Below are 49,969 nucleotides of genomic sequence, written 5' to 3'. Positions count from 1 at the left end.
TCCTGTATTTTGTCAAATTCATTCATAATAGATTTTTTTATTCTATACCATAATAGATAAAGCAACCATCTTTTCTGTAAAATCAGAAGAAGTTAATCAGTCTTCCTATCCAGATATCGTTTTCCAGTCTCCCAATCTTCATCAATTTCTTTTAGAATCGCCGATACCAACCTGTTAAGCGATTCTTTATTTGGAAATATAGTTGAGACTTTTGCCCGCCTTTTAATTTCCTTCATTTGCCGTCCCTAGACGCTTTCGATATTTCGCTGGAAGTTCAAAAACTGTTAAGCTTTCAGGAACCTTTCCTCGATCCAAGTGCTCAGTTCAGAGGCTTTATCCTGATATTTCTTTACGAAGATTTGAAGATACCTATCAGCTTCTTTCCTTTCAGGTGCATTGAATATCATTTTCAGATCAGTCGTCACTTCTTCCCGCATACTCTGCTTTGCAACATGGTTACCGGAGTTCTGCTGAAGATGGAACTGACAGCGCTACCACTTAACTGTTGGAAAGATTGCCTGAAGGGCTGATTTCAATCAAGAGTGAGCATCGGAAGTGATCATCTCAATTTCAGGAAAGCCCCGATCGACAATGCTCTTGAGTAACTTCAGCCAATGGACTTCAGCTTCACTTATCTCGATACTGATCCTGAGAACCCTACGAATTCCCTTTAAATCAACGCTATAAGCGATTAAAACCGCTCCAGAGACCACGGACCTTTTTATAAGTCGTTTCCACTATAAGGTAGTGGTAGGCTCCAAGAGGTCGGTTCCTCCATTTCTCAATCACTTGGTCTAGCGATATTGGTTTTAGGAAACCATTTATCCAATCATATAACTATGTCATTGATAAATTGAATCTCAATAAATCAGAAATTATTATGGTTGGGAATTCAGAAATAGCAGATATAAAGGGGCGATTAAAGCAGGTCTGAACTGTATAAAAATAACGGATGAAGAAAATAATATTAGTGATGCAAACATATATTGTAAAAAGAGAGAATGCTTTTGAAGATATTATTTCTATCACAGCTGGTGAATCATATATAAATTAACTATGGAGAAGAAATTGTTTCATTTTTACGATAAAAATAATAATTTAACATCTAGAATCTGCAATAAGTCAGATAAATCATTCATTCTAGATATATATGAAAGAACAATATTCAATCAAGTTCGAGAGTTTTATGAAGTAGATCTAGAAATGTTTAATAATAGATTTGATACTGACTATCATACAATAGAATTGATTTTACATAATAATAAGCCTATTGGGATTTATCAAATTGATATTGATCGAACAATCATTTCAATTCAGCGGTTATTTCTACACCCAGATTATCATAAACAAAAGTATTGTAACATAAAATAAATGAAAGCGGTAGAACAATCCAATGAAGTTGACCGTTTTTGGGCATCGGATCTGCTCTACACTTCGCTTTGCTACGGGACAAGCCGGGAACTTATTGGGCTGTTCACGCAAATTTTATACATGACCAAAAGTTTAATAGGGTGTAACCTTTAGAAAATAAAAACGTCGCATATCCGCGAAACGTTATAAAAAATAAGTTTTTATATAGGTGATAAATTTAAATGAGTAAAATAATACTTAAAGGATATATTGAGGTTCCATATTCAGATATAGAGCTTATTAAGAAAGAATTAGTAAAGCATATTCATAATACCAAATTAGAAACAGGTTGTATTTTATTTGAAGTTACACAAGATTTAGAGGATGATAGTATATTCAATGTATATGAGGAATTTGTAAGTAAAGAAGCTTTCGAGGAGCATCAATCTCGAGTAAAAAAATCCTATTGGGGTAAAATTACTAAAGATTATAAGCGTACCTATGAGATTGTAGAAAGTTTATAGCATATTAGACTTCATATATCGTCTTCATATTGAGACCGTGCGGAGATTTAACAAACATTTGAACTGGATTTTACTCTCTTCATCTTTCTTTTAGAGGAAGAAAGATGCCAATACCACCACTTCGTTCCAGCTGTAAAACCAGTTAAATGGACGTTAAATACACGCTTATATTAAGTGTTATTCATTGGATCCTTTTTGCCTCCGAAACAATCCTCGCTGATTTTTCAGAAATAACTTCAATAATGTTATATAGCTCAATAGGTTTTTTTATTACAAAAGGAATGTCTATGTTCAGTAAACTGTATGCAAGCCAATCAAGTCTGGACGTGGTTTGACAATACTTCACTCCATCACTTGTCTCTTCTAATAAGTATATTTCTGAGGGTAATAATCTTTTTGCCTTTTCCAGGGTTGTTTTTAATAGTATTTCTGTTTCAAAACTTTTTTTAACCGGCTTAAGAGATTGTAAAACAAAATTAAGAAGGTCGAAGTCTTCTGGTCGAATAAACTCAACATCAACTTTAGATATACTAATTACCCGATCCATACGAAAAATCCTAAGCTCTTCTCTTAAATGACAATAACCTGCGGTATACCATACTCCTCCTACTAAAACCACTCCATAAAGATCGACATTACGAACTGTTTTAGCTCCATCTTTTGTAGAGTAGGTAATTTGTAATCTTTTACGCCTTTGTATAACTTCAGCCATCATTAATACAAAATCATTATGGGGAATCTGTGTATTAGAGTAATATGGTGGATTATCTATTTTGATTAAATCCTTTAAATCATTAACATAATCTAGCAGATTTTGTGGTAGAAGCCGTTCTATTTTAGCCATGGCTCCTTCAACAGAAGTATGGTCTATAGGGAAATTCATTTGATTCAAGGTTATTAAACCAATAATTATTGCACTAGCTTCTGAGTCATTAAATATAAGAGGTGGTAATCTGCTTCCTTTTTGTAAACTGTAGGAACCATAAGGACCCCTTTCTCCTGATACCGGAATACCTAACTCCTGAAGATTTACAATATATCTACGGATCGTTCTTTTATCCACTTCAAGTCTTTTGGCTAATTGGTCACCACTTATAGATTTATGTGATTCTAAAATTTCTAATAAAGTTAATAATCTTAAGGTTGGATTATACATTTTTTCCTTTTCTTTATATTTAGGACGTATGTTGCCCTAAATGCACTTTATATTACAGGTATAAAAGAAGCAAGGAGTATGCAATGAACAGTATAAACAACTTTCCCAAGGGTGAAATGATTCCTGTAAATGGAATAAAACTTGAAGTTTTTGAAGCAGGAAGAGAGAACAGGGGAAATCCTATAATTTTATGTCATGGTTGGCCAGAACACGCCTATTCCTGGAGGAACCAAATCCCTGTTCTGGTTGAGGCTGGATATCATGTAATTGTTCCGAACCAAAGGGGGTATGGAAACTCTTCAAACCCCACTGAAGTAACAGATTATGATATAAACAAATTATCAGGAGACCTGGTAGAACTACTAAACTATTATGGGTATTCAGATGCTATATTTGTTGGTCACGATTGGGGCGCTATGGTTGTTTGGTGGTTAACCCTATTACACCCACAAAGAGTAAAAAAGATTATTAACTTAAGTATACCTTATCAGGTAAGAGGTGATATTCCATGGATTGCATTTATGGAAAAGTATTTAGGTGAAGATTATTATTTTGTTCATTTTAACAAAAAACCTGGTGTTGCCGATGCTGTGTTTGACGAAAATACTGAGCAGTTTTTAAATAATCTGTATAGAAAAAATGAACCTATAAAAGAGCCTGAACCTGGAATGGCTCTAATAAACCTGGCCCTTAAAAAAGAATCAACTGGCGAACCTGTTTTATCCAAAAAAGATTTAGAGGTTTTCACATCTGCATTTAAGGCTTCAGGTTTTACTGGGAGTATTAATTGGTATAGGAATCTGGATAGGAACTGGACTATTTTAAAAGACGTCGATCCTATAATTAAACCACCATCACTTATGATTTATGGGGAAAGGGATGTTATCCCAAAGTTTGAAAAACTGTCTGATTTTGTTCCTAATGTAGATATCATTACATTAGATTGTGGCCACTGGATAATGGAGGAAAAACCTGAAGAAATCAATAAAATTATAGTAGATTGGCTAAAATAATTGGACAAATACCCTGAAGCTTACTTCGGGGGATTTATAAGTGAATAAGGGTAATTAGATGACTGATATTATTGACTGGTCACACTCTGTTTTGGATGGATAGATGGTATAAGAGAAAGTATTGATGATAGTCGATATAAAATTAGATTTACACCTAGGAAAACCAATAGTGTATGGAGTGCAGTAAAAATAAGAATAATTGAAAAAATTATACAACTTGGGAAAATGAAACCAGAAGGATGAACGCTCTATAACAGTAGAAAGTATATAAAGGGATATACTGTAACAAATGTTAATTTCAAGCTCAGAAGATAGATTAAAATAAACTCGGTATTTAACAAATCGTTGAAACTGACCAAATCTTTGTCGTAGTTTCTGCCTTTATGCATGGGTTCCCAGTGATTTTGCACTATTAACATGGTCATTAGAAAGCAATTTGAGTAAGCCAATATCTGATGCAATAGGTAATGAGTATAGAGTAGTGACACATATGAACTGATTATTATTAAATGTTCAGAGTTAATAAGTGCCCCCAAGGCAAGGGTATTCCTCTATATTGAAGATTCAACTTTTGACAATAATTATTCTGATAAAGTATTAGACGAAATAAGCATTCATGGTGATGGTGTAACAGCAAAAATAAGCTGTAATGGTACTGATGTTCAGTTAATAAAAAAAATAAAAGAAGTACTCTTAAAATTCGATTTCACTAATTATAAAGCATATGAATTATAATTAGTGAAAGTAAAAAGACATATTACTTCCTAGAATTGTGAGATTGTTATGACAGAAGAATGTATTCTAAGAGCAGATATACTGAAAGAGCCTACCCATTCTCCTTTTCCCTACATTGGTAGTTTTATTATTTTATTATGTAATAATTCTTTGTACTCCTTAATAAAAAGCATACTTGCAATAACACTTGCAAAGATATCTATCATTGGTTGAGAGTACCATAACCCGTTAAAACCAATTAGTAATGGCAAAGTATAAATAATCGAAGCAGATAACAATAGTTGATAGGATATATTAAGTATTAGTGAAGATTTTATACGTTTCGTTACCATCATGAAGCTAGCTGTAATAGCTATAATAGCTTCAAAGGGTAAAAATAAAGTATATTTCCTAATCCCATGTACGGCCATATTGCTGATGTTTTCATCCTTAATAAAAAGCAGAATTATCTGTTTAGTATATATATGTATAATTAATTCACCAATGATTAGCACAATTAATGACCATAATATTGACAACTTCAAGATGTCAAAGGAACGAGCATAATTTTTCTTAGCAAAATTATATCCGACAATTGGTTGAAATCCTTGTCCTATTCCAAATACGATTATCATAAACAATTGAACGATAGATCGTATCACAGTCATTGCTCCGATTGACAATTCTCCCCCATATAAAAGGAGAGAGTAATTACCTATTAACTGGGCAATACTAAAAGATAATTGGTTTGCAAATGGGATGAGACCTATTATTATCATTGATTTTAATATTTTTGTATCTGGTATGAAGGAATCTCGTTTGAGTTTTAAGTTTGAGTGAAATTTAAAAAAGTATAAGAATCCTATTAAACTTGATAACAATTGGGATATGACAGTTGAAAGAGCCGCTCCTAGTATTCCCATATTAAAGATGAAAATTGCTATTGCGTCTAAAATAATATTTAAAACACAGGCGATTATCGTAAGTGACGCTGCAAACTTAGGACTCCCATCCGCTCGTATGAGGATGGGAAATATAAAGCTTAATATATTGAACAATATTCCCATTACAATTATATCAATATAAGCGGAAGCAAATTCTTTAGTCTCTCCAACAATACCTAGAATTTCAAATATCTGTTTATGAGAAAGGAAAAATAACGGCACTAAGACCACATATATGATAACGCTATAGGATATTGCATTTCCAATAGCCATTTCTGCGTTCTTTACTTGTTGTTTTCCTAAAAAGATTGAGACATTTGTACCAATACCAAAGCCGATAAGAGCAGATATTGCTAATATTAAAGTCGTTATTGGTGCTGTTTGACCAATAGCAGTTAAATTGAGTAGGCCTACATCGGGTATGTTACTAACAAAAATGCGGTCAACAATCATATATAGTACATTTACTAATAAGCCCAAAATTGCCGGGATTGAATAATTAAGTAAGAGGGTACCTATTTTTTCATTTTCTAATTCATTAAACTTAGTCATATATTAAAAATTCCTCTCCAATCCAAAGGTTTTCACTATTTGGGTCAATAATTGTGTAAAACTCGAGGTATACAGAGACAGATCAGTTTCCATTTAAACGAACTACTTCTCTGTAAATAGGGTGTCTTTTATTGAGATCCAGATGGATGTGAAAATATTCAGTAATATTCTTAATGCAGTCATCAAAGGTGTTCCCTTAATGAATTCCAAACGCTTTCTAGTCACTTGAGGGTGACATTCTTATCACTTTATAAAGTTCCGCTGCCCTCTTAGGTAATCAATGAAAGCATCTCCTACACCTTCTTTTCGTAAATCCTCTTCTGAGATAGGTAGGTAAGGTGAAAGATAAAAAGGGTCATTCTTAATGCGTTGAGGGAAGTCATGGGCTAAGATTCCCGCCTTACCAATAGTTACATAGTCCACGCCTTCCGAAAGAGCCCATTCAGCTCTGGCTGCGGACATGATCCCTCCTGCTACACCGAGTGCACAATTTCCCCTATCCAGTTCTGTGAAAAGAGACATCAAAGTCCTCCCTTTATAGGTAGAGTCTTCTGGTTCCTTGGTAATCTCCCATAATGAAAGATCTAGATAATCCATATCACCATCTAAGAAGAGTTGGGCAGCCAAGTTAATCATGTCCCCCAATAGCAACCCAAATCGCTCTGTTGAAATTCGTACTCCAATCTGGAAATCCTCCCTGCACATAGCACGGATACGGTGAAGTATTTCAAAAAGAAACCTGGCTCTATTTTTAGGTGATCCCCCCCAACGATCGGTACGTCTATTTAATTCTGGAGAAAGAAATTGAGCAATGAGGTAGCCATGCCCTCCGTGAATTTGTACACCATCAAAGCCAGCAAGATCAGCACGATGAGCGGCTGTGGCAAATTCTTCAATTATAGTTTCAATTTCTGAATCCCTTAGAGCTCTAGCTCCCGTTTCTGCATCTGCTGAAGGCCCAACGAGATCATCACCCTTTATTAGTGAACGAATACCACGATGTTGAAGTTGTAAAGAAGAAACCGCTCCATGTGATTTTAACCCTGAGGCTAAACGTTCGAGGCTTGGAATATGTTGATCATCGAAACAGCCTAACTGACCGGCAAAGGCTTTGCCGGTGGCTGAAATGTGGCTAGCACAGGTCGTTACAAGACCGAATAGACCTTTGGCTCGCATTGTCAGCCAGTTAAATTCTTCCTCTGATAGAGTTCCATCTGTAAAACTTAGAGTATTCGTCATTGGAGCAAAGACGAATCGATTGCGAATCTGAGGCCCTCGCTTTAACTCAAGTGGGCTGAAAAGTTTATCGTCATTATGTTTATCATTCATAGTATTAAACCTCTTAATCATTTCATGATACTTCATAAGTTACGAGACTTAATATGTATTGTCAAGACAATATAATTTATATGTTGTATATTAAAATTTATTAATTATTACACTAAAGGAAACTATATATGCGTCGCGACATTCGTATGTCTCGTATGCTCCATGTTTTGATCCACATGGATCGCCATGTGGAGACGGTGACTTCAGAGCAGATCTCTAAAATGATTTCCACAAACCCAGTTGTCGTTCGACGGTTGATGGGAGGTTTACGCCAAAGAGGAATTGTTGCATCTGAGAAAGGACATGGGGGAGGGTGGAAGCTTACACAACCTCTTACTGAAATCTCTTTGTATGATGTTTATCAGGCCGTTGGGGCACCTCCTCTCTTCAACATAGGTTCTAATGCTGAGCCTTCAGAATGTTTAGTTGAAAAAGCTGTAGATGCTCAAATTGATTCTTCACTTAAGGAAGCTGAAGCTCGTCTTTTTGAGCAATTTTCTCATATTAGTGTTGAAGACCTAGCACAGGACTTCGAAAATAGACTTGAGGAAAAACATAATAGCTCAACTTGTACACCCGAGGCTTTCGATCAACCACATTAGCCAGGACGATATCCCTGAAAAAGAAAGGATTTAAACTTATACTTCTGTCTTCTTCCCTGGAGTCCTGATTGCGAACTGAACTATCCGTACAATAGAATAGCATTAACCTGACTCTGGTCACTGAAAGCATTGGAGTCAGGGGTGCACTTATATTGTTTACTCATTCTTAAAAATATGTCTTTGGGGTCCAAAGAAGATTCATTCTCTCTATTTAAGACACGGTAAATAAGTCGTCTCTTTAAGTAGTGTAAAAAGAGTTTTGAAAAACTCTGGCTTTGTCATAGAACGAAAGCGGCGAGGTGTCTTTAATGAATATCACATAAATAACAACTACGAGATAACTGGTCCTAAGGATGTTTGGACAGTTGATTTTAAAGGATGGTGTAGATCGGCTACACTTTTAGGAACAGTTTTTTCTCGGACATGATTATGTATAATATTTTAGGAGTAATTATGTCAAAAAGATATACAGACGAGTTCAAGAAACAGATAGTAGAACTAATAACTAATGGTAAAAGACCAACAGAAATTGTAACTGAGCATAATGTCGCTAGATCTTCGATAAGTAAGAGTGGGTAGAAGAAATCAAGACAACTGGCTCTTTCAAGGCTAAAGACAATCGTAGTGATGAAGACAATGAGTTGATTAGGCTTAAACAAGAGAATGCTCACTTAAAGATGGAAGTTGATATTTTAAAGCAATCGCAAATAATTAAAGATAATGCACATAAGTACAGCATCAGCGGTCATGTGTAAGCTATTAAACATATAGAAAAGTTAGTCCAAAGGCTGCTTACAGTGAGCTAGAGGATCTTATTATTGAGATATTTAACTCTAGCAGAAAAGCTTATTGAACCAGAAAAATAAAGGAAGGATTAGGAAGGAGGGAATTACAAGTATCTAGAAGAAGAATAGCTGGAATAATGAAAAAGTACTCCCTAGTGTCCAATTATACTATCAAGAAGTACAAAAAGCCCTCTTCGGATGTTAATAGTGAAAGGTGCAGAATATCGTAAATAGAAACTTTGATAGAGAAATTATTGGTTATTCTTGTGGAGAGAATAAAGATACCAAACCAGTATTAAAAGCATTTGCTACTATAAATCATCCAATAGACAAAATCCAGATATTTCATTCTGATAGAGGTCGTGAGTTTAAGAATAAAGCTATTGATGATTTATTAAAGACTTTCAGTGTCGACAGATCTCTAAGTTGAAAAGGATCTCCTTATGACAATGCTGTTGCGGAAGCTACCTTCAAGGTCATTAAAGCTGAGTTTATACATAATGAAAGGTCTGATGACTTATGGGAGTTACGTACTAAACATATGGACTATGTAAATTGGTACAATAATATGAGATTTCCTGGATCATTAAACTACATGACACCTGTTGAATTTAGGAAATCTATTTTCGTGGAAAAAGTTTCTTAACTGGGGTTCCCATACCACTCTATGGAAATGATTCAGTGGACACTACCTGTGGAGGGGGATTAAACTCAATTTGCATACAGCCTGATGGTTCAGTTTGTCCATGTGTAAATAGTGTAAGAAATGATTCAAAACTGGGAAATATCCTTGATGATGAATTGAAAACTATTATGCTAAAATCCAAGAAAGACGAATTTACTAAAGCAAATATAATAACAAAGAGTGAATGTAATAATTGTCAACTTAAATTTGTCTGTTTAGGAGGTTGTAAAGCTGATAATCTTTGGAATAACAAATTAGTAACTGATCGACATTACTTTTGTGAAAGTAATAAAAAATTCATAAATGGAATATTTGAGCAAATTCTTCATGATATAGAGTAGGAAATAATTGAAAAATAATAATATAATTAAATTACCGAGTAATTTCTGGAAACTATGGTCTGCTAATGTCATTTCTTATTTTGGTGATATTTTATTTACAACTACAATTTTAACTGGTATTTACTTAAAAACAGATAGTGTTTTATCTGTAGCTTATGGATTCATTTCTAAAGAAATAGGAAGTGTTCTTAGTAATCTATTATTTGGATATATCGCAACAAAAGTTAACAGAAAATATTTAATGATTTTTTCTGATCTAGCACGTTTTACAGTTCTTATACTTTTAGCTCTTTTCATTAATGCAGGCAATTTTGAATTAATGATTTATATCTCGCTAATTATAACATCAGTTTTTGACTCTCTATACTCATTATCTGAAAATTGTGTTACTGCAGATATATTAACCTCTGAACAACTAATAAAAGGTGAATCAATTATCAATATTTCAATAAAGTCCATCAAGATAATTGGAATATTATGTTACGGAATCATGCATTTATTATTACCTTTAAAATCAGTATTAATTATAGATTCATTCTCTTTTTTATTTTCATCTATTCTAATTTTTACAATAGAATATAACTTCTATACAACTCAATCTAAGAAAAAAAAGTTTTTTTCAGATTTCATTACAATATATAAAGAAGGGTTTAAAATAATTTGGAAAACGCCATTTATTAAACTATTTTCTTTATTATTATTGATTCTAAATATTCCTTCTACTGTTATTGATTTATTTATATTTACAGCTTCGAATTCAATCGGATATGAGTTCGGATTATCTTATTCCTTGATTCAGATTGTGGCAATATTAGGACAACTTTTGAGTGCTTCTTTACTACTTAGTATAAGTTTTTTTCGTAAACATATTTCTAAGTCCTATAAAATCGCACTAATTGGATTAGCTATATCTTTTGTAGGTTTATCTGGATTAAAATGCTTTCCCTTAAGACTTCCTATTTTGGCTATATTCATATTTTATTTTTCAGATACTTTTACTCAGCCGTTTCATGGATATTTGATGAAGCTTATACCATCACCTAATCGTCCTGCAGTTTTATCATTGTTGGATATTTTTATACTTTGTTTAAATCCTATATATTTATATTTTTATTCAAAATTAATTGATCATGATTTTTCATTACTAGCAGTTGGTTCAATCATTTTTATTATTCTTTTATGCTTGGCTTTTGTATTTAAATCCAAAACTTTGAAATCAATAGTCATTGAAAATGAAGAAGACGATATTATTTATGAATCCTAATTATTTTTATTTGATGAATTAAACTGCTAGAAGTAGTTGTTAGTATTCTTTTTTTGTAGCCCGAATTCAAATCTGAAGTGCAACAACTGGAAATAAAGCAAAGAAAAACATAGTAGTATAAATAAAAACAAGATATACTTTCTTGGACCTCTATTACCACATAAATTACCAAAGAAGGGAGAATATCTTGCAGAGATATAGCGATCTCCTTTTATTATATACCATCTACAATAACTTAAGGTGGTAAAAGATATGGCATTAGAAAAAGCAGCTAGATAGACAGCAAAGAAGAAATCAGAACTAGTCTTTCAGATATCTGTAGAGAGAATGATTTGAAACAATTAGAAGTTCAAGCTTGGCTTGATGATTTTTTAAATGATGGTATGGATATCTCAATTAGGAAGATGTAATGGTCCATAAAGCAGGGGAGGATTTTATAGCTTAAATTAACAAATAGCAAAACTATTCGTCTTCCTCTTCCCTATAATCCTGCTCTTCCAAATCCTCAATATTTGAATTTGTAATTGATAACATAAACTGAACATTCTCATCTTTCACTTTTTTTTCAATTTCAGCAAAAACTTCTTTCAAAGGTAAGATATAGTTTGAGAATTGAAGTTCGACTAAAATTGTTTCAATAAAATCGGGGTCTTCTGTGCTTAAAAGAGCTTTTTCAACTATCTTATGTATTTCAGGATTAACCTCAAAACCTGAATGTGTCCCGTTCACTAAACGAGCAATAGTATATGGTTTTTTATAATCTATTTGTTGGATTAACTCCTGAAAAGAAAAAACATTAAAGAAATTTTCAATATATTTTTCTGCTTCTTCTTTAAGGTGCTCAAATCTATAAGAAACTGTGATAAAGTAATATCTATCAAATTCACTACCAATAAGATTTAAGCTAAAAAGAATCAAAGAATAATATTCAGCTTGATATTTTTTATTCTCACTAATTGTATAATCATGTGTAAGCTCTACTTCATATTTTTCACCCAAGAAATTCGCAAATTCTTTAAGATTTTCTCTTAAGTCAAAGGGTATTGAAGCTCCTACAAAGTCATGTTTAATTATTCTGCGGATTTCCATAATTAATAATTTTACCCGACATTCCTTCAATAATATCTTTATCTGTGACGTTTTTAGGAATATGTTTATTCATATCACTTCTTCTTTGAGTCCGTAGACTAAATAACCCTGATAGTCCGATTTTGATTGTAATTCTTTATCAGCCTCTGTCAACTCTCTTTTTGGTGTTTCTGAATATTTAAGAGTAGGAAAAGCGATAAATTCTGTCAATCAAAATTTCGTGTAATGTGGCAGAATCAGGATAAAAATCAGAAAAATCAGCCGCTTACTGTGATTTTGTTCCAACAAACAGTTAACTACTGTTGATTCATCAGTCCATCTGACTGTATATCTGCAATTTTCTTCATTCGCAGAGCATTGTGCTCCCTGTATTGTACAAAAAACGAGAAACTAATCCACTCCAGGTGTTTCAGGATTCTCTTGATCTCAGCCAAATCTTAAATTATTGCAATAACTCTCATTTCAGAACCACACCAATTATTTCAATTCATACGCCTATCTAAATACAGACAGTCATTGATTAATGGATATTAAAAGAACAGCTTACGCACGTCCTTTGCTTCTGGCTGAAGAGGGGGCGTGAAATTTGTTCTAAACCGGCGCTTTGTCCAGCACATAACAGCGAATATGCGGTTCCGCTTCGCTTCACCCAAATTGCTTCTTGGATAAAAGCCGGGAAAAGTATGTTATACTTCTCCCAGCTTTTATCAAGCCCCACAAGGGTACCGAAGCAACTTCAGCTATTCGCAGAACGTCAGATGAAATTAGCTTTTTCTGAAACTTTTTTTTAGGACTGAGAAATGAAATACCAAAAACTTGAAACACAAAGACTTATCCTCAGAAGATTTGAGCAATCCGATTTAGAATTTATTTTTAAACATTTCAAGGATTCGTTTGTATCAAAGTATTTATACGATAACGAGCCTCCTGAAAATGAAAGAGAAGCTCAAGAAATTCTTGATTGGTGTATTGATCTAAATTCAAATCATATTCGTTGGTGTATTCTACATAAGGAAGATTCTAATCCAATTGGTACTATTGGATTTCATCGATATGACTCTCAAAATAATTCTGCAGAAATCGGTTATGATCTCTCAGAAACTTATACACAAAAAGGTTATATGACTGAGGCCCTAAATTGTATCATTAAATATGGATCAAAAGATCTTTTAATTCATAGAATGTATGCAAGTGTAGCCATAAAGAATATAGCATCAAATAAACTTTTAGAATCCAATGATTTTCAACTTGAAGGGATTCTCAGAGATCAATATTTGTTTCGGGGGAAATACTACGACCATAATCTTTGGTCACACATCCTAAGAAAAAGCTAATTTCATCTAACAGCCAATATACGGCTCCGCTAGGGAAGGAATTATAGTTTTTCAATTCGTGTAAGAAAGGGCTTGGCGTGATATAGTCCGTTACCGAATTCTCCATAATTATTATCCCCTGTCCCCCATAGAGATCCGTTGTGTTTTGTGATAATTGTATGAGTGAATCCGCAGGAAACATTTTCCACATTGTTCATAACCTTGATATAGGTTTTTATATACTTGTTTGAGTCAGAACTAAGCTGTCTATAGTCGTTGCTTCCCGCTGCCAAAAGTGTTGAATCCTTTTTAATGACCATGGTGTAGTTGCTATTGCAAAAAACGTTTTCAACATCTTCCATCGCAGCGACAAAACCGTTTGGATTTACAGTAACATCGGTTTTAATTCCAAGTTGACCATAATAATTATATCCTGCTGCCAAAAGGGTATTGCTGTCATTGGCTATAATCATCGTATGATTCCAACCGCAGGAAACGCTTTTAATATTGGTTCCGACTTTGATGAAACTATTACGGTTTACTTTTGTACCATCCCCTAACTGACCCCATTCATTATATCCAGATGCCAATAGAGAGTTATCATTTTTAATGACCATCGTATGATTACCGCCGGAGGATACGCTTTTGACGTTATCCATAATTTTGATGAAACTGTTTTTATTGGTATTTGTTCCGTCTCCCAGCTGCCCATATTCATTATTACCTGAGGCCCATAGGGAGTTATCTTCTCTGATAATCATTGTGAAACCATTAAGGCAAGACACTTTTTTAACACGATCCATGACTTTGATGAAACTGTTTTTGTCTTCATTTGTACCATCTCCCAGCTGCCCATATTTGTTATATCCCGAAGCCCAAAGGGAGTTGTCGTTTTTAATTATCATTGTATAACCACCACCGCTAGACACACTTTTGACATTGTCCGTAATTTGGGTGAAACTGATTTTAGTCTCATTTGTTCCGTCACCAAGCTGTCCAAATTGATTGACTCCTGATGCCCAAAGGGTACTGTCACTTTTTATCCCCATCGTATAGCCATTGCCACAGGAAACCATGTCATATGTTTCCATTTTATTATTGCAGCTGATAAGGATAGAAATGCTGAAAATAGTTAATAAGATTTTACTCATACCATAATCGTCCTTTATTTGTTTTATTTGAAATAACCAGGAAGTCTTTGGGCTCACAATGCTCAGGCTCCGAATCTGATTTACCTTTTCCCTTTATTCTCATCCTTTACGTACTCTATCAGTAGTTTGGCAATTTTCGTACAGCTCCCGGAATTGAATCATTTCCTGATTTCCTGTCAGGATGACGTCCGGTTTTGTCTCTAGGAAGTTCGATTTTGTTCTTGGCTAAGGTATAGGGTATGAATGATAGGAAAAGTTATATTTTCTGTCAAAGGAATTTTCGAAAAAACTGTACCTGAAAATGTAGTCGATCAAGGTCTACTAAATTTTCTTTTGTCAAATAATTTTTTGTGGTAGAATAATGGAAGGAATAGCTTCATATATTCCGATAACGTTTTAAATCTAGAATATTCTGCCGTCCATGGCAGGTAAGGAATATCGTAAATGGAAGGACAGGAAGATGGTTTGTCATTTTTCAACAAAGATGCTGTTGTCACTCTTGGTGGCGTTCATTATAAATTTGATGAAGATGATTTTAAATCCATACTTAAAACTACAGCTGGTTGGCATTCAAAAAATGATCCAAGCAGTGACTTGGTAGCATCTCTTGTAGCAATTGGGAAAAGTAAATTTGAAACTCATCTGGATAGGGATACTATTATTAGGCTTTGTGCTCAAACACTGAACATAACAATTGAGCAAATAGAACATGCTCTGGATTGGCAGGCTGGCTATATGTCTTGGCATGAAGGAGCTCCAGAGGGATACTATCATGTATGGCCTAAGGAAAGTTAATCATAATCTGCTGATACCTTGTGAATGGAATTGGGGATTTTGGAGTTGAGTAAGGTACATTTGGAAAAATGGAAATAATGTTCAAAAATTTTAAAATGATCATATTTGATATTTGCCAAGCTCTTAATTATACAGTTGTAGATCTGTTCGAAGCAGATATCACACCAAATTTTCATGTTGCACGTGTTAAAAATTATAATACAGATTTATTTATACTATGTTCCCGTGATAATCATTGGGCATATAGTGATTATTTTTCAGAGAATGAACATAAATTGAATTTTACTAATTGTAAAAAAATATCAGAGCTATTAATTAAAAATTATAATATAAGACCTCATCTGGGCGAAGAGTTAAATAGTACTTTTACCAACAAATATAGTAACTTACAAAATGATATAAAATATTGGAAACCTAAAATAGAAGGAGAAGGATTATTTAATTGGTGGGATTAAGTTAAACTAGATTGTAATACTTCCAATAATGGATAGATAAGAGAATATTTGAAAGAAGATTCTAATGATTTAATTCTGATTCAATGGTATCCAGGATACCTATGTAAAACATAGATTATATCCCTTATAACATCCACCAATTCAAGATTTGAGTTTTTATTGCTCAACTTTGATACGAAGGCATTCCATTGTTTTTGCAATGACCGTTTCAATAAGTTCCCATAGAGATGGAATCTTTGCTCTTTGTCCATGATAATTGTTTTGTTTCTGTATCTCCTGACGTAATATTGAATCAGTATTGAACTGAACCGCCTCTTTGGGATACTGGATTGAGCATATTTGTTTCAGGGATTCTCTTATTTCATCTTGATTGGAATTGCCATTTTTTAGAAAATCAATATCTCATCTGGATCTATAGGTCTGGTTTTCCAACGTTATAGTTAGGAGATAAGCACCCTTAAGAACATAATTCTTTCTGGATGCGGCTGTAGTTTAGCAGTCGGGAAAGTACTGAAGCGAAGTAGTCCTTCATGCAATAATATTGGGGCGCATAACATGATCTACTCAGTAGCTCTCTTATTTTGGGGAACATCTTTTAGAGCTTCCATAGCAACATCAAATCCTATTTTATTTCAGTACTTGAAACAATCGGCAGTAGTTTTGGGTATGGAATCAACCATAATGTTAACGTTCTCGATTTTATGTGTTTCAATTCCTTCAGCGTAGGGTTTGCCTGAGAATGTGATCGCTTTTACAGGGAGAGTTGTAGTTTTCGGAAATCAGCTTCCTCTGTATATATTGGGGGGAAGTGTAAAGTCCCTTTACTATGCAAATAATTTCTTCAGATTGAATAAGACAGTCTAATCGTTTCTTTGTTGAATACCGGCAGATGTCATAATAGAGTTATTTGTGAGGATTTCCAGAGCGATTTCCCTCTGTGTCTTCAAATAATCTATACTGACTACTTAAGTAAAGACTCCTATATGGAAAACCTTTATTGACAGATGAGGTCAAAAAACGAAACATATAATAAGATTGTCTAACAGGAGAGTAAGGGTATGCTCAGTGAAAACGACTGGAAAAATATAAATCAGATATTATTGGAACTCTATTCCATTGAGCAGATTGAAGTGTTGACCGATAGATTGTTCAAAATGTTTCGTGTTTTGGTGCCCCATACCCAGGGATTCTATTTTGTCTATGACGATGAAAACAATATTGATATGATGCGATCCAGATTTGTAAATATGGATAAAAAGGTCCAGGAAAAGTATCTGAAAAGTTTTTATGATATTGATTATCTGAATTTGATATTTGAATTCATTTTGAATACGGCGACATTTCGGGATACGGATATTCTTGAAGAAAACATCCGAAAAAATACGGACTTCTACAAAGGCTTCCTAAGAGCGGAGAATATCCCCTATGGCTGTGGAATCGTATTATTCAAAAACAGTCGATTGATTGGAATAATTAATCTGTTTCGAAGTGGTGAAATGGGTAATTTTACGGATCGCGAAATGACAATTTTGGATGAACTGGCCCTGCATTTGGAAAATATCCTCTATAAATTGACATTAAAACAAGAACGCAAACATTCATTGAAGCTTAATTCCTTTTATGAACAGTATCAGCTCTCAAAACGGGAACAGGAAGTCGTGGCTTTAGTGCGTGAAGGGCGATCAAATAGCGAAATCGAAGACCTCTTGGGTATTAGTTTATCAACCGTTAAAAAACATATGTATAATATATATAACAAAATCGAAGTTTGCAGCCGAACCCAACTGTTGGCAGAATTGATAAAAACAGATTATTAATACTACTACTTAAGTTCTATTCTTGAAAAACTAAGTCAACCTTCCTGATAATTGTTCCCCACACCAGATTTCTCTTATCGTTTAAGTAACTTATTTGAATACAAAGCCTTCACTCCCAAAAATGTACTACTGCATTTTATTATCCAGATAGGTTGAATAAACATAAAAGGTGGTTCTAAGGATGCAAAAGATATGGAAAAAGACACTGAAACCGGGAGAAAAATGGTCTGGTCTTATTGGTAGAGGGAAATATGTTCGATTTAAGGCATTGGGCAGCCAAGCGAACGTATCAATGCTGCTTTACAACATGAGGGATACCTCTGAAAGATATAATATGCCCGATACACTCAAAGCACAATATACGTCACATTTAACAACAGGTAATGTCCTGATGAGTGACAATGGTCGTGTTTTAGCCAGTTTTGTGCAAGACAGTTTAGGATGGCATGACACTATCAGTGGTCATATTTCTCGACAAGAAGTAGATGAAAAATACGGGGTAACGACTTACCAAAAAATGGGAAATGACTGGTACCGAAGCGGGGATGAAAATTTCAAAATAGAATTGGTTAGAAACAACATGGGTATGCGGGATATGGTTCCCTGTGTAAATCTTTTCTCAAAAGTATTTGTTGAAGAAGACGGAAGCATGCATTTTGATGCGAATCACTGCCAAGAAGGGGCAACTGTAACCCTCAGAACAGAAATGGATATTTTAATCGTTCTATCAAATACACCAAATTCATTGAATGAATCTAAAGAATATCCTGCCGTCGAGGTTGATGTTGAAGTATACGATGCACCGCCGGTGGATTTAAACGATGTCTGCGTGACTCATCGCAGTGAAAATTTCCGGGCCTTTGAAAATACTTGGGAATATTACAATTTGTTAGGGCTCTAGTTAGTTAGTAAAGGAGAACAGATTATGTTTGGATTGGTTGAAAAGAAAAGTACTTTAAAGTTAGAAGATGCTATATATGATGGAGTTTTGGAAGCAGGAAAAGGATGGATGCATGAGCTAAAAGAAGGACAGCGGTTTATGATCCTTGATATGGAAGGAAATCAAGCCGTAGATACTACTTTTTATGATTTGGAAACTCCCGAAGATCATTACAGTGCAATAAAAACAATTGTGGCTCAAAAAAATATTTATTTAACAACAGGAACTATCCTTAGAGCGGAATCAGGAGAACCTTTGCTTACGATCACAGCTGATATGACAGGTCGTCATGACACATTGGGCGGAGCATGCTCATCTCAGAGCAATAAAGTACGCTATGCCCTGGAAAAAGAACATATGCATAATTGCAGAGACAATTTTATGCAGCAGTTGGCAAATAATATGAATGGATTGAACAAACGTGATTTGGCTCCCAATATTAACTTTTTTATGAATGTTCCTGTTACAAAAGAGGGGGGACTCAAGTTCGATGATGGCGTATCTGCCCCTGGAAAGTATGTCGAAATGGAAGCATTAAAAGATGTTATGGTGCTGATCAGCAACTGTCCACAGTTGAATAATCCCTGTAATGCTTACAATCCAACACCGGTGCGCCTGCTTATTTGGGAAGCCTAAGCTTATGGGCAAGGCGATAAAAAAAGTTCTAATTGCCAATAGAGGTGCTATAGCTGTCCGAATCGAAAGAACTTTGAAAAAGATGGGAATTAAAAGTGTAGCCCTTTATACAGAAGAGGATCAGGACAGTTTACATGTGTCTGGTGCGGATCAGGCCCTCTTTATCGGGAAGGGAACAGTAAAAGAAACCTATTTGAATAGGGCTCTGATTTTAGAAAAAGCCTTGAAGGCAGGGGTGGATGCTATTCATCCGGGATATGGTTTTTTGAGTGAAAACGTTGAATTCGCCGAAGAATGTGAATCCCATGGTATGGCGTTCATCGGTCCAAGACCGGAACACATAAGGTTGTTTGGATTAAAGCACGAAGCAAGAGCTTTGGCTGAAAAACACCAAGTACCACTGTTATCAGGTACAAGAATGCTGGAAACTATAGAAGATGCCAGCTCTATGGCAGCTAAGATAGGTTATCCCGTCATGATAAAAAGTACCGCAGGCGGTGGGGGAATCGGTATACAGGTTTGCCATGATGAGAAAATGCTTTTACATGTATTTGAATCAACAAAAAGAATGGCAGGCCAATATTTTGCCCATGAAGGTGTGTTTATTGAAAAGTATATTTTCAATGCACGACATGTTGAGGTTCAGGTGTTTGGTGATGGCAAAGGCAACGTGGTTGCCCTAGGGGATCGGGATTGTTCTTTGCAAAGAAGAAATCAGAAAGTGATTGAGGAATGTCCCGCACCGTTTATACCAGATGAGGTAAGAGAAAGGATGCATGATTCAGCCGTTAGACTGATGGAGGCCATGAACTATAAAAATGCCGGGACAGTAGAATTTTTATATGACACTCATAGGAAGAAATATTATTTCCTTGAGGTGAATACAAGACTTCAGGTAGAACATGGAATCACGGAAGAAGTCTATAACATCGATTTGGTCGAATGGATGATTCGGGAAGCTGCTGGTGAAATGGGTGACTTGTTGAAGAAAGAGTATAAGCCGAAGGGGCATGCCATTGAGGCTCGTCTCTATGGGGAAGATGCCTGGAATGATTTTCGACCTAGTTCAGGTAAAATAGATGAAGTCTTCTTTTCAAATGAATGTCGTGTTGAAACATGGATCAAAAAGGGTATTGAGTTATCGACCAAATATGATTCTATGCTTGCCAAGATCATTGTCCATGATGAATATAGAAATCTAGCTGTAACTAAAATGGATAGGGCTCTTGAAGCCACAAGAATTTATGGATCGGCCAATAATTTGTTGTATTTGAGTGCTGTTATGAAAGGGGAAGCCTTCAGATCTGGGAATATTCATACACAGTTATTAAATAACTTCAAACCAAAGGAATTGTCCCTTGAAGTATTGGATGGTGGTGTTCAAAGTACGATTCAAGATTATCCCGGAATGGAGGGGTATTGGCATGTGGGCTTACCCCCTTGCGGGCCAATGGATTCCCTGAGTTTTAGAATGGGTAATAAATTGCTTGATAATCCGGAAGGAGCTTCCGGTATTGAAATGACCCTCAAAGGAGGCCAATTCAGATTAAGAACATCCGTCGATTTTTGCATTACCGGTGCAGATATGCATCCTACATTGGAGGATGAGTCAATTCCGATGTATCAGGTGATTCAAGGTAAGAAAGGTCAGATTCTCCGTTTGGGATCTTGTGAAAAAGGAATGCGGTCTTATCTTCTGATTAAGGGGGGATTTGATGTACCGAAGATTTTTGGAAGCAGTGCGACCTTTACTGATGGACGATTTGGTGGACACAATGGTCGTGCCTTAAGAAGTGGTGATATTCTTAGGCTTAACCATGTAGAAAGCCTAACAGATGAAAAAAAATCCGCCACATTGAAAGCTGAGTTCCAGCCTATACCTTTGATTGGTGACACATGGGCACTGGCGGTTATTCCTGGACCTCAGCCAACAGAAGAATATCTGAAGCCCGAGTATCTTCAAGAATTAAGAGAACAGGAATTCGTTGTTGATTCCAACAGCGCCCGAACGGGGATACGTTTAAATGGATCTCTGCCGAAGTGGACCAGGGAAGATGGTGGGGAAGCAGGTCTTCATCCCTCCAATATTCATGATAACCCCTATGTGGTGGGTGCATTAGATCTTACGGGCGATCAGGCAGTTTTGCTCGGACCGGATGGACCAAGTTTAGGAGGATTTGTATGCCCGGTGACGATGGCAAAGGGCGATTTATGGAAATTAGGACAGCTAAGACCCGGTGATAGGGTACGTTTTAAGCTTGTCACATTGGAAGAGGCCGCTTGGATCCGGGAGCAAACGGAACATCAGATTTGTGGTAACAAATTTGATAAACCTATACCAGAATCTTTTCCAAGTAATGAGGCTCAGTCCTTGTCCCATTATGCCATTCTAGAAAAAGACAATTATAGAAACACAGATATTTTGATTCGATTAAGTGGTGAAGAGGCCATACTCGTAGAATACGGTCCAATGGAACTAGATTTTGGATTGCGGCTTCAAGTTCATATGCTTATGGAAGCCCTTCAGAAGTTTGACTTGCCACTTTTAAATATCACTCCCGGAATTCGGAGCCTACAAATTAGTTTTGACAGTAGACAGATTGCTGTGGGTGAAATGGCCAAAAAAATCATCGCATTGAATAGAGAGCTTGAAGATGTTTCAGAAGTCGAAGTGCCATCTCGCATAATTTATCTGCCCTTATCATGGAATGACCCTCAAACAATCATAGCAACAAAACGATATCAGGAAACCGTTCGCCCCAATGCCCCCTGGTGCCCGAGTAATCCAGAATTTATCCGTCGAATTAATGGGATGGAAAGCATAGAAGCTGTGCAAAATATTATCTTTGAAGCTTCCTATATGGTTCTGGGACTTGGTGATGTTTATCTGGGAGCTCCTGTGGCAACACCGATTGATCCAAGGCACCGGTTGGTAACGACGAAATACAATCCAGCCCGACCCTGGACGCCGGAAAATGCCGTTGGAATTGGTGGTGCTTATCTCTGTGTGTATGGTATGGAAGGCCCTGGTGGATACCAGTTTGTTGGCAGAACTATTCAAATGTGGAATTTGCTACAGGAGACGGATTATTTTAATCAATCAAAACCATGGCTATTGGATTTTTTTGATCAGATACGTTTTTATCCCGTTAGTGCAGAAGAAATACTGGAATTAAGGCATGATTTTCTGAGGGGCAGATTTTCTCCTAAAGTTGAGCATACAACATTTAGCATGAAAGCATATAAGGAATTTTTCGAAAAAGAGAAAATCTCTATTGAAGCTTTCAAAGAGCAACAGCAAGAGGCCTTTAGGAAGGAAAAGGAAGACTGGAAGAAGAAAGGTCTTGATAGTTTTGTAACAATGCAGACGAAGGAAAAGGATAAGCGAATTACTTCAAGCAATGCCCATACTATCAACACGGATATGCCCGGAAGCATATGGACGATTCATGCGAAAGCCGGAGAACGTATTGAAAAGGGAGATGAAATTATAACTCTTGAGAGCATGAAGATGGAGTTTATTATGACAGCTGATCGAGCTGGTGTAATTGAAGAAATTTTGGTTGAGTGTGGTGATACCGTTCAAAGTGGTCAACCTGTACTTATTATGAAATAGATGTATACAAAAGGAGGAGAAGTATGTTTTTTCCAAAAAAATTGACCTTTAAATATTTGCAGGATGGATACAAAAGCGGCAATTTGACTCCTGAATTGGTTGTAAAAGAAATCATGAAACGAGCAGCAAAGTATGCTGATTATAATGTTTGGATTACGAATCCTGATGTGGATAGTATGATGAAATATATTGAGGGACTTCCGGAAAAAGCCTCTGAAGAATACCCCTTATGGGGAATACCCTTTGCTATTAAAGACAATATAGATTTGAAAGGTATTCCCACAACCGCCGGATGTTCCGCCTACTCTTATGATCCGGTAGAACATGCGACGGTAGTAAAAAAATTAATCGCCATGGGAGCTATTCCCGTAGGTAAAACAAATCTGGATCAGTTTGCAACCGGATTAGTTGGAACAAGAAGTCCTTATGGTGAAGTCAGGAATGCCATTAATCCTGAATTGATCAGTGGCGGTTCTAGTTCCGGGTCTGCCGTAGTTGTGGCACTTGGAATGGCTGCCTTTTCATTGGGGACGGATACAGCCGGCTCAGGGCGTGTTCCTGCGGCGCTTAATAAATTGGTTGGGTATAAACCAGCATTGGGTGCATGGTCCACAAAGGGTGTGGTTCCTGCCTGTGCCAGTCTTGATTGTGTAACCGTAATGGCAAACTCATTGGATGATGCTGTTACAGTGGATACATATGCCAGAGGGGTTGATGAGGGCTGCTGTTGGTCGAAAGATTACGGTGAAAGATCAATTAAAAAACCGAAAAAAGTATTACTACCTAAGGAAGAACCGGAATTTTTCGGTGATTACCAAGAGGAATATCGTTCAGCATGGAGAAAGGCCCTTAATCGTATTAATAAAATGAACCTTAAGGTTGAATATATTGATTATAGTCCCTTTTCTCAAGCGGCGGCCATTTTGTATGATGGACCATGGGTAGCTGAGCGTTGGAAAGATCTTGGTGACTTTGTCCAGAAGAATCCTGAACAGCTTTTTCCCGTTACGGAACGGATTTTACGAAGCGGAAGTCAAGAAAAATATACGGCGGCTAAAGTTTTTGAAGCTATACATACACTCCAAGAATACAAGCATCAAGTGAAATCTATTCTTGATGAAAGTGTATTGATAATGCCTACCATAGGCGGAACGTTTACACGTCAACAGGTAAGGGAAAATCCTATAGAGACAAATAGTCAGCTGGGATTATATACAAATCATTGCAATCTCTTGGATTTGTGTGCTGTAAATGTGCCCGCCTGTGTTGGCGATCAGACTCCCTTTGGAATAACCATTTTTAGCTTGGCACAAAATGAAGGTATGATCATTTCTGCTGCAGAAGCCTTTGAAAAGACCGAAACCATTGATCTTGTCGTATGCGGTTTGCATAAACAGGGTTACCCTTTAGAATATCAGTTGTTAGAGTTAGGAGCAGAGTTTAAAGAGCATGCAATGACGGCGGCAAAATATAAATTGTATGAATTTAATACGGTTCCGAAAAAACCAGGAATCATAAAAGTTGGAAAAGGTGGTGGAAGTATTGCTGTTGATGTTTACAGCTTGCCCTTACACTGTTTCGGTGCCTTTATGAAACAAGTACCTGCTCCATTGTCTATTGGATCTGTTGAGATGAACGACGGGAGTGTGGTTGCTGGATTCCTGGGAGAAGTCTATGCTTCAGAGACAGGGGAAGATATGACTGCCAAAGGAATATATACTATTTAATCAAATGGATGCCATAGGCTGACATTGTGTCAAAGGGAGTGCTGATACAATGAAGAATAATCGAATAAGTATTACAGAATTAAGCAAAATAAAAGGGATTACGACTGAAACTCTTAGGCATTATGATAGAATTGGCCTTCTCAAGGCCAAATTAGTCGATCCGAAAACTAATTATAGGTACTACTCTTGTTCTCAATGTGAAGAAATCGGAACGATTTTGGAGTTGAGAAATCTTGGAATGTCCCTACCAGAAATAAAAGAATATATGGAGAATCGTGATCTTAAACGATCTTATCAGTTGCTTACAGAAAAAGAAAATGAGCTTAAAAAAGAGATTCGTGAAAAGAAACGATTATTAAAGACCATACAGGAAAAACTGGAATATATCGATAAGATCAATCATCCCGTGGAAGTCAATGAAGCACAGGTGAGACATTTGAAGAAACGCTTAGTGGTTACTTTAGGGGAATATACAGAGGGGCGGGATCCCTATCTATTCAATGTCATGAATTTGGAGCAGTATTTGAAAGATACTGCTCCTCTGTTTGCTAGTGATTTGGTATGTGGAATGATAAGTAAAGACTCTTTTTTTGATCCAAAGAGGGCAAGATTTAGCCGAATGCCTTATTTACCTGTTGAAAAGTGCAAAAGGCATATCAATAATATTTATGAAATACCAGAAGGTGATTACTTATGTGGTTTAGGTCATGGATCATTCCAATATAATTGTGATGCCTACCGATATATCAGGGATTGGCTTAAAAAAGAAGAGTATGAAATTATCGGTGATATCATTGAAATCAATATTATTGACATTTCCATAACGAGCATTGAGAAAGAAAGATGTTTTCTTTATCAAGTCCCTATTCGTACATTGTCAGAATCTTCTGGACAATCCTAGTCATTATTTCTAGTTACATTTCCTATTACATTACTCATGCCTTTCTTTATTTAAGTGTAAAGCTTACCAAATCTAGAGACTTAAACCTGTCTAAAAAAACAAAAAATAAGTGTTGACATTTGTGTAACACAAAGATGTATAAAAGATTAAGTGTAGCTTAAATTAGTTGATTATTTATTCAATATGGCCTGAGCTATGGAATTATTCTTCTTTTTTCGTATAGAGAGAAGCAGCTAGTTTCTATATGACAGAGTGTCTATACAAAGACATTTTGTATGGTTAATACTGGTTAAAGGGGGTATGGAAATGGAAGAGAATAACATGATTGAATTACTTAGAGTAACGAAGATGTTTGGTGATATGACAGCGGTTAATAACATTAGCCTTACGGTAAAAGAAGGAGAATTTCTTACCCTTCTTGGACCATCCGGATGCGGAAAGACAACAACACTTCGTATGCTTGCAGGGTTCGAAGATCCAAGTCTAGGAGAAATTATCATTGACGGTAAAAACTGTGAGACACTACCTCCAAATCATAGAGATGTTAATACGGTATTTCAAAATTATGCACTTTTTCCCCATTTGACAATTCGTGAAAACATCGCATTTGGACTTAAACAAAAAAAATTACCAAAAGATGTAATAGCAAAAAAAGTTGATCGAATGATTCAGATGATTAAACTCGAAGAGCATGTCAACAAAAAGCCTTCAAAGTTAAGTGGTGGTCAAAAACAAAGAGTAGCGATTGCCAGATCACTGGTTAATGAACCAAAAGTTCTATTGTTAGATGAACCCCTTGGTGCTCTTGATTTAAAACTTCGCAAGGACATGCAGTTAGAACTCAAACATCTGCAAAAAGAGCTGAGAATCACTTTTGTTTATGTTACCCATGATCAGGAAGAGGCTTTAACTATCTCTGACAGGATTGCCATTATGAATAAAGGCAATATAGAGCAAATTGGTAATGTTGTTGACATCTATGAAAAGCCAAGAACGAAATTCGCAGCGGACTTTATAGGGGAAACTAATCTACTGAAAGGTACTGTTCTAGAGAATAATGAAAACTATTCCGTTGTAGATTTTAACGGGGTGAAAATTGCTTCCAATATGAAAAAACGTTATTTAGTTGGGTCTGAGGTTTATGTATCCATTAGACCGGAAAATTTACGCTTTGCATCTAATATTGATAATCTTGAAAACTACAATGTTTTGGACGTTATTTATGATGAATCAATTTACGTCGGTAATATCCTAAGACATATGTTTCATACCAAAGATAATGTCCCAATTAAATTAAATTGTTTTACCCACGATAACCAAAGACCTCTTGATAAAGCTCAAATAAAAATATGCTGGAAGAAAGCCCATTGTATCTTCGTACATGATGAAAGTGGGGTGAATGGATGAAGGAAAATGAAAAAAATAAAAAACAATCCCTAGGCTCAATGCTTCTTACAATTGGTCCCATGGGATTGTGGACAACAATCTTCTTCCTGTTTCCTTTTATCTACATTCTTGTTGTTAGCTTTTCATCCAGAAATGAATTTGGAAATATTGTGTATGATTTTACCCTGAAAGCGTATCAGACACTCATTCGTCCGGTGTATATGACGGTTATTTACAGAACCATATTGATGGCTTTTGTTGTCACCTTTCTTGTTATATTGATTGCTTATCCTTATGCCTATATTGCTGCTAGAGCCGGTAAAAAAATTCAACAATTTATGTTGATGGGCATTATTATCCCATTTTGGACAAACGGATTACTACGGATATACGCAATAATGAATGTTTCATCGGCAAATGGAGTCATCAACAGTCTTCTAATGCACATAGGATTGATTACAGAGCCTTTGCAAATTTTGTACACACCATTTGCGGTCTATTTTGGATTGATTTACAGTTTGCTCCCCCTAATGGTTATGCCCTTGTATTCAAGTCTTCAAAAGATTGACTCGTCCATATTAGAAGCTGGAAGAGATCTTGGAGCCTCTTCTTTTCAGCTTTTTACACAGGTAATTTTCCCTTTAAGTCTGCCTGGGATTATGGGTGGTGTTGTCCTGGTTTTTGTCCCTTCTATGTTTAACTTTTATGTTCCCGATGCCCTTGGCGGAGGAAAAATGATGATTATTGGAAATGTTATTTCAAATCAATTTTCCATATCAAAAAACTGGCCTTTTGGATCAGCATTGGCAGTAGCCATTATGTTGTTTAGCTCACTGATCATTCTGTTGGATAACAAAGTGTCTAGTGTAAGACAGGAGGAAAACTAATGAAGGGAAATAAGCTGATTTCTATTTTTTATGTGGTTTGCTTTCTAGCTCTTCTTTACATACCAATTGTGACAATGGTTGTTTATTCCTTTAATAATTCGGAACTAGATATCGGATGGAGCGGATTTACTTTGAGGTGGTACCAAGAGCTGTTGACCCAGAGTGATGTGTTTAGGGCGTTTAAAAATACGATGATAGTTTCCTTTGTAAGTACGTTTATATCTGTATTACTAGGAGCTTTCGGAGCCATTGGATTTTATAAACATAATTTTAGATTTAAGAAATATTTGGATTCTTTCCTTTTCTTGCCAACCATTGTACCGGCCATGCTCCTTGGGGTATCCATGTTGGCACTTTATGATATTTTCGGGATTCCCCTTAGTAAGGTGACCATTATCATTGCCCATGTAACGTTTTGTACCCCCGTTACGTTTAATACAACGAAAGTTGCTTTATACGGGTTTGATAAATCTATAGAGGAAGCGGCTTATGATCTTGGGTGTAACCAGTTTCAAGTGATTACGAAGGTAATGTTACCTATCATTATGCCTGCCATGTTATCAGGAGGATTATTGGCTTTTACATTTTCCTTAGAAGATGTATTGACAACCTTTTTTGTGGCAGGTCCGAAAGACGGTACCCTTTCCATGTACATTTTTGGCCAGATGAAGATGGGAATCAAGCCAACACTAAATGCGTTGAGTAGCTTAATGATTGTTTCAACCGTATGTCTTGGAATAGCAGCACAGCTCTTACAGCGAAGAAGCAAGAAAGATTACTGATGAAATTTGAAGGAAGTTTTTCCATCAAGATAAATATTTAGAGAGCGAGGTTAATAGGATGAAGAAGTTAATGAGTTCAGTGATTATAGTAACGCTGATAATAAGTATTACCGCCTGTGAAGGTAAAAAAGCAAATAGCTCTCAGACAGCAGAAAATACAGCGTCTGAGAGTTCAAAAGAGCTGAATCTTTTAGCTTGGTCCGGATTTGACGACAGTGCGATTGAAAAATTGGAAGAACTGACAGGGTATACAATTAATTATACTCCCTTTTCAAGTCTTGAAGAAATGGAAACAAAAGTTATGTCAAACAGCACCCAATATGATGTGGCCATGAGTTCAGACTACATTATCGAAGCATTAGTGGCACAGGACGAGCTTGAAGAAATCGATACATCAAAATTGGATAATTATTCAAAAATCGGCACCGGATATCTAAGTCCTACCTATGATCCAGACGATAAATGGTCTGTCCCTTATTCAGGTGGTGGTATCGGGATATTAGTTAATCGTGATGTGATTAAAACTGAAATCAACAGCTATGCAGATCTTTGGAATGAGGAATTGAAAAATCAAATTGCCTACACAGCTGATGCAAGAATGGCTCTTTCCATTGCAAACCTTGTAAATGGAAATGACTTTAATGCCACCAAGGAAGATGAAATTCGTGCTGCCGGTGAGAAGCTATCTGAGTTGGTACCGAATATCAAGACCTTTACCTATTCAGGATACAAATTATTGTTAAGCGGTGAAGTCAATGTTCTTGTTACAGCAACTGGTGATGAATATAAAGCAGCAAAAGAAATGGACAACTGGGCGTTCATCAATCCAACTGAGGGGGAACATCGTTTCATTGATAGTTTTGTCATTCCTAAAGACGCTAACATGGATGGAGCTTATGCATTTATCAATGCAGTTATCAGCACTGAGTACCTGACAAGAAAAGGCGAGGATACAAACTGGGGTTATGGATATACAAACCTTGAAGTTGAAGATATGGCATTGAAATCAGGAATTTCTCAAGATCTGCTTGATATCTCTTATCCTGAGGAAGGTGTATATAAAACAGCAAAATATATGTCAAGAATTGGTGATGCTTCCTTGATTTATGATGAAGTATGGTCTGAAGTGAAATTAAATGCAGGCAACAAAATGTAATAAGAGCAAAGTTGCTGTTATTGAGAGGAAGAACAAAATGGATAGCAAGGCATTTTACAAAATGACATTCAGAACTGTTCTTCCCTTGATGATACAATCTTTGCTCTTAGCAAGTGTTAATTTTATAGGCCAGGCAATGGTCAGCCGACTTGGTGTAACAGAAGTGGCAGCTGTTGGGGTTGCAAATAAAATCTATTCCATTTATTTCCTTGTTTTATATGGAACTAGCTGTGCTTGTGTGATGTTTGTATCCCAATTTAAAGGGAAAAATGACATTGACGGTCTCAGAAGAACAATGGGTATGACTTTGAGTATTACGGTCGCACTCGGTGTGATCGTCACATTGGCTACGTGGTTGTTTCCAAGACAGTGTCTATCCCTCTTTAGCGATGATCAGAAGGTTATTGAGAATGGTGTAGCATATTTGAAAACTGTATCCTTATCATATTTATTATTGAGTTTCATTTACCCCATTAATTATATGCTAAGGGGCATTACCAAAGTTCAAATAGTAATGATTACGTCCGTTCTTTCTGTCATCGTTACAACGGTAATATCCTATATTTTTATTTTTGGTCATTTATCAATGCCGGCGTTAGGTGTTACAGGTGCGGCTCTGGCCACGGTTTTAACTAGAGCCGCAGAATTGATGGTATTGCTTATATATTTGAAAGCGAGTCGAAATCCGATTATGGAAAAACTACCAACTATGTTCAAATACACAAAGTTGGACTTTAAAAAATTTCTGTACAAAGCGGTTCCCTTAGCCGGAAACGAAATGTTCTGGGGAATCGGGACCACCTTGTATTTTGTGATTTATGGGAGAATGGGCACGGCACAGTTAGCTGCCATGAGTATCATGAACACGATACAAACATTGGAACAGACTTTTGCTCTTAGTCTTTCTGGAGCTGGAGCTGTTATTTTAGGTAATGAAATAGGAAAAGGGAATAAGGACGAATTGGCATTGCTTGCGGGCCGTTTTCATAAACTAGCTCTTATGGTGGGTGGAGTCGTGTCAATAGTTTTGTTTTTCCTTAGAGGATCAATTTTGGAACTGTATCAGCTTAAAGGAACGCTGACAGGTGAATACTTAAGCCAGTGTCTGCTAGCTATGAGCTGTTTTGTAATTATACATTGTTTTAATTCAATGAATGTCGAGGGGCTATTAAGAAGTGGTGGCGATGTTAAATTTGTATTGTTGATGGATGTGGGAGGAATTTGGCTCATTGGATTACCATTGACGTTTATTTTCGGAGAGGTTCTACATCTTCCGTTGATTGTTGTTTATCTCGTTTTCGTCATCGTTGAATTGTACAAATTGCCCTTGGGCATATATAGGTCCAGAACCATGAAATGGGCTCAGCAACTTTAGGAAAGAAGGATAACTTTATGAATATATTAAAAGGCAGTGCCTTATTGGTTATTGATTTGCAGGACGGAAATGATGAAGATGATATTCCTGTAATGGAAGGCAGCTCTACCTATCAAAATGCACCTAAAATCATAAGCTTTTTTAGGGAGCATGATTTACCAGTAATTCAGATAAGAGAGGTCCATCGTGCAGATCATGTGGATTTTGGTCGTGAACTAGATGGAACAGAGGGACTGCATTGTCTGGAGGGCACAAGATCGGTTGAATACCATCCTCTGACAAAGCCCGAAGGCAAGGATTATCTTGTATCAAAACGACGTTACAGTGCCTTTATCGGAACAGATTTAGATATTCTTTTAAGAGGTTTGAAAGCAGAATATCTATATCTTATTGGCGGATTAACAGATGTATGTGTTCATTTTACAGCTGTTGATGCCCATCAGTATGATTATCATTTTTATGTTGTTTCTGATTGTGTGACTGGATCAACATGGAAAGCTCATAATTATTCACTTAAAAATATGAAGTATCTACAGCGTGATTCGAACATTACAACGGCAGATATTTTGGAAGGGGAAGTTATCGATGCAAATACCAGAAAATAGTGCTCTATTACTTGTTGATGTGCAGGATTCCAAAAATCCTCCTGAAATATACAAAAGCGATGACCAAAGAAAATCCAGAGATTTTTATCATGAAAATGTGAAGAAAGTTACAGAATATTTCCGAGAAAAGGGAAACGTTCCTATTATACATGTTATAGAATTGCATCGTGATGATTTAGTGGATTTTGGTCGGGAATTGGATGGCTCCGAAAATATCCACTGTTTGGAAAAGGATAGCTTTTTCTGGGAACCAACAGCACCGATTGATGGGGAATATGTTATACAAAAACGTCGTTATAGTGCGTTTTTTGGTACGGATCTTGAGATTTTGTTACGTGGACTTCAAACAGAGCATTTGTTTATCTGTGGTGGTATGACTGATATTTGTGTCCACTATACAGCGGTCGAAGCTCATCAGATGGACTATCATATTCATGTTGTTAGAGAAGCATGCGGTACTCATAGTTCGGTGGAAGATGCGGAAGCTGTATTTGACAGCATTAATTATTTTCAGAGTAATTCTGTAATCTCTGTTCGGGACCTAGACTAAGAAGACATGATGGATAAAAAATCAATACTTGATTGGTTAGAAGAGCAAAGTGCGGATATCTTTAAGTTGAGTGACCAGTTATGGGATTTTCCTGAATTAAAATATCAGGAAAATTATGCCGTCGAACAGATCTGTCCCATATTGGAAGAAAATGGATTTATAGTTGAGCAGAATCTTGCAAATATTTCGACGGCTTTCAAGGGGACTTACGGAAGTGGTTACCCAGTTATTGGTATATTAGGTGAATATGATGCATTGGCAGGTATGAGTCAATTAGCTGGAAGCTTTGAGAAAAAAAAGGATCCGACCATGGAAAATGGTCATGGTTGTGGTCATAATCTTCTAGGTTCGGGATCATTACTTGCTGCCTTAGGAATTAAAAAATTCCTTGAGAATAATCCAAACTCAGGAACCGTCGTCTTTTTTGGCTGTCCCGCAGAGGAAGGGGGTGCAGGGAAGACGTTTATGGTTAAAGATGGTGTTTTCGATGATGTGGATATAGCATTGTCATGGCATCCATCAGATTATAATGCAGTATCCAGTGGAACGTCTCTGGCCAATATGCAGATTCTATATAAATTTTACGGAACCAGTGCACATGCTGCAGCAGTTCCGCATCTTGGAAGAAGTGCCTTGGATGCCGTTGAACTAATGAATGTTGGCTGTAATTATTTACGAGAACATGTTGTATCCAATGCGCGTATTCATTATGCGATTACAGATAGTGGTGGGAACATGCCCGGGATTGTTCAACCTTATGCAGAAGTACTGTATCTAATTCGAGCACCAAAGCTAAAAGATGTTCGGGACATAAAAAAGCGATTGGATAAGATAGCCGACGGTGCTGCACTTATGACAGAAACTCTGTGTGAAAAAGTATTTGTTAAAGCGACTTCTAACATCATTCCAAATGACTTTTTAGGACAATTACTATTTGAGAAAATGCAGCAAATTCCTTTTGGAGAAATTACAGAACAAGAGTTGAATGAAGGAATACAATGGCAGAAGTCCATGAAAGAAATGGTCAATTCATTAGAGGGCGTTGTCGAACGGGCTGATTCCAAAGATAAGGCTTGGATCCGGGAGAAGTATGGATTGCCCGTTAATGATTTCATTATTCCCTTTACACCAAATAATATTTGTCAGGCTTATTCTACAGATGTGGGTGATGTATCTTGGATTTGTCCTACTGGTCAGATTGCTGGTTTGACATGGATTGCTAATTCCATGGAACATACTTGGCAGGTGGTTGCACAAGGAAAAAGTACTTTGGCACATAAGGGTATTATCTATGCTGCTAAAGTTCTTGCCATGACTGGTATATCTTTGATTGAAAATCACAAATTGGTTGATTATGCTAAAGCAGAACTAAAGGAACGTTGTCAAGACGAGAAGTATATATCACCAATCCCTTAGTGATTTACTTGTACTGTCAATAATGGAAGCAGCTGACTTAAGCTGCCTCCTCCTTTAATAAGAGAGAATAGGAATCTAGCGAAAATTCTAATGAAGATAGAAGAGGCGAGGTCAGCATATAAGTTAGAAGTAATGGTAAGTATCTTGATCTCATGTTTGCCTCTTATAAATAAAATCATTGCTGTCCGGTTTAAATATTATCAAGAGCTAATTCCATCTAAAAAAAACTGTATCAAAATTGTCGCCGATCTACTAGAAAAATTGGGTTTAGTAAGTCGTATGGCTTTACTTGAAATTATTGAAGATAGGCATAAAAGAAAACCTATTATCATTGTATCACAGATGACTGTTTGATCATGGCACGACATAATTGGTAGACCTACTATAGTAGATGATGCTATTCTGGATCGTCTTGTTTACAATTCTTTTAGAATTGAGCTTAAAGGAAAGTCTTATAAAAAGAAAAACAAACTTGAAGATTGACTATAAATGATAGGCATTACTATCCGTTTTTACAGGAATATGCACTTTCTTTCAGGTTTGAACTCGGGACGTTATGGCCTTTACTTAGAGTATATTGCATTGATATAATGCAAAAAAAATAGGCGGTATATATGAGAAAAATAATAGTATTATTATTAGTAATTTCAGCAGTACTCTTGACTAGTTGTCTGAGTGTAGATGTTGATAAGGTTTATGAACAAGAAAAGTTGGCGATGGTGAAAAGTTGGAATTTAGCTTTTCAATATGATAACATAACGATTGAAGAGAAGTCTGGAACAGATGAAAAGAAAGTCACAGAAGGTCAATCAAAAAATGATGTAAAGTTTTTCAACGATTTGTATTATGCACTTAAAGACTCAGGACAAATTAAAATAGCAAAATCTGGAAATGAAGCTAACATATTAATTAATATTACTAGAAAATATGGTGATTCAGATTTAGGTATGACATGTGATGTTTTATTCACAGATAAAGAAGGACTTGAATTAGGTAGAATGTCTTTCTTATCAAAAAATGTTCATTTACTTCATAAAGGGCAGAACGAATTTGTTAAATATGTCGCAGACCAGTTGATTGATAAGTTGTCAGAATCCTCTGCACTATAGGATTTATAAATAGTTTAAGCAGTTAGGCAAAAGTTTAGTAAATACTCTAACTGCTTTCTTGGAAGATAAAAGCCATTTTTGACTGTAATCCTCCTATTAAAAGTCGAAGTATGTAGATAATTAAAATAAAATATGAATGTAGATTCAAGTACGGATGTTCTTGAACAAAGCAGATGACTATTTTCCCTATTCACTATGAAATATTTTATTTGGTGTATTTTGACTTTCCGGCTTAAAACTTACTAAGTTTTCGCTATCCATCGATACGTTGGTATTCACATTTTTCTTACGTAAATTCATACAAGCAATTTCCTTATCTTTAATCGAAGTTCCTGACTTTTCTATTGTATTGTCAATGTCATCCCAAAACGAATTCCATATCCGCATTGACAACTAAACCACATAACTTTCTCCAATTCGATTCATAAGGATGTGAGCACCCATAATGGCTATATACTCAGCTTTGAACTTGCATCAACAACCATTTTCTATCCCAGTTATAATAATCCCCATAAACATATAGAGTATCAAAGAAATTCCATACATAAATACCCATATTAACTTCTTAGATTTAAGATACCTTAGGACGCCAAAAACTATACCAACAACACTAGCAATAGGAATGAGTAATGCTAAATATGCCCCATTAGGCCACATATCTGAAGTAAAGAGCTCCCACATCCAATATATAGCCATTAAAGCAGGATAATAGAATACTTTGAGATAGTGATCCTCCTTTAATAGGAGAGAATAGGAATCTAGCGAAAATTCTAATGAAGATAGAAGATGCGAGGTCAGCATATAAGTTAGAAGTATAGTTACTGGTGTTACAAGTAATAGTAAGTATCTTGATCTCATGTTTGCCTCTTATCAATAAAATGCTAATCAAAATTACGACTTTTAATAGTTCAATTTTAATCTTATCTCTACTCTATTTCCTTATGCATTGAAAGTGAGAAAATATAAGTGAAGTAGGTACGGAATTAGTATCATCTAATATTTCTTCCCTTTATATCAAAGAACTCAGGATAGATTATATAAATACTTTTCTTGGGCATATCACTAAGAATCCCCTTGAATGCTAAGTCCTTTTGCCTGTTATCTTAAAAGCCTACCCTGATTTTATCATATCAGGGGGTAGGCTAGGAATCACCTAATTTATTCTGGCTTTGTGAATCTCTTGAGTGCTTCTTCCGAAGTTGGTGTAAAAAAGTTAATCAAGTTACCATCGGGATCTTTAAATAAAATGGAACGGTTACCCCAGGGCATGGTAGTTGGCTCCATAACAAATGTGTTCACAATTTTTCTTAATTGATCAAAAGTTTTGTCAACATCTTCAACAAAGAATTCAATAATCGTTGAGTTGTTGTTTGCTGCATGGATTCCCTCACTACCAAATGCCTTAATGGTACGAGTACTAGCTATCGCTATTGTACATGAGGGTATTTTCAACTCAGCAAAGTCCTCCGTATAACGTATAGCAGTCAAATTTGTAATTTGCTCATAGAATTGAACAAGATTAGCAACATTATTTGTGATGAGGCGAATAGATACAAAATTCATTATTATTTCTCCTTATACTCATTTCAATGACGTGAATCTGATAGAGAGAATAACACTTCCACAACCTTGCTTTTGTCAATTTCTGTCAGCAGTCTTAGAAATCAATAATAGAAGGATAAATATGAGAGTCCATTTGCCACTCTTTCAAAAGGTCCTCCCGATCCTTTGGGTACTTTGATTGGTTACAATAACATTTGGAGATTCTGTCTAATCGAAAACTACGGTAAGCTTTTCTTAATTCACACCATGCTGCAACAATCTGACACGATTCCATAAACCCCATTAAGAAGGGCCATATAGTTCTTTCTGATATATTTTTTGCCTCATCACAATAGGCAATGGTAATCTTCTGGCGGTTACGGATCGATATACGGATCGTCTCCATGATCCTATCCGCCTCAACGGAATGTTTCTTTTCTCCGATCCAGAGAGCGGAGGTATCAAATTCTCGTTTTAGATCACGTGGTAGAACATTGCTTATTTTGGCAATCGCATTTTTAGCCGATTGGGCAAGCTTTTGATCGACAGTGGCATCCACCCATCGTGAACCAAGGAGAAGAGCCTCAAGCTCATCGTTGGAGAACATAAGGGGAGGAATAGTGAACCCTGGCTTTAGAAGAAAACCAATGCCGGCTTCACCATCTATCTGGGCTCCTTGGTTTTTGAGGGTGGCAATATCCCTATAAACCGTTCTAAGACTGACCCCCAATTCCTCTGCAAGTTCTTCTCCTGAGGTGGCAAATTTGTTACGTCTCAAGATCTGAATGAGTTCCAGCAGTCGTTCTGTTCTAGTCATACTTGATCTTCCATAATCAGAATTTCTCCTACAGTTGAATTTTACCGACTCTAGTATACCAAATATGGTGAGGTTAAGAGACGCTATTATCATTTGGATCATTTTAACTCAACAAAAGTAGTTACAGATAGTGGTTGAGGTTCGGTATGGATTTAGAGCATTATTATTAATGTGGATCCTATTCAGTATGGTAAAAATCTATTGAAAGCTATTAAGGATGGGCTTAGTCACACTAAAAAAGGGTATTTATGGAGAAATAGGAGCTGGAGGAACCCTTATACCAAGTTACGCTTTGTGTATCAATTTCGCCAGCACCAGTTGACCTTTCTGTTTTGTTTAAAAAAGTGGTTATATCTTTTTTGAAGAAATAGGTAATAGTTTTAAAACCTTTTTTACAAGTAGTTCCAATAATGAAGATCCAGACATTAAAGGGGAAGCAAATTGAATATAGAAATGATATTAACCATTGTGATAATGTTAGTTTTTTATTTTATACATATATATCTGATAAAATCAGCTGTGAAGTTGATTAATATTTGGGCTAAGAATAATAATTACATAATAGACAAAATAGAGTATAGATATTTATGGAAGGGCCCCTTTTTTAGTGGTGTTATCACCTCTTTTGTCTTTAAAATTTCGATATCGACAAAGTATAAGAAAAAAACTGATGCATGGGTAAGAGTAGGCGGAAATTATATGGGTATGATATTTTCCAAGAAAATAAACATTATATTTGAATGATTGAAAATCTGAACTTGAATATATTACTTTTAATAGGGTGGATATTCTGGCCATGACAGCCTACTTGCTTCTTTGGCTATCATAACTATCCAGATCTGTGTCATGAAGGCATATCGACTTGTTCCAAGAAAAATTTTCACCTAGTCACAAAATAAATACCTCTATTAAATACGATGATATAATTTCATGTTCACTAGCCTTTGTCATGGTTACAGCAGAAGGAATATAGCCAGAGTGATTACGTTTGACATGGAGTTTAATTCCACCTTTCTTTTTCTAAAGGAGTCCCAGGAGCACATTCTAGCATCAATATTGTAGAAAGGATTCTTGAAGCGAAACTTACGTCTTTTGACTCTCTACTTTCATTCTATTTCTGTCTTCTCATTGTAGATATGAGTCTTACCCCATTCGTGTAATGAATCCAATACAGGTAATAATGTTCTTCCAAAGTCAGTCAAACTGTATTCCGTTCTGGGAGGAACCACTGGATAAACCTCACGTGAAATCAATCTGGAAGCTTCAAGTTCCCGAAGTTGTTGAGTCAACATTTTAGGTACTAAGTATTAGAACGAATATGTGATAGAGTGACATGATCATTTTCAAGCTTAAAAAAAAGAACTTTCCGAAGGAGAACAGACCATGTCATTTATAACAATTGATTCAGAAAACTGCACTCACTGTGGCGCCTGTGTAAAGGATTGTCCTGTTGGTATTATTAGGCAGGACAAAGGACAATTACCCTATGGAGTAGAAGCCGATAAAGACAGCTGTATCTTATGCGGACACTGTGTAGCAATATGTTCAAAGGGCTCTTTTGAACATTCTATGTTGGCTCCGGATGAGTTTAAGCCCGTATATGACCTTCCTCTTGATTCAAAATCTATCGGTCATTTTCTAAGTTCCAGAAGATCCGTTAGAATCTTTAAGAAATCCCCTGTACCAAAAGAGCAAATTGAACAACTCCTGGAAGTTGCACGAAGGGCTCCTACTGCCTCAAATTCTCAACAGGTGAGTTGGAATATCATAGCAGATGCTGATCGGCTTGAGCGAATTAGGACATTAACCCTTGATTGGATTTCAAAAGCAAGACGACTTTCCATTTATACTAAAATGGAAGAACAAGGCAGGGATGTCGTTTTACGTGGGGGACCTAATTTGGTGGTTGCTTATAGTCCTGAAGAATACACTTGGGCCCAAGGGGATTGTGCTATCGCACTAACATATATGGAACTCCATGCTTCTTCCATGGACCTGGGAGCGTGCTGGGCTGGATTGGTTACCTCAGCAAGTAAATCTGATCCTAAGCTAAGAGATGTCTTGGGCGTACCTGAAGGATACATCGTAGGCGGTGCTTTAATATTAGGACCTACCAATCAAAAATATTATAAGATACCACCCCGGAAAGTAGGAACGGTAAGCTGGTTGTAAAGGCTATTAACTATTATGTTTGAGAATATATATCTAAAGAGTTCTGTTTTTGGATTTTATTCTTATTGAAATCTTCTTTGGGGGATACTCCAAATTTATGAGAGTACTCTCTGGAAAATTGATTTGGACTTTCATAGCCTACTTGATAAGCCACATCTGTCACTGTTTTGGCATTCATTAACAGTAAATTCCTTGCTGTAATGAGGCGTATCTCTTTTTGATATTGTAAAGGGCTTATGGCTGTGATTTTTTTAAAGTGCCTATAAAAGGAGGTGGAGCTCATTCCCAGAGTCCCTGCTAATTCAGGCATATTTATCCGGTCGTTGAAGTTGTTTCGAATAAAGGTGATGGCTCTCGAAATCGTACTTGCATTACTGTTAAAGTAAACTAAATTTCTAAAAATGGGACCAAATGAACCTGTGATTAATCTGTAATGAATTTCTTTGATAATCATAGGTCCCATTATTTTTACATCACCCTCAGATTGTGCAAGCATAAGATAGCGTTTTAAGGCATCAGTGAGCTCATTATCCGGCTGATGAACCTCAACTGCTTTGTTATCAAAGGAAGAAAAGGGAACATCCTTTATATCATCATACAGACTTCTTAATATATTTATATCCACACGGAAAACGATCGACATATAGGGATATTCTACGACTCTGGAGATCAGAGGCATATCATGACAGATGCATAGACAATCCCCCGTTCCTATCTTGAAAGTCTTATCATTCCATATAGTTTCTTTTGATCCTTGCAATATAAGGCTAATGAGTGGTTCATATATGATTCTCTCAAAAGTCGTTTCTTGTTGTAGATAGGAAAACTTAAGATGGGAAAGAAGATTGCTTACCCTTGTTCTTTCTTCATTAAATTCTGATGCAATAATGGGATAAACCATTTTTCTCAGCTCTTGAATGATCATTTCCAGTTTGTATCTCCTTTAGGATTTTATACATGAGATTAGGTCATTTGGTAGAAATAGGCAAGTCTGAGGATGCATCAGGCAGGATTCCATATTAGGAAACTCATTAAGCTTTTTCTGAAAATTAAGAAGGAGTTGTGAGTGAATGAATAGAGTAGAGTACAAACAAGAATCGAAAATGGCTGGAAAAGATTCTTTGAATAAGTCCCTAATTCTGATTATGTCTATAGCTAGTGGGTTGACGGTCGCCAATCTATATTATGTTCAGCCATTGTTGGCAGAAATTGCTGCTTATTTTCATATTGGATTAGGATATTCAGGTCTGATGGCTACTTTTACACAAGTTGGAGATGCCTTAGGGTTATTGCTAATTCTGCCTATGGCCGATATTTGGGAAAAACGAAAACTCATCCTGACAATGTTATCAGGGGCGTTTATATTTCTGTTAATACTATTTTTCTCTCCAACGATGAGCATAGCATTATTTGCATCTTTTGGAATTGGCTTTTGCTCTGTTGTTCCCCAGCTAATAATACCTTTTGCTGTACAGCTGTCATCACCAAAGGAAAGGGGAAAGGTAATTGGGAGTATAATGAGTGGTTTGTTGATCGGTATTTTACTATCACGAGTGGTTAGTGGCTTCATTGGAAAATATATGGTTTGGAAAAACATTTATGCCATAGCCGCTTGTTGTATGTTGTTGCTTTGGTTGGTATTACGTTTTGCTCTCCCCCAAAGATATGGAGACTCCAATATTAAATACACCGAATCTCTAAAATCAATGTCCTCTTTACTGAAGCAGTTTCCAGTATTGAGAGAATCCTCAATTATTGGATTTATGGGTATGCTTGCATTCAGTGCCTTTTGGACAGCATTAACATTTTTACTGCAAAGTTCTAATTATCATATGGGGGCGGATGTAGCTGGCTTATTTGGTTTAGTTGGAGTCGTAGGTGCATTATTTTCACCATTGGCAGGCAAGCTTTCGGATAAAAGGGGGCCAAGATTTACTGTGGGAATAAATATTGTTGTTATCATTGCTGCTTATGTCGTTTTTGCCTTTTGGGGATTTAAGGTCTCTGGACTCATTATTGGTGTCATACTCCTTGATTTAGGGATTCAATCTTGTAATGTCAGTAATCAGACCAGAATCCATCAGTTAAGTGATGAGGCACGTAGTCGTGTCACTTCTATTTATATGGTCTTTTATCTTTTAGGCGGATCATTAGGTTCTTTATTAGGAGCCTTAAGTTTTCAGCACTTTGGTTGGATAGGCGTATGCTTTGTTGGATTTCTCAGTCAGTTTATTGCAGGCACGGTACATATTAGGGGCTCTGGCCATCTGCTGGAAATACAGATGTCTAGGCATTAGTAGATAGTCGGGAGGGGGAAAAAGGACTGGTAGTTATGAATAAGCTCTTTCTTTTTCTCCTTCAGCCTATTCCTACTCATTTTATATAGGGGAGGATTGAGGTAGAACATTTCTAATAGTTCCTGGACCTTTGCCTCGTTCTTGAATTTATACATATCCGATCCCCAGGGGCTTCCGGTGGCCAATAACCTCCTGAGGATACAAGGATTTCAGGAAGGGTAAAGGAATCTCCTCCTTCCGAGCTTACGGCTAATTTCTTTTCTCAACCAGGCTTTATGACTCTCTTCGCTTGTAGTGGGATGAAGGGGGTTGTAGTTCTCATAATATTCCCCGGCAGCATCACAGTCAATGAAGTAGAAGGAAAGGGGGAGTATTGATAATAAGAGTACTACCCCGTAGTAAATAGGGCTACACACCAGAAAATAAAGGACAAGATGATATATCCCCAGAAATATATCCTATATCTTAGATACTCAGTTACCTTTATGTCATTGATTCTTGAATTTATCTCTTTAGTTTCCTTCCAAAAATGTGACTGCCTTGCAAAGCTAAAATAGGGATTTGATTGCATTTCTATTCCAATACTACTACATCTTTTCTTGATGAGATTGGCGATCATGGGAAATAACAAAAATTGAGCTACACTAGCTACCAGTAAATTCGAAAATGCGATCTTAAGTAATGTAGGTAGGTTATTAAAAAAATCTATAATTATCATTCAGTCTCCCATTTAAAGTACTATTCCTAGTCTCACCTATACAATATAAATTTAGAAAAGGGGATTATAAGAGTCTAGAGTTTGGAATAGTAACCAAATTAATTGAATTTTGAAAGAGGCCCACTTGTTATATGCGGTCTTACTAATCATTTAGAATTTCCCTCAGATAATCAAAGTTCCCTAATAGGAGTCTTATCCTCCTTAGAAATCAGTCCTTCAACCCATTCACACCATTCTAATTCCAGTTCAACATCCTTTATTCCTTTTTGCAATAAGAGGAATGATCCGATCTTAGGTGACTTGAGAGTCATAAACTTATCTCCAAATTTCTTCTTTAAGTCACTAAGTTTTTTATTATACATATCTATGCGGGTTAGGCACCTCTGTTTGGCTTTCCCCAGTAATTGTCGTATTTCCTCATCATTCAATATCTGAATAGAAAAGAATCTCATCGTTAATTCATCTTTTTTTGTGGGCATCTCTAGATCATCATGTATCCATTCTTTTAATTTTGTGATGCCCTGTTCGGTTATTGAGTAAAGTTTTTTATCTGGCTTTCCCTTTTGTTTTATCCATACATAACTAAGCAAATCATTCTTTACCATATTCGTGAGTAGTGGGTAGATAGCACTATGATTCGTGTGCCAGAAGGTTTTGATTCTCGAGGTTAATTCATAACCGGTTAATGATTCGGAAGCCAATAAACTAAGAAGACCATAGGTTAATTTATTCATTACAATGATTCCTCGCTACTCATGGATATGTATATATTGACATATTAACATGGCTTTTATAATATCGCCATATGTCTTTTTTGACATATAAGGTGTGTTGATGGTTGAAATGCAAAAGCGTAATGAGAATTTAATGATATTCAGTTTATTAATAGGAGGAGTGCTGACCCAGCTTTCTACCAGTACTGTTAATATTGCGATTCCTAATTTTATGGCTGCTTTTAACAGCTCACTGGATATGGTCAGGTGGACTATAACAGGATTTATGCTGGCCACAGGTATAATCGCCCCCATTACTTGCTACTTAGGGGAGAGGTTCAGCTACAAATACCTTTACGTAACGGCTTTATTAGGATTTACCTTAAGTTCCGTCGGCTGCGCCCTTGCCACTAATATTCAAACCCTGATTCTTTTTCGTATCCTACAGGGTATTTTTAACGGAATTGCCATGCCTGCTTCTATGTCTATCATTTATCAGGTTATCGAAAGGCATCGTCAAGCTTTAGCCATGAGTCTTGTTAGTTTTGCCCTTACAATCGCTCCTGCAATTGGTCCAACCTTGAGTGGATTCCTTATTGAATCCTTCGGATGGAAATCAATCTTTATCTTCAACATTCCCATAGGTTTGATAACTACCTTATTAGTTATTAAATCCATTCCCTTTTATAAGCTAAATCCCCCGGAAGGTTTTGATCTTATTGGCTTTATAACCAGTATAATGGCTACCACATTATTGCTCGTAGGGGTTAGTAATATTTCTATATGGGGCTGGGACTCTATAAAGTTTCTTACTTTTATAACGGGTGGTTTGGTGTTATTCGTCATTTTTATGTTGCGACAAAAATATGCTACCTATCCTATACTCGATATAAGTGTTTTTAAAAATACGACCTTTTCCATAAGTATGTTATTGAGAGGTATTGTGACCATGGGGTTATATGCAGGATCTTTATTAACACCTCTGTTCTTACAGGATGGGCAGGGTAGTTCAGCTCTCCACGCTGGGTTGGTGCTATTACCAGCATCATTCGCTATGGCCATCACAACGATCATCATTGGTAGAATCTATAATAAAGTTAAACCTGTTATGATCATTCAGATAGGAATATTAAGTATGTGCATTGGTTCCTATTTATTATCCAAGACTTCAATCTCAACCAGTCATCTCTATATAATGGGGAGTCTGGCCTTTAGAAATATAGGAATTGCCATGGCCCTTATCACAACTACCATGTTTGGTATGGCCTCCTTAGATCGAAAGGTCTCAGGGAATGGATCGGCTATTAATAACTGGATTTCACAGAGTATTGGTTGCTTTTCCATTGGAATCTTTACCTCTCTTTTGTCATCCCGTACCATACATTACAAGAAGATCATGCCCCTCATAAACAATGATAAGCTGTCCCTTATTCAAAGTATTAATGACATCTATCTCATATCTGTTTTTATTATTTTTATTGGCTTTCTTGTGACCTTTCTGTTTAAGAGATCTAGTAACTTACTAACAAGAGGAAGGTGAAGCAATAAGGGCTAAAATAGTGTCCTCTTAGTATGAACACCATATATAGCCATTGTCCTGTTGGATATGAAGGGTATCTTGTATTAATAGAAGTTGACATCCGTCCTGGTATTCCTGGTATGGATATCGTAGGCTTACCGGATGCTGCTGTTAGAGAAAGTCGTGAACGAGTGCGAATAGCACTTAAAAAGTCAGGATTTGAAATGCCTAGAGGCCGGATTGTTATTAACCTGGCTCCAGCCAGTTTAAAAAAACTTGGATCAAGATTCGACCTATCAATCGCATTGTCCATTTTGATAGAATCAAAGCAGATTACCGTTAAAGAAAGAAGTATGCTGGTTCTAGGAGAATTGGAGCTCTCCGGTTCTGTGAGAGCTGTTCCTGGCAGTTTGGGTGCTATAAAAATGGCAAAACAAAATGAAATATCTACATTAATATTGCCTTCTGACAACGTATCCCAGGCCTCCTTATTTCCTGGGGAACATATTATCTTAGGTACTTCTTTAACGGAGGTAGTCAATAAACTAAGAGACTGTCAATATTCTAAAATTAAATGGTCAAAATCAATAGATACCCCAAGTCAGCCTGAATTATTGTTAGAAGATATTCATGGTCAAAAGGCTTTGAAAAGAGCTATGTGCATAGCTGCCTCTGGATATCATAATCTCCTCCTATGGGGGCCCCCTGGTGGTGGGAAAACAATGGCGGCCCTGCGTTTACCCGCTTTGCTTCCCTCTATGACTAAAACAGAGATCTTGGAAGTATCACAAATCCATTCCTTAAAATCAAATACCAGACATGATTTAATCCTAAGGCGCCCCTTTAGGATGCCTCATCATACTTCTTCCCGGGAAGGTTTAATTGGAGGTGGTCGGGAATTATTACCGGGAGAAGTCTCATTAGCCCATAGAGGTATTTTATTTCTTGATGAAGCTCCGGAATTTAAGTCTTCTTTTTTACAAGCCCTTAGAGAACCTCTGGAATCCGGCCGTGTTGATTTGGCCAGAGCTGATAATGAGTATTGGTTCCCTAGTCGTTTTCAACTTATATTGACAGCAAACCCCTGTCCTTGCGGGAATTTAGGCAAACTAGACGCAAGATGTCTTTGTTCAAGTAGAGAGATCGAAACCTATTGGAAAAAATTAGGAGGTCCTCTCCTGGATCGTATTGATATTAGAATTCCCGTATCTCCTACAAATCAGGCGGAATTATTGAAAGAACCATCCTCAGAAGATTCTACCCTTATAGTACAGAATAATGTAAAGGCAGCCTGGAAACGCCAGATAAGGCGTAATAATGGTAAGTTGAACTCCCATTTATCAAGTAGAGAGATAGCCCAATATATCAAGCTCCCATCTGAGTTAGAATTAGTATTTTTTGCAGAGGTAAAAAATACTGGTCTAAGCTCTCGGGCTGTGCATTCCGTATTAAAGCTTGCACTGACCATTAGTGATTATGATGGTTCTAATATTACCAAAAATTGCTTATGGGAAGCGATTAAGTATCGACAATATGGGAATGAACCAGGATGGCCACTGACAACATCACTCTAATATCACTTTCCCAAAATATTCTGGTCTGTGAAAATCTGGTTCAGGAGTGTTTATCTCACTCCAAGTCAAAAAGTGAGCCTGTGTTAATTCATCACCGCATTTATAGAAATTGGCCCTAAAGCAGTCCCCTTTTGAAGGAAGGCGATCTATCCACAAAATGTCCAGAGGGATTTTAATGGTCAATGTCCATTTATCTTTTAATTGAACCTCAGAGAAGGGAGTATTTCCTAATGATGAGAATGTTTCAATTCTATCTAGTGAGTTTTGATCCAGGAATTGGTATTCCTGTCGTGACTTTCTTCTGGCCGCATATTTCGTCCCAATGGCATTAAATTCAAAATTAAAGTAATACTCGTCTATAGGGCTTACAAAGAACTCTACACAACTATCCTTATGAACCTCTGAGTTATTGTCTGTGTGAATTGCTTTTGTGTAATCTTCTTGAACTTTATAATGTATGAAAAGAGAATCCTTGTTATAAGCTGTCCAAAAATGAACTTCCGGAGTATAGGGATAAGCTTGCCAATTAACAGTATTAATGGGGTGCTCTTGTGTGTGCTCCTCTAGGTAAGTTCCTATAACTTCTATATCTGGAGTAACATAGGGAAGCTGTGTTATGTGAAGTTCTGTCATAGATATTTTCTCCCATAAAAGTAAATAATTACATTATGGGAGATACAATATCATCTTATATTACTTACTTACAGTCCCTACAGTGACTCCTTCTAGTAGGTATTTATAGAATCCTAAGAATAAGATTAAGGTTGGAATCGTAGAGATAAAAGCTCCTGCCATGAGTACCCCAATTCCCCGGTAGGGATCACCCCAACCTGCGGTAAAGCGAACTAAGGTTATTGGTAACGTTAATTTCTGAGGGGAATTGAGTACTAATAAGGGCCATAGGAAGTTATTCCATGAGTTTATAAAGGTCATCAAAGATAGAACCACCAGAGCAGGCTTAACGAAGGGTGTCACAATGGAAATCATGAATCGGAACTTTGAGCATCCATCAATCCAGGCAGCATCTTCTAAATCTTTGGCAATACCCACCATATACTGTCTAAGTAAGAAAACTCCAAAGGTGCCACCCACTGCAGGAAAGATTAAAGCAGCAAAGCTATCCATCAACCCCAGGGTATGGACAATGAAATAATTAGGAACTAAAAACAAAATAGGTGGGAAGGCTAGTACACAGATATACAGAAGAAAGATCGTTCTTTGACCTTTGAATTTAAGTCGTGACAAGGCATACGCCGCTGGTATACACACGGCAATAGTAAGCAGAATAGTCAGTAGTCCAACTAGAAAGCTATTCAGTATTCCCTTAGTCACACTAATACCGCTAATAGAGGCAAATAGATAGGAATAGTTCTCAAAGGTAATATGCTCCGGTATCCAATGGGGTTTGACTTCTTGAATAGCTTCTTTTGTCGGCTTAAGGGAGGTCGAAAGCATCCATAGTATGGGGGAGAACCATAGTAAGCCTATTATCCATGAAAAGACAGATAATACTGCATTTCCTAATGTCTTTCTCTTAATCATATTTAGTTATCCTCCGCATTTGAGATAGATTTGGTCATTCCCATTAATTGGATCACTGCAAATATTAAAATGACAGCAAAGATATACCAAGAAATAGCCGCAGAACGGCCCAAGGCTTGTCTATTGATTCCAGTGGAAAATAGATAATAAACCATGGTTCTTGTTGAACCCGCCGGACCTCCTTCTGTAAAGAAGTACACCTGATCAAATAGGCCAAAAGCTAATAAAATCTGCCTAATGATATCAAAGAACAGAACATTGCGGATCCAGGGCAACGTTATGTAGACAAAGCGTCTAAAGGCACCAGCACCATCTAATTGTGCGGCTTCATACTGTTCTGAAGGAATGCGTTTCAAGGCCCCTATATAAAGTAGAACACTAAAGCCGACAATCCACCAAATAGTAACGATTACTATGATTATCCATGATCTAGTGCTTGTACCAAACCAGGAAATAGCGTTATCAATAATTCCTAGATGACTGAGGTAGTAATTGGCTAAACCTCCGGGGTGAGAGGCAAATATCCATTTCCATGTTGTTAGTATTCCTACGGAACCGAAGAAAGTGGGAGAGACAATGGCTATAAGAATCCAGAGTTTTCCTTTGATATCCTTCGTTAAAATACTGGCAAATAATAGGCCTGTGACAATAACCAGGGGAGAACTAACGGCGGCAAAGATCACAGTGTTTTTAACCGTTTGCCAGAATCGAGGATCTGAGGCTATCCGACGATAGTTTTCAATTCCTATAAATGCTTTCTTGCCTAATAAACTCCAATTAAAAAAGCTAATTCCACTGTTAATAATTAAGGGAATAAAGATAAAAATCATAAAGAACATTAGATGTGGTAATAGATATAACCAGGGGGATAAATTTTTTTTCATATAGACCTCTCTTTACTGTTAGGCAGGAGGGAGATAATAACCGGATTATCTCCCCATTCTTCTTCCTTACTGCATAGCCCAATAATCATCCAATACATACTGTACGGCCTCAGAGGCCTTTTCCATTGCTTCTTCTGGTGATAACTCTTTTGTGAGTAAGGCTGATTGAAGATACACGGATATTTCATCCTGAACTTCAGAGATATAGGGAAACATTTGAAATGATTTTACATAAGGAACTTGTTGAGCCACTGTCCAAATCAAAGGCAGCTGTTCTTTTAATTCATCGCTTTCTGCAATAGAGATTCTGGAGGGTGTTTGACCAGCTCTGTACCAATCCAGCATATGATCCCACAAGTATTTAACCCATCGCATAGAGGCTTCCCGTTTGATAGGATCTGCATTTCCATCCTTTGTTAAAGCAATAATATGGGAACCTCCAAAGACGGATTGAGTTGATCCCAGTTGAGGTGCTGCTGCATATCCAAAGTCTGATCCGAATAGTTCATACCAGGCATTTATTGTCCATACCCCTGTTATCAGTACAGAAGAATCTCCCGATTCAAAGGCAGGACCTGCATCTACTACAGTATCTGGTATGATTCCTTCCTCCTGCAATTGCATAAGGAACTTGATGACTTCTACTCCTTTTTCTTTAAAAGCAGGACTCTTAAAGTCTTCACTTAGAAAATCTCCTCCAAATTGCCATAACAGATGGGCCCATATCCAACCCCAGGTTAAATCTTCGTAATAGGGAGTTACTCCTTTGGGGGTTATCCTCTTTAAAGCCTTCATATCTGCTACAAATTCTTCTCTATTTATGGGAGGATTGTCTGGATCAAGTCCCGCCTCAAGGAAGTTGGCTCTGTTGTAGGCCATATAAAAAATCCATACATCTAAAGGTATACCAAGGATACTGTTTTCCCTTTCAAGACCTGATAATAGGTTAGGGTAGATATCATTAGTATCAATACCATGATTCATCAAATCTTCTATTGGAATTTCTTCAAATTGATCAAAATATAGTGGCATATCAAATTTTCTTATTAGAACAACCTCTGGAGCTGAGCCGCTTGATACTCCTGTTGAAAGCTTTTGCTTGTATTCTGTAGATTGTTCTACAACGAAATGGGATACTTTTATATCCGGATTTGCTTCATTAAACCCTTGGATAATCTTATCCATATAAGATCCATCTGCACCTGATAGTGGTGTTAGAAAGGTAA

At 36.6% G+C, this 49,969-nt stretch carries 50 protein-coding genes and 2 pseudogenes (1 of these 52 running past the window's edge); 33 read left to right on the top strand and 19 right to left on the bottom strand.

Annotated features, from left to right (window positions below):
* Window positions 1-92: 92 nt before the first annotated feature.
* A pseudogene (locus K345_RS23890) lies at window positions 93-713 on the bottom strand (transposase).
* A gap of 71 nt (window positions 714-784) precedes the next feature.
* Between K345_RS23890 and K345_RS23885 the strand changes: the two are divergent.
* Both K345_RS23885 and K345_RS0109170 read left to right on the top strand, forming a co-directional pair.
* Complete coding sequence (locus K345_RS23885; RefSeq protein WP_083963699.1) at window positions 785-934, top strand: HAD hydrolase-like protein; 150 nt, start codon at window positions 785-787, stop codon at window positions 932-934.
* Between the two features lie 658 nt (window positions 935-1,592).
* The gene (locus tag K345_RS0109170) at window positions 1,593-1,874 is read left to right on the top strand and encodes a putative quinol monooxygenase (RefSeq protein WP_028973906.1); all 282 of its coding nucleotides are present in this window, start codon (window positions 1,593-1,595) and stop codon (window positions 1,872-1,874) included.
* Between the two features lie 181 nt (window positions 1,875-2,055).
* On the opposite strand, the gene K345_RS0109165 is transcribed toward K345_RS0109170, so the two are convergent.
* Window positions 2,056-3,030, bottom strand: coding sequence for a helix-turn-helix transcriptional regulator (locus K345_RS0109165; protein ID WP_028973905.1), 975 nt, complete (start codon window positions 3,028-3,030; stop codon window positions 2,056-2,058).
* 83 nt (window positions 3,031-3,113) lie between these two features.
* Here K345_RS0109165 and K345_RS0109160 point away from each other — a divergent pair, with 83 nt between their 5' ends.
* Window positions 3,114-4,043, top strand: coding sequence for an alpha/beta fold hydrolase (locus tag K345_RS0109160; protein ID WP_028973904.1), 930 nt, complete (start codon window positions 3,114-3,116; stop codon window positions 4,041-4,043).
* A gap of 845 nt (window positions 4,044-4,888) precedes the next feature.
* On the opposite strand, the gene K345_RS0109155 is transcribed toward K345_RS0109160, so the two are convergent.
* A complete protein-coding gene (locus K345_RS0109155; protein ID WP_028973903.1) occupies window positions 4,889-6,253 on the bottom strand; it encodes an MATE family efflux transporter in 1,365 nt (454 codons plus the stop codon).
* Window positions 6,254-6,496: 243 nt separating this feature from the next.
* Window positions 6,497-7,582 (bottom strand): NADH:flavin oxidoreductase, encoded by a 1,086-nt coding sequence (locus tag K345_RS0109150; RefSeq protein ID WP_028973902.1) that lies wholly within the window; start codon window positions 7,580-7,582, stop codon window positions 6,497-6,499.
* A gap of 128 nt (window positions 7,583-7,710) precedes the next feature.
* On the opposite strand from K345_RS0109150, the gene K345_RS20460 reads away from it, so the two are divergent.
* The 6 genes and pseudogenes from K345_RS20460 to K345_RS0109125 all read left to right on the top strand — a co-directional run bounded on the left by K345_RS20460 (window position 7,711) and on the right by K345_RS0109125 (window position 11,259).
* Window positions 7,711-8,184, top strand: a complete 474-nt coding sequence (locus K345_RS20460) for an RrF2 family transcriptional regulator (protein WP_053228180.1) — start codon at window positions 7,711-7,713, stop codon at window positions 8,182-8,184.
* A 453-nt stretch (window positions 8,185-8,637) separates the two neighbouring features.
* Window positions 8,638-8,763, top strand: coding sequence for a hypothetical protein (locus K345_RS23880; RefSeq protein WP_425423287.1), 126 nt, complete (start codon window positions 8,638-8,640; stop codon window positions 8,761-8,763).
* 420 nt (window positions 8,764-9,183) lie between these two features.
* The gene (locus tag K345_RS23875; RefSeq protein WP_028973901.1) at window positions 9,184-9,399 is read left to right on the top strand and encodes a hypothetical protein; all 216 of its coding nucleotides are present in this window, start codon (window positions 9,184-9,186) and stop codon (window positions 9,397-9,399) included.
* Window positions 9,400-9,414: 15 nt separating this feature from the next.
* Window positions 9,415-9,615 (top strand): annotated as a pseudogene (locus tag K345_RS23870) (IS3 family transposase); the annotation flags it as partial.
* Between the two features lie 35 nt (window positions 9,616-9,650).
* Window positions 9,651-9,995 (top strand): SPASM domain-containing protein, encoded by a 345-nt coding sequence (locus K345_RS23865; protein ID WP_028973900.1) that lies wholly within the window; start codon window positions 9,651-9,653, stop codon window positions 9,993-9,995.
* Between the two features lie 7 nt (window positions 9,996-10,002).
* Entirely contained in the window at window positions 10,003-11,259 is a 1,257-nt protein-coding gene (locus K345_RS0109125) for an MFS transporter (RefSeq protein WP_028973899.1), read from the top strand.
* 462 nt (window positions 11,260-11,721) lie between these two features.
* On the opposite strand, the gene K345_RS0109120 is transcribed toward K345_RS0109125, so the two are convergent.
* Together K345_RS0109120 and K345_RS23470 are read right to left on the bottom strand one after the other, a co-directional pair.
* Window positions 11,722-12,348, bottom strand: a complete 627-nt coding sequence (locus tag K345_RS0109120) for a hypothetical protein (protein ID WP_028973898.1) — start codon at window positions 12,346-12,348, stop codon at window positions 11,722-11,724.
* A gap of 69 nt (window positions 12,349-12,417) precedes the next feature.
* Window positions 12,418-12,558, bottom strand: coding sequence for a hypothetical protein (locus K345_RS23470; RefSeq protein WP_211227858.1), 141 nt, complete (start codon window positions 12,556-12,558; stop codon window positions 12,418-12,420).
* A gap of 590 nt (window positions 12,559-13,148) precedes the next feature.
* Between K345_RS23470 and K345_RS0109115 the strand changes: the two genes are divergently transcribed.
* Complete coding sequence (locus K345_RS0109115) at window positions 13,149-13,682, top strand: GNAT family N-acetyltransferase (protein WP_028973897.1); 534 nt, start codon at window positions 13,149-13,151, stop codon at window positions 13,680-13,682.
* Between the two features lie 41 nt (window positions 13,683-13,723).
* Here the strand turns inward: K345_RS0109115 and K345_RS0109110 are convergent, their stop codons facing one another.
* Window positions 13,724-14,812, bottom strand: coding sequence for an RCC1 domain-containing protein (locus tag K345_RS0109110; protein ID WP_028973896.1), 1,089 nt, complete (start codon window positions 14,810-14,812; stop codon window positions 13,724-13,726).
* A 444-nt stretch (window positions 14,813-15,256) separates the two neighbouring features.
* Between K345_RS0109110 and K345_RS0109095 the strand changes: the two genes are divergently transcribed.
* The 19 genes from K345_RS0109095 (at window position 15,257) to K345_RS0109010 (ending at window position 34,965) form a co-directional block, all read left to right on the top strand.
* A complete protein-coding gene (locus K345_RS0109095; RefSeq protein WP_028973895.1) occupies window positions 15,257-15,607 on the top strand; it encodes a hypothetical protein in 351 nt (116 codons plus the stop codon).
* Window positions 15,608-15,702: 95 nt separating this feature from the next.
* Complete coding sequence (locus K345_RS0109090) at window positions 15,703-16,062, top strand: hypothetical protein (protein WP_211227857.1); 360 nt, start codon at window positions 15,703-15,705, stop codon at window positions 16,060-16,062.
* Between the two features lie 1,058 nt (window positions 16,063-17,120).
* Window positions 17,121-17,879 carry a helix-turn-helix transcriptional regulator gene (locus K345_RS0109085; protein WP_028973893.1) on the top strand — a complete coding sequence of 253 codons (759 nt, stop codon included), beginning with the start codon at window positions 17,121-17,123 and terminating at the stop codon, window positions 17,877-17,879.
* A 181-nt stretch (window positions 17,880-18,060) separates the two neighbouring features.
* Complete coding sequence (locus tag K345_RS0109080) at window positions 18,061-18,780, top strand: urea amidolyase associated protein UAAP1 (RefSeq protein WP_028973892.1); 720 nt, start codon at window positions 18,061-18,063, stop codon at window positions 18,778-18,780.
* A 24-nt stretch (window positions 18,781-18,804) separates the two neighbouring features.
* Entirely contained in the window at window positions 18,805-19,455 is a 651-nt protein-coding gene (locus K345_RS0109075) for an urea amidolyase associated protein UAAP2 (RefSeq protein WP_028973891.1), read from the top strand.
* A gap of 4 nt (window positions 19,456-19,459) precedes the next feature.
* Window positions 19,460-23,071 (top strand): urea carboxylase, encoded by a 3,612-nt coding sequence (gene uca, locus K345_RS0109070; protein ID WP_028973890.1) that lies wholly within the window; start codon window positions 19,460-19,462, stop codon window positions 23,069-23,071.
* A 23-nt stretch (window positions 23,072-23,094) separates the two neighbouring features.
* Complete coding sequence (locus K345_RS0109065) at window positions 23,095-24,798, top strand: allophanate hydrolase (RefSeq protein WP_028973889.1); 1,704 nt, start codon at window positions 23,095-23,097, stop codon at window positions 24,796-24,798.
* Between the two features lie 49 nt (window positions 24,799-24,847).
* On the top strand, window positions 24,848-25,699 hold the full coding sequence (locus K345_RS0109060; RefSeq protein ID WP_028973888.1) for a MerR family transcriptional regulator: 852 nt from the start codon (window positions 24,848-24,850) through the stop codon (window positions 25,697-25,699).
* Window positions 25,700-26,005: 306 nt separating this feature from the next.
* On the top strand, window positions 26,006-27,106 hold the full coding sequence (locus tag K345_RS20445) for an ABC transporter ATP-binding protein (protein ID WP_053228179.1): 1,101 nt from the start codon (window positions 26,006-26,008) through the stop codon (window positions 27,104-27,106).
* Complete coding sequence (locus tag K345_RS20440; RefSeq protein WP_037571677.1) at window positions 27,103-27,972, top strand: ABC transporter permease; 870 nt, start codon at window positions 27,103-27,105, stop codon at window positions 27,970-27,972. Before K345_RS20445 ends, K345_RS20440 begins: the two co-directional genes overlap by 4 nt.
* A complete protein-coding gene (locus K345_RS0109045) occupies window positions 27,972-28,754 on the top strand; it encodes an ABC transporter permease (protein WP_028973887.1) in 783 nt (260 codons plus the stop codon). The genes K345_RS20440 and K345_RS0109045 overlap by 1 nt, the downstream gene beginning before the upstream one ends.
* A gap of 58 nt (window positions 28,755-28,812) precedes the next feature.
* Window positions 28,813-29,910 (top strand): ABC transporter substrate-binding protein, encoded by a 1,098-nt coding sequence (locus K345_RS0109040; RefSeq protein WP_083963697.1) that lies wholly within the window; start codon window positions 28,813-28,815, stop codon window positions 29,908-29,910.
* Between the two features lie 37 nt (window positions 29,911-29,947).
* Window positions 29,948-31,285, top strand: a complete 1,338-nt coding sequence (locus K345_RS0109035; protein ID WP_169714791.1) for an MATE family efflux transporter — start codon at window positions 29,948-29,950, stop codon at window positions 31,283-31,285.
* A 17-nt stretch (window positions 31,286-31,302) separates the two neighbouring features.
* Entirely contained in the window at window positions 31,303-31,890 is a 588-nt protein-coding gene (locus K345_RS0109030; protein WP_028973884.1) for a cysteine hydrolase family protein, read from the top strand.
* Window positions 31,871-32,440: a cysteine hydrolase family protein gene (locus K345_RS0109025; protein WP_028973883.1), complete on the top strand. Its 570-nt coding sequence runs from the start codon at window positions 31,871-31,873 to the stop codon at window positions 32,438-32,440. Before K345_RS0109030 ends, K345_RS0109025 begins: the two co-directional genes overlap by 20 nt.
* 9 nt (window positions 32,441-32,449) lie before the next feature.
* Complete coding sequence (locus K345_RS0109020) at window positions 32,450-33,856, top strand: amidohydrolase (RefSeq protein ID WP_028973882.1); 1,407 nt, start codon at window positions 32,450-32,452, stop codon at window positions 33,854-33,856.
* Between the two features lie 90 nt (window positions 33,857-33,946).
* Window positions 33,947-34,210 carry a hypothetical protein gene (locus K345_RS0109015; RefSeq protein WP_028973881.1) on the top strand — a complete coding sequence of 88 codons (264 nt, stop codon included), beginning with the start codon at window positions 33,947-33,949 and terminating at the stop codon, window positions 34,208-34,210.
* A 12-nt stretch (window positions 34,211-34,222) separates the two neighbouring features.
* Window positions 34,223-34,339: an ATP-binding protein gene (locus K345_RS23860; RefSeq protein WP_425423291.1), complete on the top strand. Its 117-nt coding sequence runs from the start codon at window positions 34,223-34,225 to the stop codon at window positions 34,337-34,339.
* A gap of 131 nt (window positions 34,340-34,470) precedes the next feature.
* Window positions 34,471-34,965 (top strand): hypothetical protein, encoded by a 495-nt coding sequence (locus K345_RS0109010; RefSeq protein ID WP_028973880.1) that lies wholly within the window; start codon window positions 34,471-34,473, stop codon window positions 34,963-34,965.
* A gap of 474 nt (window positions 34,966-35,439) precedes the next feature.
* Here the strand turns inward: K345_RS0109010 and K345_RS23465 are convergent, their stop codons facing one another.
* From K345_RS23465 to K345_RS20430, 4 genes are all read right to left on the bottom strand, one after another.
* A complete protein-coding gene (locus K345_RS23465; protein ID WP_028973878.1) occupies window positions 35,440-35,823 on the bottom strand; it encodes a hypothetical protein in 384 nt (127 codons plus the stop codon).
* Between the two features lie 300 nt (window positions 35,824-36,123).
* A complete protein-coding gene (locus K345_RS0108995; RefSeq protein ID WP_028973877.1) occupies window positions 36,124-36,528 on the bottom strand; it encodes a VOC family protein in 405 nt (134 codons plus the stop codon).
* A 94-nt stretch (window positions 36,529-36,622) separates the two neighbouring features.
* Window positions 36,623-37,324, bottom strand: coding sequence for a helix-turn-helix transcriptional regulator (locus tag K345_RS20435; RefSeq protein WP_037571672.1), 702 nt, complete (start codon window positions 37,322-37,324; stop codon window positions 36,623-36,625).
* 1,106 nt (window positions 37,325-38,430) lie between these two features.
* A complete protein-coding gene (locus K345_RS20430; protein ID WP_053228177.1) occupies window positions 38,431-38,616 on the bottom strand; it encodes a winged helix-turn-helix transcriptional regulator in 186 nt (61 codons plus the stop codon).
* A gap of 91 nt (window positions 38,617-38,707) precedes the next feature.
* Between K345_RS20430 and K345_RS0108975 the strand changes: the two genes are divergently transcribed.
* Complete coding sequence (locus K345_RS0108975) at window positions 38,708-39,496, top strand: nitroreductase family protein (protein WP_028973875.1); 789 nt, start codon at window positions 38,708-38,710, stop codon at window positions 39,494-39,496.
* A gap of 13 nt (window positions 39,497-39,509) precedes the next feature.
* Here K345_RS0108975 and K345_RS20425 read toward each other — a convergent pair whose 3' ends face one another.
* Entirely contained in the window at window positions 39,510-40,421 is a 912-nt protein-coding gene (locus K345_RS20425; RefSeq protein WP_053228176.1) for an AraC family transcriptional regulator, read from the bottom strand.
* A 145-nt stretch (window positions 40,422-40,566) separates the two neighbouring features.
* Here K345_RS20425 and K345_RS20420 point away from each other — a divergent pair, with 145 nt between their 5' ends.
* The gene (locus K345_RS20420) at window positions 40,567-41,793 is read left to right on the top strand and encodes an MFS transporter (protein WP_211227855.1); all 1,227 of its coding nucleotides are present in this window, start codon (window positions 40,567-40,569) and stop codon (window positions 41,791-41,793) included.
* Here K345_RS20420 and K345_RS23855 read toward each other — a convergent pair.
* The 3 genes from K345_RS23855 to K345_RS0108950 form a co-directional block, all read right to left on the bottom strand.
* Complete coding sequence (locus K345_RS23855; protein ID WP_028973874.1) at window positions 41,790-41,978, bottom strand: glycoside hydrolase; 189 nt, start codon at window positions 41,976-41,978, stop codon at window positions 41,790-41,792. The genes K345_RS20420 and K345_RS23855 overlap by 4 nt on opposite strands.
* A 203-nt stretch (window positions 41,979-42,181) precedes the next feature.
* Window positions 42,182-42,511, bottom strand: coding sequence for a hypothetical protein (locus K345_RS0108955; RefSeq protein ID WP_028973873.1), 330 nt, complete (start codon window positions 42,509-42,511; stop codon window positions 42,182-42,184).
* Window positions 42,512-42,681: 170 nt separating this feature from the next.
* The gene (locus K345_RS0108950) at window positions 42,682-43,245 is read right to left on the bottom strand and encodes a PadR family transcriptional regulator (protein ID WP_028973872.1); all 564 of its coding nucleotides are present in this window, start codon (window positions 43,243-43,245) and stop codon (window positions 42,682-42,684) included.
* A gap of 100 nt (window positions 43,246-43,345) precedes the next feature.
* On the opposite strand from K345_RS0108950, the gene K345_RS0108945 reads away from it, so the two are divergent.
* Both K345_RS0108945 and K345_RS0108940 read left to right on the top strand, forming a co-directional pair.
* Window positions 43,346-44,764: a DHA2 family efflux MFS transporter permease subunit gene (locus K345_RS0108945; protein WP_028973871.1), complete on the top strand. Its 1,419-nt coding sequence runs from the start codon at window positions 43,346-43,348 to the stop codon at window positions 44,762-44,764.
* 32 nt (window positions 44,765-44,796) lie between these two features.
* Window positions 44,797-46,317 carry a YifB family Mg chelatase-like AAA ATPase gene (locus K345_RS0108940; RefSeq protein WP_028973870.1) on the top strand — a complete coding sequence of 507 codons (1,521 nt, stop codon included), beginning with the start codon at window positions 44,797-44,799 and terminating at the stop codon, window positions 46,315-46,317.
* Here K345_RS0108940 and K345_RS0108935 read toward each other — a convergent pair.
* The 4 genes from K345_RS0108935 to K345_RS0108920 form a co-directional block, all read right to left on the bottom strand.
* Window positions 46,309-46,950 carry a carbohydrate-binding family 9-like protein gene (locus K345_RS0108935; protein WP_028973869.1) on the bottom strand — a complete coding sequence of 214 codons (642 nt, stop codon included), beginning with the start codon at window positions 46,948-46,950 and terminating at the stop codon, window positions 46,309-46,311. The genes K345_RS0108940 and K345_RS0108935 overlap by 9 nt on opposite strands.
* Before the next feature lie 60 nt (window positions 46,951-47,010).
* Window positions 47,011-47,859, bottom strand: coding sequence for a carbohydrate ABC transporter permease (locus K345_RS0108930; RefSeq protein ID WP_028973868.1), 849 nt, complete (start codon window positions 47,857-47,859; stop codon window positions 47,011-47,013).
* A 2-nt stretch (window positions 47,860-47,861) separates the two neighbouring features.
* Complete coding sequence (locus tag K345_RS0108925) at window positions 47,862-48,743, bottom strand: carbohydrate ABC transporter permease (protein WP_028973867.1); 882 nt, start codon at window positions 48,741-48,743, stop codon at window positions 47,862-47,864.
* A gap of 66 nt (window positions 48,744-48,809) precedes the next feature.
* Window positions 48,810-49,969, bottom strand: partial view of an extracellular solute-binding protein gene (locus K345_RS0108920; protein ID WP_028973866.1) — the 3' portion only. 118 nt of this gene lie beyond the right edge of the window; the window shows 1,160 of its 1,278 coding nt (coding positions 119-1,278); its start codon lies off the right edge, out of view; the stop codon is at window positions 48,810-48,812.

This window comes from Spirochaeta cellobiosiphila DSM 17781 (assembly GCF_000426705.1).
Classification (GTDB): Bacteria; Spirochaetota; Spirochaetia; order DSM-17781; family DSM-17781; genus Spirochaeta_E; species Spirochaeta_E cellobiosiphila.
Note: the sequence above shows the minus strand (reverse complement) of the source record. Positions and strands in the feature narration are given on the sequence as shown.

Excerpts from the sequence above, each read along its gene's own strand:
- K345_RS0109170 (WP_028973906.1), top strand. The coding sequence starts at position 1,593 with ATGAGTAAAATAATACTTAAAGGATATATTGAGGTTCCATATTCAGAT.
- K345_RS0109165 (WP_028973905.1), bottom strand. The coding sequence starts at position 3,030 with ATGTATAATCCAACCTTAAGATTATTAACTTTATTAGAAATTTTAGAA.
- K345_RS0109160 (WP_028973904.1), top strand. The coding sequence starts at position 3,114 with ATGAACAGTATAAACAACTTTCCCAAGGGTGAAATGATTCCTGTAAAT.
- K345_RS0109155 (WP_028973903.1), bottom strand. The coding sequence starts at position 6,253 with ATGACTAAGTTTAATGAATTAGAAAATGAAAAAATAGGTACCCTCTTA.
- K345_RS0109150 (WP_028973902.1), bottom strand. The coding sequence starts at position 7,582 with ATGAATGATAAACATAATGACGATAAACTTTTCAGCCCACTTGAGTTA.
- K345_RS20460 (WP_053228180.1), top strand. The coding sequence starts at position 7,711 with ATGCGTCGCGACATTCGTATGTCTCGTATGCTCCATGTTTTGATCCAC.
- K345_RS23880 (WP_425423287.1), top strand. The coding sequence starts at position 8,638 with ATGTCAAAAAGATATACAGACGAGTTCAAGAAACAGATAGTAGAACTA.
- K345_RS0109120 (WP_028973898.1), bottom strand. The coding sequence starts at position 12,348 with ATGGAAATCCGCAGAATAATTAAACATGACTTTGTAGGAGCTTCAATA.
- K345_RS0109115 (WP_028973897.1), top strand. The coding sequence starts at position 13,149 with ATGAAATACCAAAAACTTGAAACACAAAGACTTATCCTCAGAAGATTT.
- K345_RS0109110 (WP_028973896.1), bottom strand. The coding sequence starts at position 14,812 with ATGAGTAAAATCTTATTAACTATTTTCAGCATTTCTATCCTTATCAGC.
- K345_RS0109095 (WP_028973895.1), top strand. The coding sequence starts at position 15,257 with ATGGAAGGACAGGAAGATGGTTTGTCATTTTTCAACAAAGATGCTGTT.
- K345_RS0109090 (WP_211227857.1), top strand. The coding sequence starts at position 15,703 with ATGATCATATTTGATATTTGCCAAGCTCTTAATTATACAGTTGTAGAT.
- K345_RS0109085 (WP_028973893.1), top strand. The coding sequence starts at position 17,121 with ATGCTCAGTGAAAACGACTGGAAAAATATAAATCAGATATTATTGGAA.
- K345_RS0109080 (WP_028973892.1), top strand. The coding sequence starts at position 18,061 with ATGCAAAAGATATGGAAAAAGACACTGAAACCGGGAGAAAAATGGTCT.
- K345_RS0109075 (WP_028973891.1), top strand. The coding sequence starts at position 18,805 with ATGTTTGGATTGGTTGAAAAGAAAAGTACTTTAAAGTTAGAAGATGCT.
- uca (WP_028973890.1), top strand. The coding sequence starts at position 19,460 with ATGGGCAAGGCGATAAAAAAAGTTCTAATTGCCAATAGAGGTGCTATA.
- K345_RS0109065 (WP_028973889.1), top strand. The coding sequence starts at position 23,095 with ATGTTTTTTCCAAAAAAATTGACCTTTAAATATTTGCAGGATGGATAC.
- K345_RS0109060 (WP_028973888.1), top strand. The coding sequence starts at position 24,848 with ATGAAGAATAATCGAATAAGTATTACAGAATTAAGCAAAATAAAAGGG.
- K345_RS20445 (WP_053228179.1), top strand. The coding sequence starts at position 26,006 with ATGGAAGAGAATAACATGATTGAATTACTTAGAGTAACGAAGATGTTT.
- K345_RS20440 (WP_037571677.1), top strand. The coding sequence starts at position 27,103 with ATGAAGGAAAATGAAAAAAATAAAAAACAATCCCTAGGCTCAATGCTT.
- K345_RS0109045 (WP_028973887.1), top strand. The coding sequence starts at position 27,972 with ATGAAGGGAAATAAGCTGATTTCTATTTTTTATGTGGTTTGCTTTCTA.
- K345_RS0109040 (WP_083963697.1), top strand. The coding sequence starts at position 28,813 with ATGAAGAAGTTAATGAGTTCAGTGATTATAGTAACGCTGATAATAAGT.
- K345_RS0109035 (WP_169714791.1), top strand. The coding sequence starts at position 29,948 with ATGGATAGCAAGGCATTTTACAAAATGACATTCAGAACTGTTCTTCCC.
- K345_RS0109030 (WP_028973884.1), top strand. The coding sequence starts at position 31,303 with ATGAATATATTAAAAGGCAGTGCCTTATTGGTTATTGATTTGCAGGAC.
- K345_RS0109025 (WP_028973883.1), top strand. The coding sequence starts at position 31,871 with ATGCAAATACCAGAAAATAGTGCTCTATTACTTGTTGATGTGCAGGAT.
- K345_RS0109020 (WP_028973882.1), top strand. The coding sequence starts at position 32,450 with ATGGATAAAAAATCAATACTTGATTGGTTAGAAGAGCAAAGTGCGGAT.
- K345_RS0109015 (WP_028973881.1), top strand. The coding sequence starts at position 33,947 with ATGAAGATAGAAGAGGCGAGGTCAGCATATAAGTTAGAAGTAATGGTA.
- K345_RS0109010 (WP_028973880.1), top strand. The coding sequence starts at position 34,471 with ATGAGAAAAATAATAGTATTATTATTAGTAATTTCAGCAGTACTCTTG.
- K345_RS23465 (WP_028973878.1), bottom strand. The coding sequence starts at position 35,823 with ATGAGATCAAGATACTTACTATTACTTGTAACACCAGTAACTATACTT.
- K345_RS0108995 (WP_028973877.1), bottom strand. The coding sequence starts at position 36,528 with ATGAATTTTGTATCTATTCGCCTCATCACAAATAATGTTGCTAATCTT.
- K345_RS20435 (WP_037571672.1), bottom strand. The coding sequence starts at position 37,324 with ATGACTAGAACAGAACGACTGCTGGAACTCATTCAGATCTTGAGACGT.
- K345_RS20430 (WP_053228177.1), bottom strand. The coding sequence starts at position 38,616 with ATGTTGACTCAACAACTTCGGGAACTTGAAGCTTCCAGATTGATTTCA.
- K345_RS0108975 (WP_028973875.1), top strand. The coding sequence starts at position 38,708 with ATGTCATTTATAACAATTGATTCAGAAAACTGCACTCACTGTGGCGCC.
- K345_RS20425 (WP_053228176.1), bottom strand. The coding sequence starts at position 40,421 with ATGATCATTCAAGAGCTGAGAAAAATGGTTTATCCCATTATTGCATCA.
- K345_RS20420 (WP_211227855.1), top strand. The coding sequence starts at position 40,567 with ATGAATAGAGTAGAGTACAAACAAGAATCGAAAATGGCTGGAAAAGAT.
- K345_RS0108955 (WP_028973873.1), bottom strand. The coding sequence starts at position 42,511 with ATGATAATTATAGATTTTTTTAATAACCTACCTACATTACTTAAGATC.
- K345_RS0108950 (WP_028973872.1), bottom strand. The coding sequence starts at position 43,245 with ATGAATAAATTAACCTATGGTCTTCTTAGTTTATTGGCTTCCGAATCA.
- K345_RS0108945 (WP_028973871.1), top strand. The coding sequence starts at position 43,346 with ATGGTTGAAATGCAAAAGCGTAATGAGAATTTAATGATATTCAGTTTA.
- K345_RS0108940 (WP_028973870.1), top strand. The coding sequence starts at position 44,797 with ATGAACACCATATATAGCCATTGTCCTGTTGGATATGAAGGGTATCTT.
- K345_RS0108935 (WP_028973869.1), bottom strand. The coding sequence starts at position 46,950 with ATGACAGAACTTCACATAACACAGCTTCCCTATGTTACTCCAGATATA.
- K345_RS0108930 (WP_028973868.1), bottom strand. The coding sequence starts at position 47,859 with ATGATTAAGAGAAAGACATTAGGAAATGCAGTATTATCTGTCTTTTCA.
- K345_RS0108925 (WP_028973867.1), bottom strand. The coding sequence starts at position 48,743 with ATGAAAAAAAATTTATCCCCCTGGTTATATCTATTACCACATCTAATG.